General features: G+C 60.2%; 56 protein-coding genes (2 of these 56 cut by a window edge). 37 read left to right on the top strand and 19 right to left on the bottom strand.

What is annotated here, in order from left to right; all coding sequences use genetic code 11:
• Positions 1-23, top strand: partial view of a proline--tRNA ligase gene (locus tag VLL26_RS04630; protein WP_342319938.1) — the end only. Its footprint begins 1,738 nt before the window's first position; the window shows 23 of its 1,761 coding nt (coding positions 1,739-1,761); its start codon lies off the left edge, out of view; its stop codon occupies positions 21-23.
• Here the strand turns inward: VLL26_RS04630 and VLL26_RS04625 are convergent.
• Positions 20-823, bottom strand: coding sequence for a DUF4439 domain-containing protein (locus VLL26_RS04625; RefSeq protein ID WP_342319937.1), 804 nt, complete (start codon positions 821-823; stop codon positions 20-22). The genes VLL26_RS04630 and VLL26_RS04625 overlap by 4 nt on opposite strands.
• Before the next feature lie 31 nt (positions 824-854).
• On the opposite strand from VLL26_RS04625, the gene rimP reads away from it, so the two are divergent.
• The 9 genes from rimP to VLL26_RS04580 all read left to right on the top strand — a co-directional run bounded on the left by rimP (position 855) and on the right by VLL26_RS04580 (position 10,270).
• Positions 855-1,406 carry a ribosome maturation factor RimP gene (gene rimP / locus VLL26_RS04620; RefSeq protein ID WP_342319936.1) on the top strand — a complete coding sequence of 184 codons (552 nt, stop codon included), beginning with the start codon at positions 855-857 and terminating at the stop codon, positions 1,404-1,406.
• A complete protein-coding gene (nusA, locus tag VLL26_RS04615) occupies positions 1,403-2,404 on the top strand; it encodes a transcription termination factor NusA (protein WP_342319935.1) in 1,002 nt (333 codons plus the stop codon). The genes rimP and nusA overlap by 4 nt, the downstream gene beginning before the upstream one ends.
• Positions 2,405-2,575: 171 nt before the next feature.
• Positions 2,576-2,908 carry a YlxR family protein gene (locus VLL26_RS04610; RefSeq protein WP_342319934.1) on the top strand — a complete coding sequence of 111 codons (333 nt, stop codon included), beginning with the start codon at positions 2,576-2,578 and terminating at the stop codon, positions 2,906-2,908.
• Between the two features lie 109 nt (positions 2,909-3,017).
• Positions 3,018-5,816 (top strand): translation initiation factor IF-2, encoded by a 2,799-nt coding sequence (gene infB, locus VLL26_RS04605; RefSeq protein ID WP_342319933.1) that lies wholly within the window; start codon positions 3,018-3,020, stop codon positions 5,814-5,816.
• Positions 5,817-5,970: 154 nt separating this feature from the next.
• A complete protein-coding gene (gene rbfA / locus VLL26_RS04600; RefSeq protein ID WP_342319932.1) occupies positions 5,971-6,405 on the top strand; it encodes a 30S ribosome-binding factor RbfA in 435 nt (144 codons plus the stop codon).
• Positions 6,406-7,407, top strand: coding sequence for a DHH family phosphoesterase (locus tag VLL26_RS04595; protein WP_342319931.1), 1,002 nt, complete (start codon positions 6,406-6,408; stop codon positions 7,405-7,407).
• Positions 7,404-8,732, top strand: a complete 1,329-nt coding sequence (locus VLL26_RS04590; protein ID WP_342319930.1) for an MATE family efflux transporter — start codon at positions 7,404-7,406, stop codon at positions 8,730-8,732. Before VLL26_RS04595 ends, VLL26_RS04590 begins: the two co-directional genes overlap by 4 nt.
• A gap of 39 nt (positions 8,733-8,771) precedes the next feature.
• Complete coding sequence (locus VLL26_RS04585) at positions 8,772-9,572, top strand: metallophosphoesterase family protein (RefSeq protein WP_342319929.1); 801 nt, start codon at positions 8,772-8,774, stop codon at positions 9,570-9,572.
• Positions 9,572-10,270: a 4'-phosphopantetheinyl transferase family protein gene (locus VLL26_RS04580; protein WP_342319928.1), complete on the top strand. Its 699-nt coding sequence runs from the start codon at positions 9,572-9,574 to the stop codon at positions 10,268-10,270. The genes VLL26_RS04585 and VLL26_RS04580 overlap by 1 nt, the downstream gene beginning before the upstream one ends.
• On the opposite strand, the gene truB is transcribed toward VLL26_RS04580, so the two are convergent.
• Positions 10,267-11,160 (bottom strand): tRNA pseudouridine(55) synthase TruB, encoded by an 894-nt coding sequence (gene truB / locus VLL26_RS04575; protein WP_342319927.1) that lies wholly within the window; start codon positions 11,158-11,160, stop codon positions 10,267-10,269. The two genes, VLL26_RS04580 and truB, sit on opposite strands and share 4 nt — an antisense overlap.
• 31 nt (positions 11,161-11,191) lie before the next feature.
• Between truB and VLL26_RS04570 the strand changes: the two genes are divergently transcribed.
• The 4 genes from VLL26_RS04570 to VLL26_RS04555 all read left to right on the top strand — a co-directional run bounded on the left by VLL26_RS04570 (position 11,192) and on the right by VLL26_RS04555 (position 16,242).
• On the top strand, positions 11,192-12,172 hold the full coding sequence (locus VLL26_RS04570) for a bifunctional riboflavin kinase/FAD synthetase (protein WP_342319926.1): 981 nt from the start codon (positions 11,192-11,194) through the stop codon (positions 12,170-12,172).
• Between the two features lie 4 nt (positions 12,173-12,176).
• On the top strand, positions 12,177-13,130 hold the full coding sequence (locus VLL26_RS04565) for a nucleoside hydrolase (protein ID WP_342319925.1): 954 nt from the start codon (positions 12,177-12,179) through the stop codon (positions 13,128-13,130).
• A gap of 144 nt (positions 13,131-13,274) precedes the next feature.
• On the top strand, positions 13,275-13,544 hold the full coding sequence (gene rpsO, locus VLL26_RS04560) for a 30S ribosomal protein S15 (RefSeq protein ID WP_342319924.1): 270 nt from the start codon (positions 13,275-13,277) through the stop codon (positions 13,542-13,544).
• Positions 13,545-13,971: 427 nt separating this feature from the next.
• Positions 13,972-16,242, top strand: a complete 2,271-nt coding sequence (locus VLL26_RS04555) for a polyribonucleotide nucleotidyltransferase (protein WP_342320151.1) — start codon at positions 13,972-13,974, stop codon at positions 16,240-16,242.
• 67 nt (positions 16,243-16,309) lie between these two features.
• Here VLL26_RS04555 and VLL26_RS04550 read toward each other — a convergent pair whose 3' ends face one another.
• Positions 16,310-16,978 (bottom strand): AMIN-like domain-containing (lipo)protein, encoded by a 669-nt coding sequence (locus VLL26_RS04550; protein ID WP_342319923.1) that lies wholly within the window; start codon positions 16,976-16,978, stop codon positions 16,310-16,312.
• Between the two features lie 164 nt (positions 16,979-17,142).
• On the opposite strand from VLL26_RS04550, the gene dapB reads away from it, so the two are divergent.
• The 11 genes from dapB to VLL26_RS04495 all read left to right on the top strand — a co-directional run bounded on the left by dapB (position 17,143) and on the right by VLL26_RS04495 (position 29,463).
• Complete coding sequence (dapB, locus tag VLL26_RS04545) at positions 17,143-17,889, top strand: 4-hydroxy-tetrahydrodipicolinate reductase (RefSeq protein WP_342319922.1); 747 nt, start codon at positions 17,143-17,145, stop codon at positions 17,887-17,889.
• A 3-nt stretch (positions 17,890-17,892) separates the two neighbouring features.
• Entirely contained in the window at positions 17,893-18,645 is a 753-nt protein-coding gene (gene thyX / locus VLL26_RS04540) for an FAD-dependent thymidylate synthase (RefSeq protein WP_342319921.1), read from the top strand.
• Positions 18,646-18,698: 53 nt separating this feature from the next.
• Positions 18,699-19,607 carry a 4-hydroxy-tetrahydrodipicolinate synthase gene (dapA, locus tag VLL26_RS04535; RefSeq protein WP_342319920.1) on the top strand — a complete coding sequence of 303 codons (909 nt, stop codon included), beginning with the start codon at positions 18,699-18,701 and terminating at the stop codon, positions 19,605-19,607.
• Between the two features lie 2 nt (positions 19,608-19,609).
• The gene (locus tag VLL26_RS04530) at positions 19,610-21,643 is read left to right on the top strand and encodes a ribonuclease J (RefSeq protein WP_342319919.1); all 2,034 of its coding nucleotides are present in this window, start codon (positions 19,610-19,612) and stop codon (positions 21,641-21,643) included.
• 65 nt (positions 21,644-21,708) lie between these two features.
• A complete protein-coding gene (locus VLL26_RS04525) occupies positions 21,709-22,341 on the top strand; it encodes a TIGR03085 family metal-binding protein (RefSeq protein ID WP_342319918.1) in 633 nt (210 codons plus the stop codon).
• An 83-nt stretch (positions 22,342-22,424) separates the two neighbouring features.
• Positions 22,425-25,583: a DNA translocase FtsK gene (locus VLL26_RS04520; RefSeq protein ID WP_342319917.1), complete on the top strand. Its 3,159-nt coding sequence runs from the start codon at positions 22,425-22,427 to the stop codon at positions 25,581-25,583.
• 211 nt (positions 25,584-25,794) lie between these two features.
• Positions 25,795-26,961, top strand: coding sequence for a TerC family protein (locus VLL26_RS04515; RefSeq protein WP_342319916.1), 1,167 nt, complete (start codon positions 25,795-25,797; stop codon positions 26,959-26,961).
• 48 nt (positions 26,962-27,009) lie between these two features.
• Positions 27,010-27,585 carry a CDP-diacylglycerol--glycerol-3-phosphate 3-phosphatidyltransferase gene (pgsA, locus tag VLL26_RS04510; RefSeq protein WP_342319915.1) on the top strand — a complete coding sequence of 192 codons (576 nt, stop codon included), beginning with the start codon at positions 27,010-27,012 and terminating at the stop codon, positions 27,583-27,585.
• Positions 27,578-28,150, top strand: a complete 573-nt coding sequence (locus VLL26_RS04505) for a CinA family protein (protein WP_342319914.1) — start codon at positions 27,578-27,580, stop codon at positions 28,148-28,150. Before pgsA ends, VLL26_RS04505 begins: the two co-directional genes overlap by 8 nt.
• Before the next feature lie 8 nt (positions 28,151-28,158).
• On the top strand, positions 28,159-28,548 hold the full coding sequence (locus tag VLL26_RS04500; protein ID WP_342319913.1) for a helix-turn-helix domain-containing protein: 390 nt from the start codon (positions 28,159-28,161) through the stop codon (positions 28,546-28,548).
• A 60-nt stretch (positions 28,549-28,608) separates the two neighbouring features.
• Positions 28,609-29,463 carry a PspA/IM30 family protein gene (locus VLL26_RS04495; protein ID WP_342319912.1) on the top strand — a complete coding sequence of 285 codons (855 nt, stop codon included), beginning with the start codon at positions 28,609-28,611 and terminating at the stop codon, positions 29,461-29,463.
• A 145-nt stretch (positions 29,464-29,608) separates the two neighbouring features.
• On the opposite strand, the gene VLL26_RS04490 is transcribed toward VLL26_RS04495, so the two are convergent.
• From VLL26_RS04490 to VLL26_RS04480, 3 genes are read right to left on the bottom strand one after another with little or no spacing between them, the layout of a single operon-like run.
• Positions 29,609-30,235: an energy-coupling factor transporter transmembrane component T family protein gene (locus VLL26_RS04490; protein WP_342320150.1), complete on the bottom strand. Its 627-nt coding sequence runs from the start codon at positions 30,233-30,235 to the stop codon at positions 29,609-29,611.
• 10 nt (positions 30,236-30,245) lie between these two features.
• Positions 30,246-30,932: an energy-coupling factor ABC transporter ATP-binding protein gene (locus VLL26_RS04485; RefSeq protein WP_342319911.1), complete on the bottom strand. Its 687-nt coding sequence runs from the start codon at positions 30,930-30,932 to the stop codon at positions 30,246-30,248.
• Positions 30,932-31,522 (bottom strand): biotin transporter BioY, encoded by a 591-nt coding sequence (locus tag VLL26_RS04480; protein WP_342319910.1) that lies wholly within the window; start codon positions 31,520-31,522, stop codon positions 30,932-30,934. The genes VLL26_RS04485 and VLL26_RS04480 overlap by 1 nt, the downstream gene beginning before the upstream one ends.
• A 48-nt stretch (positions 31,523-31,570) precedes the next feature.
• Here VLL26_RS04480 and VLL26_RS04475 point away from each other — a divergent pair, with 48 nt between their 5' ends.
• The 3 genes from VLL26_RS04475 (at position 31,571) to VLL26_RS04465 (ending at position 33,796) form a co-directional block, all read left to right on the top strand.
• Entirely contained in the window at positions 31,571-31,786 is a 216-nt protein-coding gene (locus tag VLL26_RS04475) for a DUF3046 domain-containing protein (protein WP_342319909.1), read from the top strand.
• Between the two features lie 261 nt (positions 31,787-32,047).
• Positions 32,048-33,184, top strand: coding sequence for a recombinase RecA (gene recA, locus VLL26_RS04470; RefSeq protein ID WP_342319908.1), 1,137 nt, complete (start codon positions 32,048-32,050; stop codon positions 33,182-33,184).
• Between the two features lie 12 nt (positions 33,185-33,196).
• Positions 33,197-33,796 (top strand): regulatory protein RecX, encoded by a 600-nt coding sequence (locus tag VLL26_RS04465; RefSeq protein WP_342319907.1) that lies wholly within the window; start codon positions 33,197-33,199, stop codon positions 33,794-33,796.
• Positions 33,797-33,947: 151 nt separating this feature from the next.
• On the opposite strand, the gene VLL26_RS04460 is transcribed toward VLL26_RS04465, so the two are convergent.
• The 4 genes from VLL26_RS04460 to gluA are packed head-to-tail and all read right to left on the bottom strand — an operon-like array spanning position 33,948 to position 37,254.
• The gene (locus VLL26_RS04460) at positions 33,948-34,889 is read right to left on the bottom strand and encodes an amino acid ABC transporter permease (protein WP_342319906.1); all 942 of its coding nucleotides are present in this window, start codon (positions 34,887-34,889) and stop codon (positions 33,948-33,950) included.
• On the bottom strand, positions 34,889-35,575 hold the full coding sequence (gene gluC / locus VLL26_RS04455; protein ID WP_342319905.1) for a glutamate ABC transporter permease GluC: 687 nt from the start codon (positions 35,573-35,575) through the stop codon (positions 34,889-34,891). The genes VLL26_RS04460 and gluC overlap by 1 nt, the downstream gene beginning before the upstream one ends.
• Before the next feature lie 51 nt (positions 35,576-35,626).
• Complete coding sequence (locus tag VLL26_RS04450) at positions 35,627-36,499, bottom strand: glutamate ABC transporter substrate-binding protein (RefSeq protein ID WP_342319904.1); 873 nt, start codon at positions 36,497-36,499, stop codon at positions 35,627-35,629.
• Positions 36,500-36,525: 26 nt separating this feature from the next.
• Entirely contained in the window at positions 36,526-37,254 is a 729-nt protein-coding gene (gene gluA / locus VLL26_RS04445; protein WP_342320149.1) for a glutamate ABC transporter ATP-binding protein GluA, read from the bottom strand.
• A 236-nt stretch (positions 37,255-37,490) separates the two neighbouring features.
• Between gluA and miaB the strand changes: the two genes are divergently transcribed.
• Entirely contained in the window at positions 37,491-39,011 is a 1,521-nt protein-coding gene (miaB, locus tag VLL26_RS04440; RefSeq protein ID WP_342320148.1) for a tRNA (N6-isopentenyl adenosine(37)-C2)-methylthiotransferase MiaB, read from the top strand.
• A gap of 43 nt (positions 39,012-39,054) precedes the next feature.
• On the top strand, positions 39,055-39,690 hold the full coding sequence (locus tag VLL26_RS04435; protein ID WP_342319903.1) for a hypothetical protein: 636 nt from the start codon (positions 39,055-39,057) through the stop codon (positions 39,688-39,690).
• 7 nt (positions 39,691-39,697) lie between these two features.
• Here VLL26_RS04435 and VLL26_RS04430 read toward each other — a convergent pair whose 3' ends face one another.
• Genes VLL26_RS04430 through VLL26_RS04420 form a run of 3 tightly spaced genes read right to left on the bottom strand, consistent with a single transcriptional unit; the run spans position 39,698 to position 42,602 of the window.
• A complete protein-coding gene (locus VLL26_RS04430; RefSeq protein WP_342319902.1) occupies positions 39,698-40,090 on the bottom strand; it encodes a hypothetical protein in 393 nt (130 codons plus the stop codon).
• A 28-nt stretch (positions 40,091-40,118) separates the two neighbouring features.
• Entirely contained in the window at positions 40,119-41,204 is a 1,086-nt protein-coding gene (locus VLL26_RS04425) for a GNAT family N-acetyltransferase (RefSeq protein ID WP_342319901.1), read from the bottom strand.
• On the bottom strand, positions 41,205-42,602 hold the full coding sequence (locus VLL26_RS04420; RefSeq protein ID WP_342319900.1) for a DUF349 domain-containing protein: 1,398 nt from the start codon (positions 42,600-42,602) through the stop codon (positions 41,205-41,207). It abuts the gene before it with no gap.
• Between the two features lie 172 nt (positions 42,603-42,774).
• On the opposite strand from VLL26_RS04420, the gene VLL26_RS04415 reads away from it, so the two are divergent.
• Genes VLL26_RS04415 through dapF form a run of 3 tightly spaced genes read left to right on the top strand, consistent with a single transcriptional unit; the run spans position 42,775 to position 45,099 of the window.
• Entirely contained in the window at positions 42,775-43,356 is a 582-nt protein-coding gene (locus VLL26_RS04415) for a hypothetical protein (protein ID WP_342319899.1), read from the top strand.
• Between the two features lies 1 nt (position 43,357).
• On the top strand, positions 43,358-44,257 hold the full coding sequence (gene miaA, locus VLL26_RS04410) for a tRNA (adenosine(37)-N6)-dimethylallyltransferase MiaA (protein WP_425292290.1): 900 nt from the start codon (positions 43,358-43,360) through the stop codon (positions 44,255-44,257).
• Complete coding sequence (gene dapF, locus VLL26_RS04405; protein WP_342319897.1) at positions 44,254-45,099, top strand: diaminopimelate epimerase; 846 nt, start codon at positions 44,254-44,256, stop codon at positions 45,097-45,099. Before miaA ends, dapF begins: the two co-directional genes overlap by 4 nt.
• Here dapF and VLL26_RS04400 read toward each other — a convergent pair.
• Both VLL26_RS04400 and VLL26_RS04395 read right to left on the bottom strand, forming a co-directional pair.
• Positions 45,096-45,524 (bottom strand): hypothetical protein, encoded by a 429-nt coding sequence (locus VLL26_RS04400; protein WP_342319896.1) that lies wholly within the window; start codon positions 45,522-45,524, stop codon positions 45,096-45,098. The two genes, dapF and VLL26_RS04400, sit on opposite strands and share 4 nt — an antisense overlap.
• A gap of 106 nt (positions 45,525-45,630) precedes the next feature.
• Entirely contained in the window at positions 45,631-46,368 is a 738-nt protein-coding gene (locus VLL26_RS04395) for a hypothetical protein (RefSeq protein WP_342320147.1), read from the bottom strand.
• A gap of 255 nt (positions 46,369-46,623) precedes the next feature.
• Between VLL26_RS04395 and hflX the strand changes: the two genes are divergently transcribed.
• Positions 46,624-48,201, top strand: coding sequence for a GTPase HflX (hflX, locus tag VLL26_RS04390; protein ID WP_342319895.1), 1,578 nt, complete (start codon positions 46,624-46,626; stop codon positions 48,199-48,201).
• A gap of 55 nt (positions 48,202-48,256) precedes the next feature.
• Here hflX and nagB read toward each other — a convergent pair whose 3' ends face one another.
• On the bottom strand, positions 48,257-48,991 hold the full coding sequence (gene nagB, locus VLL26_RS04385; RefSeq protein ID WP_342319894.1) for a glucosamine-6-phosphate deaminase: 735 nt from the start codon (positions 48,989-48,991) through the stop codon (positions 48,257-48,259).
• Between the two features lie 92 nt (positions 48,992-49,083).
• Here nagB and VLL26_RS04380 point away from each other — a divergent pair, with 92 nt between their 5' ends.
• Positions 49,084-50,394: a uracil-xanthine permease family protein gene (locus VLL26_RS04380; protein ID WP_342319893.1), complete on the top strand. Its 1,311-nt coding sequence runs from the start codon at positions 49,084-49,086 to the stop codon at positions 50,392-50,394.
• 4 nt (positions 50,395-50,398) lie between these two features.
• Here VLL26_RS04380 and VLL26_RS04375 read toward each other — a convergent pair whose 3' ends face one another.
• Complete coding sequence (locus tag VLL26_RS04375; RefSeq protein ID WP_342320146.1) at positions 50,399-51,184, bottom strand: DeoR/GlpR family DNA-binding transcription regulator; 786 nt, start codon at positions 51,182-51,184, stop codon at positions 50,399-50,401.
• A gap of 154 nt (positions 51,185-51,338) precedes the next feature.
• On the bottom strand, positions 51,339-52,022 hold the full coding sequence (gene lexA / locus VLL26_RS04370; protein ID WP_342319892.1) for a transcriptional repressor LexA: 684 nt from the start codon (positions 52,020-52,022) through the stop codon (positions 51,339-51,341).
• A 250-nt stretch (positions 52,023-52,272) separates the two neighbouring features.
• Here lexA and VLL26_RS04365 point away from each other — a divergent pair, with 250 nt between their 5' ends.
• On the top strand, positions 52,273-52,641 hold the full coding sequence (locus VLL26_RS04365; RefSeq protein WP_342319891.1) for a hypothetical protein: 369 nt from the start codon (positions 52,273-52,275) through the stop codon (positions 52,639-52,641).
• Between the two features lie 95 nt (positions 52,642-52,736).
• On the top strand, positions 52,737-53,195 hold the full coding sequence (nrdR, locus tag VLL26_RS04360) for a transcriptional regulator NrdR (RefSeq protein WP_342319890.1): 459 nt from the start codon (positions 52,737-52,739) through the stop codon (positions 53,193-53,195).
• 15 nt (positions 53,196-53,210) lie between these two features.
• Here the strand turns inward: nrdR and hrpA are convergent, their stop codons facing one another.
• Positions 53,211-56,806, bottom strand: partial view of an ATP-dependent RNA helicase HrpA gene (gene hrpA / locus VLL26_RS04355; protein ID WP_342319889.1) — the 3' portion only. Its footprint extends 307 nt past the window's final position; the window shows 3,596 of its 3,903 coding nt (coding positions 308-3,903); its start codon lies beyond the right edge, outside the window; the stop codon is at positions 53,211-53,213.

Here is a 56,806-nt window from a genome sequence, read left to right as displayed (position 1 = left end):
AGCTGCGCGAGCTGATTGGTTAGGCCGACTGTGCTTGCGCCGCTAAGGTGATTGCCGCTATCGCCCACGCGGTGCTTTCGGCTGTTGCTGCGGTGGCGCGCCAGCGCAACACCATGTCCTCGGCCAGCTTTTCCACGAGTGTGGCGGCTGAGGACTCGTCTGTGGGGGTGTTTTCGCCCAGCTCATAGCCGGGTGCTGACACGGGCAGCTCACCGTGAGGCTCGATGAGGTCGATGAGGAAGGCGCGGCGCTGAGAGGAGGCCTTGCGAAGTTGGATGATTCGTTGGTCCACATCGTCGAGGGTGTAGGCGGCACATAGCCCGAGCGCGTAATCGAAGGCATACTCTTGGTCGAGCATTGCGCGAGCGGTAGCTACATCGGCATCGTCGGTGACGTTGACCTTCGGAAAGTCCAGTGGCTGGGTGGCTGCCGTGTCGATGGCTTGGGCGACAACTAGGGCAACTGACTCAGCCGGCACAGACTGTGCTGCTGCAGCGCCGGCGGCCGCAGCGTTGTGTGCCAAGGTGTATGCGTCCGTTGCGCCTTTGCTGGGGGACGTATTTTCCCCGACGCGGCAAGACCGTGGGGGTTGACCGGAATCGTCGGTGCCGCAGACCCGGATGATTTCCGCGTAGAGCTGCTCGGCGTGAAGCTGGCGAAGTTCGGCGGTTGCAGGGGCGTCGACAAGTGAGCTGGCGTCTGCCTCCGCCTGGCGGGCGAGCTGGAGGATCTCCTTGTTTGGACGCGGACCGAGTACCTCTGCCGCGGAGCAGGAGCTCACAGCCAAACACAGTGGGATAAGCGCAAGGTGGGAGAACTTCACCCGCAAAACGCTACACGATAGTGTATTGACCATGGCATTTCCTGGAGTCGAAACCCTCACCGAACTAATCCGTTCCCTCGCCGAGAGCAGGGGAATGGACATTGAAGACCTGCGCACTGTCAAGGCAGGGAAAAAATCGCAGGTGGTGATCGCACTTGACTCCGACACCCACCCGAGCCTCGACGAACTTGAGGAAATCTCCAATGAGATCAGTTCCCTTTTCGACGCCAAAGAAGAAGCTGGCGAACTGAATTTCGGTGCGGGCTACACCCTCGAAGTGACCACTCCCGGCGTGGACCTGCCGCTGAGCGCCCCTCGCCATTTCCGCCGCAACCGTGGACGCCTAATTCACATTAGGGAGCAAACCTTCCGGGTTGGTGCGCTTGACGCTGAGGAAAAGACAGTGGCCCTCATTGAGGCCGGGGCGAAAAACCCGCAGGTGTTCACCTTCCCGGTTTCCGATCTGGCCGGTGCGGTGGTAGAAGTGGAGTTCAACAATCCGCCTGTGGTCGAGTCCGAACTGGCGGGGTTAACGTTCGACGAGGTCGCTAAAGTGGCCTCCACTGGAGAGGAAGACAAGTGAATATCGACTTGGGTGCGCTGGAAGCGATCGAAAACCAGCATGGCATTGCTGTCGACGACATGCTCGCCACCATCGCGGAAGCCCTGCTCTCCGCATACCAGGAGTACCGCGAAACTCCCGCCCAGCCCAATGAGAAGGCGCGTATCGACATTGACTCCGACACCGGTGATGTCGCGGTCATCTTGGTTACCCTCAACGACGAGGGTGAAGCCGAAAGTGAAAAGGACGTCACTCCGGTTAACTTCTCTCGTCTGGGCGCTCCTGCGGTGCGCGCAGGCATCATGCGTCGCCTCCGCGAAAAGGACGCCGGTCGCGTGTTTACCGAATACTCCGAGTTCGAGGGCAAGGTTGTCTCCGGTGTTGTCCAGCGTGACGCTGCCGCGGAATCTCGCGGGATCATCGTTGTTCAACTTGGTACCGAAAAGGACCCGCAGGACGGCATTGTGCTGCCGGCGGAGCAGATCCCGGGTGAGAGGCTGAAGCATGGCGACCGTGTGAAGGCTTATGTAGTGGGGGTAAACAAGAGTGATCGCAGCGTGTCAGTGAACCTGTCGCGCACGCACCCTGAGTTGGTGCGCGGCCTGTTTGCCTTGGAAGTGCCCGAGGTTGCTGACGGCACCGTCGAGATCATGTCGATTGCACGGGAGGCGGGGCATCGTACCAAGATCGCGGTGCGGGCCAACGTCAAGGGCGTCAACGCTAAAGGGGCTTGCATTGGGCCTCGCGGTTCGCGCGTGTCCAGTGTGATGAAGGAGCTCGGCGGCGAAAAGATTGACATCATTGACTACACCGAGGACCCGGCGAAGTACGTGGGTAATGCGTTGGCGCCGTCGAAGGTGGTGCGTGTTGAGGTGCTCGATGTCGATGCCCAGATGGCGCGGGTGACCGTGCCGGATTATCAGCTTTCGCTTGCGATTGGCAAGGAGGGGCAAAATGCCCGCCTTGCCGCGCGGCTGACAGGGTGGAAGATTGATATTCATTCCGATGCTGCGCAATAGGCTCAGTGGGGCAAGTACAAAAAATGGCGCCGATGGCGTAGGATTATTGATGGCTTAAATCACGCTGGCCACGTCGGTATTTCCACCCGGTGATTGGTCGACCAGCGACATCGGAGAATGTGAGACGCGTCTTTCCCGCCCGCCCGCGGGTTGGGGGCAGAAAGGAAGTGGATGGAGACAACCGCGCCGGCTCACGCTAAGTCCGCGCGTGCCATCCGTTGCCGTACGTGCATTGCTTATCGACGCACCCTGCACGACTCTCACCTTCTCCGCCTGGTCGAGGATCCGCAGCAACCCGGTCGGGTGCTTGCGGATCCTTCCCGGTCGCTTCCCGGAAGGGGAGCTTGGATAACGCCGACGTGGGAGGCGTTCGAGCTGGCGGAGCAGCGCCGGGCTTTTTCCCGGGCGCTTCGCATGTCCGCCCCGGCGGAGTTAGGTCATGTACGGACGTACCTCGCAAGCATTGCGGGAGACCCACACGAAGTAAGGAAGACCGAACACTGATGAGTACGCAACCATGAAGCAGCATCAGCGATGAAAGTCACTGCCAACGACTAGAGGTCAGTAGCCTTTGCGGGCTCACTGCCTTCTAGCAATAACCTAGAGGAGACACGTGCCCGGAAAGCTACGCGTTCACGAACTGGCGAAACAGCTCGGCGTAACAAGTAAGGAACTGCTCGCCACGCTCAAAGAGCAAGGTGAGTTTGTCAAAACCGCCTCATCTACCATCGAACCCCCGGTGGTGAAGAAGATGAGGGCCGTCTACGAGGAGAAGTCCGGATCCGGCGAGCAATCTGCTGCAGGTGCCGGCGAGAAAAAGGCCGCAAAGCCGACCCCGACCGCGACCCCCAAACCGGGGTCTGCCGCACCGAAGCCGGGCGCTGGCCCGAAGCCGGGCGCACCCAAACCGGCAGCTTCCGCTCCCAAGCCCGTTGCTGAGAAGCCTGCAACGGCAACGGCTAGCGCGCCTAAACCTGGCGTTGAAAAACCAGCAGCGCCTAAGCCTGCGGCCGCGAAGCCCGGGCAGGAGGCTTCCAAGCCTGCATCTGGCCAGGCCGGGAAGGGCGGGCCGACTCCGGGAGCAATGCCGCGTCCGATGCCTAAGCCTGGCGGTCGCCCGCGTGTGGCTAACAACCCGTTTTCTTCCAACACTGGCGCTGCGCGCCCCGCACCGCGACCCGGTGGACGCGGCGGCGCTGCCGGGCAGGGTGGCGCTCCCGGGCGCGGACGTGGCGCTGGCGCCGGCGCGCCGCGGCCTGGTGCGCCGCGGCCCGGTGGCGAGCGCGGCGGACAGCGCCCAGGTGGCGGCGGAGCACGCCGCGGGCCCTCGCCTTCTGATATGGCGCCGAACCCGGCGCAGATGCCGTCGAAGTCCGCTCCTGCCCGTGGTGGCGGCGGCGGGCGGGGCTCCGGTGGCCCGGGAGGTCCGGGTGCGCCGGGTGGTCCGCGCGGCGGCGGGGGATTCCGTGGTCGTGGTGGCCGCCGCGGCGGCACCGCAGGTGCTTTCGGACGTCCGGGTGGCGCGCCTCGCCGTGGGCGTAAGTCGAAGCGCCAGAAGCGCAACGAGTATGAAGATCTGCACGCACCGAACGTCGTCGGCGGCGTTCGCCTGCCCGACGGTGGAGGCACGGTAGTGCGCCTTCGCCAGGGTGCGACCCTGTCTGACTTCGCTGAGAAGATCGGTACTGACGCATCGAACCTGGTTCAGGCCCTGTTCAATTTGGGTGAGATGGTGACTGCGACCCAGTCCGTTTCTGAGGAAACTTTGCAGCTTTTGGGCGCGGAGATTAACTATGAGGTCAAGGTTGTCTCCCCGGAGGACGAGGACCGTGAGCTTTTGGAGTCCTTCGACCTACAGTTTGGTGCCGACGAAGGCGACGACGAGGACCTTGAGTTCCGTCCGCCGGTGGTCTCTGTCATGGGTCACGTTGATCACGGCAAGACCCGCTTGCTTGACTCGATCCGGCGCGCGAACGTCGGAAAGGGCGAAGCTGGCGGCATCACGCAGGGAATCGGCGCTTACCAAACCTCAGTTACCCTTGAGGACGAGGAACGCAAGATTACCTTCTTAGACACCCCGGGCCACGAGGCGTTTACGGCCATGCGTGCCCGCGGCGCTAAGTCCACCGATTTGGCCATCTTGGTCGTCGCTGCCGACGATGGCGTTATGCCTCAAACCGTCGAGGCGATCAACCATGCCAAGGCAGCGGATCTTCCAGTTGTTGTGGCAGTGAACAAGGTGGACAAGCCCGAGGCTCAGCCGGAGAAGATTCGCGGCCAGCTCACCGAGTATGGCTTGGTGCCTGAGGAGTACGGCGGTGACACGATGTTTATTGACATCTCCGCCAAGCTGGGTACCGGTATCGATGAGCTGCTTGAAGCTGTTTTGCTGACCGCAGATGCTGCGCTTGATTTGCGGGCCAACCCGGACATGGACGCGCAGGGTATTGCCATTGAGTCCCACCTGGATCGCGGCCGTGGTCCGGTGTCCACCGTTATTGTGCAGCGCGGCACGTTGAGCGTCGGTGACTCCATTGTGGTCGGCGGCAGCTACGGTCGTGTGCGTCGTATGGTTGATGAATGGGGCAACGATGTTGAGGTCGCTGGCCCGTCCCGGCCGGTGCAGGTGCAGGGTCTCAGCGGTGTGCCCGGCCCTGGCGATAACTTGTTGGTGGTCGAAGATGACCGTGTTGCCCGCCAGATCGCGGCCCAGCGTGATGCACGGATGCGCTCCGCTATGCAGGCGCGCACCAAAAAGCGGGTGTCCTTGGAAAATCTGGATCAGGCTCTCAAAGAGACGGACCAGCTCAACCTTATCCTCAAGGGCGACAACGCCGGTTCGGTGGAAGCCTTGGAGGAAGCCCTGCTCAAGTTGGATATCGACGACGAGGTCGAGGTCAACATCATCGACCGCGGTGTCGGCGCTGTGACACAGACCAACGTCGTATTGGCAAATGCTTCCGACGCCATCATCGTCGCCTTTAATGTTCGTGCTGAAGGCAAGGCGACCGAGGAGGCTAACAATGAGGGCGTGGAGATCCGCTACTACTCGGTGATTTACCAGGTCATCGAGGATATGGAGAATGCGCTGAAGGGCATGCTCAAGCCGATCTACGAGGAGAAGGAAATCGGCGCCGCCGAGATCCGCCAGATCTTCAAGGCTTCTGCTGTCGGACTCATCGCCGGTTGCATGGTCACTGAGGGCAAGGTGCGCCGCAACGCGAAGTGCCGCCTGGTCCGCGACGGCAACGTCATCACCCCGGACGCGACGATTCAGTCGCTGCGGCGGGAGAAAGATGACGTCACTGAGGTGGATAAGGGATACGAGTGCGGCATGGTGTTGTCCTACCCGGACATCCAGGTCGATGACATCGTCCAGGTCTACGAAATGGTTGAGGTGCCGCGTTCTTAACGCGGCGTGAGCCTTGAGATTCCGGCCCCGCCCCTTTCATCGTTGTCAACGAGGGGGAGGGGCCGGTTTTTGTGCCGATAGACGCGCCCTCTGACGCGTGGAAGGGGCACGGTAGGATATCGGGGAAACTATCCGCTGTCTAAAGGAGATTTCGATGGCTGAGAACCCTCGTGCCCAGCGCCTGGCGAAGCGCATCCAGGAGATCGTGGCGAGTGCAATCGAGCGCGAGTTCAAAGACCGTCGTCTGGAACTTATCACCATCACCGATGTCAGGGTGACGGGAGATCTCCACGACGCGAAGGTGTACTACACCGCTCGCGGCAGGGACATCGATGATGAGCCTGATTATGAAGCTGCGGCGCAAGCGCTGGCTCGCGCCCGCGGCCAGTTGCGCAAGATCGTCGGCGATCAGTTGGGGGTGCGGTTTACCCCGACGTTGTCTTTTGAGCAAGACATGGTGCCTGAGGCGTCGGCACGTATGGAGGAGTTGTTCAACCGGGCGCGTGAGCGCGACGCGGAGTTGGCGAAGCTGCGTGAGAACGCGAAACCCGCCGGTGAGGGCAATCCGTATAAGGGAATGGATGACTAGATGGAAAGTTTTGTACGTCATAGGCCGAGCCCGGAGGGGAGATTGTTTCCGGAGCTGAGCGGTACTTTCGCAGAAATTGCCGCTCGTTTACGCGCGGCATCTTCCGTGGTGGTTGTGGCCCACATCCGTCCTGATGCTGACGCGGTGGGCTCCGCCTGTTCCTTGGCGCAAGCCCTGCGCAAGGTAGGCCTTGACGCTTCCGTGTGCATCGGGCAAAGGTTCAAACATCCCGACAACCTTGACGGTATCCCGGGTGTTGAGGAAATTAGTTACGTCACGGAGCTTCCCGAGGCTGATCTGGTGGTCACCGTCGACTGTGCTTCGATTGATAGGACTGGTGCGTTCGCCGCTCCGATCGCCAAGCGCCGCGACAGCGTCATTGTCATCGACCACCATGAAACGAATCCTGGTTTCGGCGGTGTGAACTTGGTAACTATTTCTGAGTCGACGACAGTGCTTGTGCGGGAGTTGATCTCTTACCTCGGCGTCGAACTCGACCGGGATATCGCCTACTGCCTGTACGCGGGTTTGGTTACCGACACGGGTAGTTTCCGCTGGGGCACGCCGCGCATGCACTTGTTGGCGGCGGAGCTGATTGGCTTCGGCTTGGATACTCGCCAGATCGCCCTTGAGTTGATGGACGAGATGGATGGTGAGGATCTGCGCCGCCTCGGCAGCGTGTTGGCGGGAGTGAAGTGGTATACCGCTGGTGGCTACAAGGTCGCCGTGTTCACGATCGAGCCGGAGTTGCACGTCGCGATGGGCCAGTCGGCGGTTGAAAGCGTCATCGATTATTCGCGCACCCTCGCTGGTTGTGATGTCGGCGTGGTGCTCAAGGGGCAAGGGCCCGGGCGGTGGAGCGTTTCGCTGCGCTCAAGCCGGATAGATGTGTCACAGGTAGCCGCGCGGCTGGGCGGCGGGGGGCATGTGCCGGCCGCGGGTTTCAGCGCCGGGGGACTAAGCGACGAGGTGGTGGAAGGGATCCTTCGCGAGATTCGATGAGTGGCGATAACCAGTCAGGTCCTTTCGCTGCTGGCACGCAGGTCTCCGCCCGCCGGATTCTGGGGTTGGCGTTGCCAGCTTTGGGAGTGCTTGCCGCGAATCCGCTTTACTTACTTTTAGACACCGCTGTGGTGGGAAGGCTTGGGACGCAGCAGCTCGCTGCGCTCGCGGCGGGGACCGCAGTGCAGTCGGCGGTGACGACGCAGCTAACCTTTTTGTCCTATGGCACTACGGCGCGGGCTTCGCGCCTTTTCGGGGCGGGGAAGCGTCGTGAAGCTGTTGCTGAGGGGGTGCAGGCTACCTGGCTTGCGGTTGCCGTTGGTGCTTTGTTGATGGCTTTGGTGTGGGCTTTTGCTTACCCGATGGCTTTCTTGCTGAGCGACGACCCCGCAACCGCACTCTTGGCCACGCGCTGGATGCGCGTGGCTGCACTGGCCATTCCCATGGTTTTGCTCATTATGGCGGGCAATGGTTGGCTGCGTGGCGTCCAGAACACTCGGTTGCCCTTCCTCCTCACCCTGTGCGGGCTTATCCCAGGAGCGATCAGTCTGCCCTTTTTGGTCTCTGCCTACGGGCTGGTCGGCTCCGCGGTGTCCAATGTCATCGGCATGGGCATTATCGCCACGTTGTTTCTGGTGGTACTTGCCCGTGAGCACCAGGGTTCGTGGGCGCCGCGGCCGCGGGTGATGGGCAAACAGCTCGTGCTCGGCCGCGACCTCATCTTGCGTTCTTTTTCTTTCCAAGTCTCCTTTTTTGCTGCCGCAGCTGTCGCCGGGCGCTTCGGTGCAGCCTCGTTGGCGGCGCATCAGATCCTGCTGCAGTTGTGGATGTTTCTCACTCTTGTTTTGGATTCTTTGGCTATCGCCGCCCAGACGTTGACTGGGTCGTATTTAGGTCAGGGCAAGCCACGTGAAGCGAAGTCTGTCGGGATCCAGGTCACGAAGTTCTCAGTCTGGTTTTCTCTTGTTCTCGCGGCGGTTTTTGTTTTTCTGGCGGGGCCGATCCAGTCGATTTTCACCGCTGATGTGCGTGTGCGAGAAGTTCTTTACTTTCCGTGGTGGCTCCTTATCGCCATGATCGTGGTTGGCGGTGTGGTCTTTGCTCTCGACGGTGTTTTGCTGGGCGCGGCAGATGCGGCTTTTCTGCGCAATCTGACGGTGGGCTCCATCGTGATCGGCTTGGTGCCTTTTGTTTTCGCCGCCCTGGTTTTCGGGTGGGGTCTGACGGGGATTTGGGTCGGCCACGTGGTCTCTTTGCTGGTACGCCTCGTCGGTGTCGTGATGCGTTTTAATTCCATGAAGTGGGCGCGAGTGGGGGTGAGGTGAGGGCAGGTCGGGGAGTGGTGCTGTGGTAGCAATAAAGGCATGACCACAACCCTGTGGGCCGTCGCGGACCTGCACGCCGCAGTGAAAGCGAATAAGCCCCGCATTGATGCGATTTTGCCGGCGGATCCTTCCGACTGGCTGATTGTCGCTGGTGATGTGGCGGAGAAAATGGACTTGATCGTGCGCACGATGAAGCAGTTGGTGGAGCGCTTCGACACCGTTATCTGGTCGCCGGGCAACCACGAACTGTTCTCCCGTTCAACCGACCGTTACCGCGGTAGGGAGAAGTATTCCGCCTTGGTGCAGGCGCTGCGTGAGATAGGAGTGATTACCCCCGAAGACCCGTACCCGGTTTTCCATGGGGTCACTATCGCGCCCCTTTTCACCCTCTACGATTATTCCTTCCGCGGCGCTGGCATGACAGTGGAGGAGGCGGTGGCGGCGGCGCGGGAGAAAAACCTAATGATGACTGACGAGTTCGCCATCGCGCCGTTTGTTGATGTGCGCGCTTGGTGCTGGGACCGTCTCGCCTACACCACGAAGCGTTTGTCGCGTATTGACGGCCCCACGATCCTCGTTAACCACTGGCCGCTTGTTCAGGAACCGATCCAGCGTTTGCAGTGGCCCGAGATCGGCCTGTGGTGCGGCACCAGGCACACACGCGGCTGGGGTCGGAGGTATAACGCGCAGAAAGTGATCTACGGCCACCTGCACATGCCGGGTGTGATAACTGTCGACGACACCGAGCACATCGAGGTTTCCCTGGGTTACCCCCGCGAGTGGCAGAGTCGAGCGGAAACATTTCCTTGGCCGTACCCGGTGATGGAGGTGGAGAGCTAATGCAGGACTTGGATCTTTTCCCCTCACAGGCGCGCTTTATCTATATCCACACCGGAACCTCCCCGGATCTAACCAATTACCGGGACTTGCACCCGGAGGAACAGGGCTTGGTCAGCCAGGCGGTCGACCTGCGGAAAGGAGAGTTCGGAGACGCCCGCTGGTGTGCCCACCAAGCCTTGGAGGAGCTTGGAGTTAACTCAAAGGAGGCGATCTTGCGCGGCGACCGCGGGATGCCTTTGTGGCCGGATGGATACACTGGCTCGCTGACGCACACGGAGGGGTTTCGTGCGGCTGTGGCGGCGCCGACGAGCCACGTGCTGTCAATCGGGTTGGACGCTGAACCGGCCGCCCCGCTGCCGCCGGAGGTAGTGGGGGAGATCGCGCGGGCGCGTGAGCGCATCGCCATTGAAAAGATGCGCGCAGAAAGCATCGACTGGGCTGACCGACTGGTTTTTTGCGCCAAAGAGGCTACCTACAAATGTTGGTTTCCGTTGACGAGGCGTTGGTTGGGTTTTCATGACGCTGAGGTGGACATCCGCGATGACGGCACCTTTTTGGCCTATATCCTGGCGCGTCCCACGCCGTTGCCTTTCTTTGAAGGTCGGTGGCAGTTGCGCAGCGGCTACATTATTGCCTCGGCGTTTGTCACTCGCTCGCTGGAGGCGCGGCTTCGGCGCCCTAACCGGTTGGCGGTTTAGAGCGTGGAGGGGCGGGCGACGAAGACCGTCGCCAAGCGTTGGCCCTGCTCTTTGACGAGGGCCACGGCGCGTCCATCGGGGCCGATCGCCGCGTGTACGCCTTGGAGCCCGCGCGGGGCGAGCCACTTTCCCATGGACAGCGCCTCGTATTCGACGGCTGTGACGTTTACCACCGGCCACGCACTTTGCAAAGCCTCGTCGAGCGTAAGGCTTAAGGTGGGGTGGGTTTCAAGGTGGCTAAGCGGGTGGGCACAGTCAAGCGTGAAAACCCCAACCTTTTCGCGCCGCAACGCCGTCAAGTGACCGCCGACGCCGAGGTCGGCGCCGAGATCGCGGGCCAGGGAGCGGATGTAGGTGCCCGAGGAGCAGTGCACCCGCGCGTCAATATCGACGAAGTTGCCGTTGCGGCGCACGTCGAGGACGTCGAATGAATGGATGGTCACCGGGCGCGCAGGGATGTCAACATCGACGCCTTCGCGGGCAAGTTCGTGGGCGCGTTTGCCGTTAATTTTGATCGCGGAAACTTTCGAGGGAACCTGCATGATCTCCCCGCGTAGCTTGGCAATGGCCCGGCGCATATCCTCATCACTTACCCCCGATGCGTCCGTCAACGAGGTCACCTCGCCCTCGGCGTCATCTGTCGCCGTCGCCGCCCCCAGGCGGATGGTGGTGGAGTAAACCTTGTCTTGTGCCACCAGGTGGGCCAGCAGTTTTGTGCCGCGCTCAATACCGGCGACGAGTAGTCCCGTCGCCAGCGGATCCAGTGTCCCGGCGTGGCCGACCTTGCGGGTGCCGAAGAACCTACGCAATCGTGCGACAACATCGTGGCTGGTCATCCCTGCGGGTTTGTCAACGAGCACGATTCCGGAGGTAGAGAGGGGATCGGTCATGGTGTCCACATTATGCCGTAACCTAACTGGCGTGGATATTTTGCGTGGTCTGGACGCGGTGCCTGAGGATTTCGGACAACCGGACGGAACGGTAGTCACCATTGGTGTTTTCGACGGGGTGCACAGGGGCCACCAGTTGCTCATTTCCCGAGCCGTGGAAGAAGCCCGCGCTCTCGGTGTACCTAGCGTGGTGCTTACTTTTGACCCTCACCCAGTGGCGGTTTTTGCCCCGGGGCGCGCCCCCTGCGCCCTGTTTACGCTGGAGGACCGGGCCCGCTACATCGAAAAACTCGGCGTTGACCACATGGTGGTCGTGGATTTTCGCAAAGAGTTGGCTGGAGACAGCCCAGCGTCCTATGTGCGTGACACGCTCGTCGGGCGACTGCGCGCCCGCCAGGTTGTGGTGGGGGAGAACTTCACCTTCGGACGCAACGCCGAAGGCACCGCCAAAACTATGTCGGAACTCGGTGCGAAAAACGGCCTCGGCGTTACAGTGGTGAGCTTGCTTAGCGACGGCGACGTGCGCATCTGTTCCACCGCCATCCGTGAGGAATTGCGGCAGGGCAACCTGCAGACGGCGCGTGAGTTCATGGGGCGCGACTTCTCTGTCACTGCTCCTATTGAACGCGGCGCCGGCCGCGGCGGCTGCGAACTCGGCTACCCTACCGCCAACCAGTACGTCGAAGACATCAGTGCCCTGCCCGCCGACGGCGTCTACGCGGGGTGGTTTACCGTCATGGATGAGGCTGCTATCGACGGCGATATGGACCCCGGCGTGCGCTACCCAGCCGCCATATCGGTAGGCACCAACCCGACTTTTGGAGATCTTCGCCGCAGCGTGGAGTCCTTCGTTTTAGATCGAAAAGCTGACCTCTACGGCAGGCAAGCCCGCGTTGAGTTTGTGGATAAGGTGCGTGACATGACCAAGTTTGACTCGGTCGATGAGTTGTTAGAGCACATGGCGCGCGATGTGGAGATCACGCGCAGGATCCTTGACGAACCGGAGAAATAGGCCAATGGCACGCCCACTGATCTTGGATCTAGACACTGGCATCGACGACACGCTGGCGCTGGCCTATGCCCTGGCCAGCCCGGAGGTCGAACTTATTGGCGTGACCGCCACCTACGGCAACGTCACCGTCGAACAGGGGGCGAGAAACTCCCTGGCGATGCTAGAGATGTTCGGAGCAACGCACGTACCAGTGTTTCTCGGGCCTGGCCATGCGCGGACACGCAGCAGTTTCGAGGTCGCGGAGATCTCCTCTTTCATTCACGGAGCCAACGGCATCGGTGAGGTGGAAATCCCCGACGCCGCACGGGCTGCGCAAGACACTTCAGCCGTCGACTTCCTCATCGACTCGGTGCGACGCTACGGTGAGGATCTGGTGATTGTTCCGACGGGGCCGTCGACAAGCGTCGCGGCGGCGATTGAGGCGTCAAAAGGCTTCGCAGACAATGCCCACATCGTCATGATGGCAGGTGCGCTGACCGTGCCAGGCAACGTGACGGCATGCTCCGAAGCCAATGTCTATCAAGACCCGGAAGCGGCTGACCTTGTGTTCCGCCGCGCCCGCGACGTCACCATGGTCGGCCTCGATGTCACCTTGCGCACACTGTTGACCAGCGCAGATACCGCACAGTGGAAATCGCTCGGCACCAAGCGCGGAGAAGTCCTCGCGGCTTTAGCCGACTACTACATCGGCGCCTACGCCACGACCTCCCCGCACCTCGGCGGCTGTGGCCTGCACGACCCGCTGGCGGTGGCAATAGCCATCGATCCAGATCTTGCGACCTATGTCGAACTCAACCTCAAAGTCGACACCGCCGCACCACTGCGGGGACGAACCATCGGTGATGAAACCCGACTCGGGCAGGTCGCAAACACACGCGTTGCCGTCTCCGTTGATGTCGAGGCCTTCCGCAGCCGCTTCATGCACAGGCTTAGCGCGCTGGCGAGCGCCAGCAGCTAAAAGGTTTTGGAGATACAGCTGCGGGTGCTGTAGCCTTTAACCTCGTTCCGGGGCAGGTCCAACACCGACCTAGTGACTGTGGTTCGCAGCGGTCTCGCCCCGGCAAAGACATGGAATGCGGACTGAAATACAAGGAGAAAACTCATGGCGTTGTCCACTGAGAAGAAGGCTGAAATCCTGAAGAACTACGGTGTTCACGAAACAGACACCGGCTCCCCCGAGGCACAGGTCGCGCTTTTGACTGAGCGCATTAACAACCTGACCGAGCACCTCAAGTTCCACAAGCACGACCACCACTCCCGCCGCGGTCTGCTGCTGCTGGTTGGTCGCCGCCGTGGTCTGTTGAAGTACCTGCGCGACAACAATGTTGAGCGCTACCGTGACCTCATCTCCCGTCTGGGTCTGCGCCGCTAAGCAGCCCCACGCGCACATAAGCTAACAAGCACCGCCATCCCGATTCGTTTCGGGGGTGGTGCTTTTGCCTTTGGGTGGGTTAAAAACCCTGCTCAGCTATGGAAGGTTAAAGCTGCGCCCATGTTGAGGCAGGTTTATGCATTTAGTTTCGTGTTGTTGCTCGATGCACAAGAGTTGCGGGCAAAAACTTCACACCGCTCAAGCAGGGCTTATCATGCGGCTGGGCCGCGCTGAAAAATTCTAGGTGAGACACAAGCCCGTTTACGAGCACACGATGGTGCGCGACGTGAGATCGTGCAGACTGTGCACCATGCGCGCACCCGAGCTGCGCGAACACGTCGCCGACCTGCTAAGATTTGCGGTTGTTGCACGTGAAGAAAGAGGCGGCACCGACGATCGCCTGGAAAGACCAAGGAGAGTAAACCCTTTGAGCACATTCACACCGAAAAATTCCCACAATGTTTATGTCGACGAAGACTACGGGACCACTGAAGCGGTAGCGGTCCTGGACAACGGGGATTTCGGTTCCCGCACCGTGCGTTTCGAAACCGGCCAGCTTGCACGCCAGGCTGGGGGCGCGGTGGCGACCTTCCTTGATGACGACACGATGATGCTGGCCACCACCACGGCCTCCAACCAGCCACGCGAGGGATTCGATTTCTTCCCCCTGACGGTGGACGTGGAGGAGCGCATGTACGCCGCTGGCCGTGTGCCGGGTTCCTTCTTCCGCCGCGAGGGTCGCCCGTCGACGGATGCGATCCTGGCTTGCCGCTTGATTGACCGTCCGCTGCGCCCGACCTTTGTTAAGGGTCTGCGCAACGAGGTTCAGGTTGTCATCACGGTGCTGTCGATGGATCCGCAGGAATACTACGACGTGATTGCCATCAACGGCGCGTCAGCCGCGACGCAGCTCTCCGGCCTGCCGGTTTCCGGCGCGGTCGGCGGCGTGCGCATGGCTCTCATTGCCGACGAGAAGCACCCTTCCGGCCAGTGGGTAGCGTTCCCGAACCATGAGCAGCGCACCCGTTGCATCTTCGAGATGGTCGTCGCCGGGCGTTTGGTGCGGCGTAAAGGTAAATCTGATGTGGCGATCATGATGGTTGAGGCGGGAGCCGGGGTGGATGTTGTCAAGCAAATCGCTGCTGGCGCCCCCGCACCGACTGAAGCTACCGTCGCCGAGGGCCTTGAAGCCGCCAAGCCTTACATCCGCACTTTGTGCGAGGCGCAAAATGCACTAGCTGAACAGGCAGCGAAGGAAACCCAGGAGTTTCCGCTCTTCCTGCCTTACTCCGAGAAGGTCTACAGGGCGGTGGAGAAGAAGGCCGGCAAGAAGTTGGCGAAGTTGCTCACCATCAAGGGCAAGCAGGACCGTGATGACGCGACAAACGAATACATGGAGGAAGTCGAAGACTCCCTGTTGGATGATTTCGACATCGACGGCGATGACCGGGATGAGCTTTCCGCGGCTTCTAAGGAGATCCGCGCCGCCTACAACGCGGTCATGAAAGACATAGTCCGCACCAAGATCCTCACCGAGGGCTACCGCATTGACGGGCGTGGACTTAGCGACATCCGCGACTTGGAAGTCGAAGTCGAGCTCATTCCACGCGCCCACGGCTCCGCCCTGTTCGAGCGCGGCGAGACTCAAATCCTCGGCGTGACCACCCTGGACATGCTGAAGATGGAGCAGACCATTGACTCGTTGTCGCCGGAGGATTCGAAGCACTACATCCACCACTACAATTTCCCGCCGTATTCCACCGGCGAAACTGGACGAGTTGGCTCCCCGAAGCGGCGTGAGATCGGACACGGCGCACTCGCTGAGCGGGCGTTGCTGCCGGTGATTCCCTCCAAGGAGGACTTCCCGTACACCATCCGCCAGGTCTCTGAGGCGCTGGGTTCTAACGGTTCGACTTCGATGGGCTCGGTGTGTGCGTCCACTTTGTCGCTCTACAATGCGGGTGTGCCGCTAGCGGCCCCGGTGGCGGGTATCGCCATGGGCCTCGTCTCCGGCGAGGTTTCCGGGGAGACGAAGTACGTTGCCCTGACAGATATCTTGGGCGCTGAGGACGCCTTCGGTGATATGGACTTCAAAGTCGCCGGCACCAGCGAGTTCATCACGGCGTTGCAGTTGGACACCAAACTTGATGGCATTCCGTCGAAGGTGCTGGCTGATGCCCTGGAGCAGGCGCGAGATGCCCGCGAAGCGATCCTGGACACCATGGCGGAGGTCATCGACGGCCCGGACGAGATGAGCCCGTTCGCCCCGAAGATCACCACGGTCAAGATTCCGGCGGCGAAGATCGGTGAGGTCATCGGCCCGAAGGGTAAGGTGATCAACCAGATCACGGAGGAGACAGGTGCCGAGATTTCCATCGAAGATGACGGCACCATCTATGTCTCCGCTGCCAAGGGTGCAAATGCCGATGCCGCTATCGAGCGCATCAACGGGATCGCCAACCCGCAGATGCCGAAGGTGGGGGAGCACTACTTAGGCACCGTGGTCAAGACGGTCGCTTTTGGTGCGTTCGTGTCGATTCTGCCGGGTACGGACGGTTTGATCCACATTTCGAAGCTCGGAGGCAATAAGCGCATCGAGAATGTCGAAGATGTGATTAACGTCGGTGACAAGGTCGAGGTTGAGATTGCTGACGTGGACAATCGCGGCAAAATTTCCTTGGTGCCGGTCGAGGACTAAGCCGCGGTGATTGTTTGACAACACCTACCGTGCAGGCCCCTTTTTTGCCTGCGCGGTGGGTGCTGTTTTATTTCTGCAAGTCCACAACTACTCGCGGTGGGTTGTGGAGTGTGTAGGCGCGGTAGGGGCGTTGTTGATCTAGTCCGATGATGTACTGGGTGTCGGCCTCGAAGACGCCGCCGTGGGTGATGCCCTTGATGGCTCCAGTTGCCAAGTCCATGGGCCCGGCCTTGATGAGTTCAGCGCGCGGGCTCAGTACCCCCATGGGGGTGCCTTGGATCATCACTTCGAGGTAGGTTGTGCCGGTGACCTCGATGGGCAACCCGGAGGCCAGTTGGCGCGGCTTGTCGACGTAGCCAGCGATAATCCCGGGTGTGCCGTGGCCTGAGTATTCGACGACGACGCGATCGAAGCCCTCATGGGAGCCGACACGAACATCAGTGACTACCAGTTCGGTTCCGGGATCTTGGTCGAGTCGCGTTTGCCCGGTGGTGTATGGGGCCGACTCGTTGACTTCGTCGGAGGTTGCCGCTACGCGGGGAGCAGCGTTTTGTGTGTTCGCTTCGGCAGATGTGGTGCCACTATGCGTTTTTTGCACAGTCGTTTGTGTCGAGGTTTGCTTCGTGGGCTCGTCCCCATCTTGCTCCCGCGGGGCGGAGCAGGAGGCCAGGGCTAGTGCTGCGACGCTGACAGTGCTGACAATGGTGATGGGTGTGACACGGGGGAGACGCTTCATGTCTTTCACACTATCGCCCAGGAGCGAACCAGCTTTGATTCTGGGGATAACCGTGAGGCAATTGTGACGTCGCAGGGGTGGGGGAGAGGCACACCCGCACCGGGTGAGAGGATAAAGTGGCCGGAGGAAGACGAGCCCGAGAAAAAGAGGAGTCCTGCTAAGTCATGGCAATCAAGGTTGGTGTGCTGGGTGCGCAAGGCCGGGTCGGTTCGGCGGTGGTGGCAGGGGTGAAAGCCGCGGTTGATTTGGAGCTTGTCGCGGCGATTGACCGCGATGACGAACTAGCCGAGTTAACAAAGGCTGGGGCTGACGTTGTCGTCGATTTCACCACCCCGAACTCCGTGATGGATAACCTGGAGTTTTGCATTAACCACGGAATTCACTGTGTGGTGGGCACCACCGGTTTCGACGAAGCCCGTTACGCCAAGGTGCGCAGTTGGCTGGAGAAAAACGAAAGTGTCGGTGTGCTCATTGCTCCGAATTTTGCTATTTCTGCCGTGTTGACCATGGCTTTTGCCCGGCAGGCTGCGCCGTACTTCGAGTCGGCGGAAGTTGTCGAGTACCACCACCCGAACAAGCTGGATGCTCCTTCCGGCACCGCGATCAAAACTGCCCAAGGCATCGCGGATGCCCGCAAAAAGGCCGGTATGGAGCCGATGCCGGATGCCACCGAGCAGGCGCTCGACGGTTCCCGCGGCGCGAATATTGACGGAGTGAAGGTCCACGCTGTGCGGATGACTGGGATGGTGGCCCATGAAGAAGTTATCTTCGGCACCACCGACCAGGCCTTGACGATCCGCCAGGATTCCTATGGCCGCGAATCCTTCGTGCCTGGTGTGCTCACGGGGGTGCGCCAGGTGGCGAATTACCAAGGGCTAACTGTCGGGCTCGACAAATACTTGGGGCTGTAGGCTGTGGCGGTTGAATCGGCGTTGCGGGTGGAGCTGGTGGCGTCGACAAGCTTCGCGGCGCCAAGTGGCATTGATTGGGAGCCGGACCCTGCCGCTAGTGAGGCTGAAAGCCTTGTTGAATTCGCGGGCCGTGCCTGTTACGAAACTTTCAGTCGACCTAACCCGAACACGGCGGCCAACGAGACTTACCTGCATCACATTATTGACGTTGGTCACGATGCGCTGCTCGAGCACGCCACGGCGACAATGTATATCCGCGGCCTGTCACGCGCGGCTGGCAACGAGCTTTTGCGTCACCGCCACCTGTCTTTTTCCCAGTTAAGTCAGCGTTTTGTCCACGCCGGGGCGAGTGAGGTTGTGGTCCCGCCCGCCATCGCCGCCGATCCCGAACTTAAGCGGTTGTTTCTCCGCGCTGTCGACGATTCCCGTTTCGCCTATGGTGAGCTTCTCGACGCCCTCGAAGGCGACGCGACTTCCGAACGCAACTCCCTGCTGCGGGCGAAGAAAGCTCGGCAGGCGGCGCGTGCCATTTTGCCTAACGCGACGGAGACGCGCATGGTGGTTACCGGCAATTACCGCGCGTGGCGCGAGTTCATCGCCGCCCGGGCCTCCGAACACGCCGACGTGGAAATTCGCAGCCTGGCCATTGAATGTCTCACGCTGCTGCGCGGCACCGCACCGGCGCTTTTCGACGACTTCCTCGTCAGCACCCTAGCCGACGGCTCAGAAATGGCCACCAGCCCATATATCCGCTAATGTCGGCGCGCTGGTGGCGCACCTCGGGGACCCAGAAGGTAACCTGTGAGGCTATGGGCACTTCAATTAAAGCTAACCGAGGAGCCGAAACCTTCGGCACTGTTTCCGTTGCCATGGTCACACCCTTTAGCAAAGATGGGGACGTAGACCTGGCGGCGGGGCGACAGTTGGCTGCCCACCTCGTGGACAATGGCGTCGATTCTTTGACGCTTGCGGGCACAACCGGCGAGTCCCCGACCACCACCCTTGACGAGAAAATCGCACTGCTTCAGGCTGTGCGCGCAGAGGTGGGGGACCGCGCCACACTCATCGCTGGTGCCGGAACCAACGACACGCGCAAAGCTGTCGAAGCTGCGGTAGCCTCCGCAGAGGCCGGCGCCGATGCTTTGCTCGTGGTTACGCCGTATTACTCCAAGCCCTCACAGGAGGGCATCGTTGCGCACTACCGTGCTGTGGCTGCTGCCACGGAACTTCCGATTTGTTTGTACGACATTCCGGGCCGTTCCGGTATCGCACTGGAGGAAGATACGATTCGCCGCCTCGCGGAGATCCCCACTATTACGGCGATGAAGGATGCCAAGGGTGATTTCCTCCAGGCTGCGCGATTAATTCACGAAACTGGGCTGGCCTGGTATTCTGGCGATGATCCGCTCAACTTGCCGTGGCTTTCCGTCGGCGCCACCGGAGTCATCTCCGTCGTCGGCCACGCCGCACCGCAGTTGCTGCGAGAAATGATTACAAGCTTCGAGGACGGCGACCTCAACCGTGCGCGGGAGATAAACGCCACCACCATCGACGTGCTTGCACGCCAGCAGGCAATTCTCGGTGGTACGACATTTTCGAAGGCAGCCCTGCTTTTGCAGGGCATCAATGTGGGAGAGCCCCGTTTGCCTGTCGCTGCTGCGACGGACGAGCAGCTAGAGGTTCTCCGTAAAGAGATGGAAAAGGCTGGAGTCCTTTAAATATGAATGAACCCCGTAACCGGTCACGCAAAGTCACCCGCAAAGCAGGACCACCTGAGCCGAATGACCAGCAACCGGTCTTTCAAGCTCCGGAGAGTGAGCCGAGCAACCACGCCAGCGAGGAAGGCAACGAAGACTCTCGTTCCCGCGGCGATGACCTGAAGGGAAACAAAAACGGTGGTGGGCGCAATGCCCGCAATCGACGTGGCCGTACCCGTGGCCGCGGCGGAAACGGCGCGGGCGCAAATGGTGGCAATAACCGCCGCAACCCCATGAAGTCCATGCAGGGTGCGGACTTGACCAAGCGTTTGCCTGCACCCCCGAAGGCCCCGCAGAATGGACTGCGTATTTATGCCCTCGGTGGTATTTCCGAGGTGGGCCGTAACATGACGGTCTTCGAATACAACGGCCGTCTCCTCATCGTCGACTGTGGTGTGCTCTTTCCGAACTCCGGAGAGCCGGGCGTCGACCTGGTGCTGCCCGATTTCGGCCCCATTGAAAAGCGCCTGGATAAAATTGACGGGTTGGTTGTCACGCACGGTCACGAAGACCACATTGGTGCCATCCCGTGGCTGCTTAAGTTGCGCCCGGACATTCCGATTTACGCCTCGCGTTTTACTAATGCACTGATCGCCGCGAAAACTCAGGAGCACCGGCAGCGGCCGAAGCTGCACGAGGTGAACAAAGACTCCGAGGTCACTCTCGGCGCTTTCCGTTTGCGTTTTTGGCATGTGAACCACTCCATCCCTGAGTGTTTGGGTGTGTCGATCAAAACTGGCGCGGGCCACGTGGTTCTCACTGGCGACGTAAAGGTCGACCAGACGCCTTATGACGGGAAACCGACTGACATTCCGGCGTTGGCGCGTCTGGGCGACGAGGGCATCGACCTGTTTATGTGTGATTCCACCAACGCTACGGTGCCGGGAATTTCGGCGTCGGAGGCGGGAATTGAGGAGACGCTGATTCGTTTGGTTAGCGGTGCGAAGCAGCGCGTAGTCATTGCCTCTTTCGCCTCTAACGTCTCCCGCGTCCAGATGGCGGTCAACGCTGCCGTGGCGACCGGTCGGAAGGTGGCCTTCAATGGCCGGTCGATGATGCGCAATATGGAAATTGCTGAGAAAATGAACCTTCTCAAGGCCCCCAAGGGCACTATTGTGCCCATTGATGAGGCTGCGAAGATGGCTCCGCACAAGACGATGCTGATTACCACCGGTACTCAGGGTGAGCCGATGGCGGCTCTTTCGCGTATGTCGCGCCGTGAGCATCGGCAAATTACGGTGCGTGACGGAGATTTGATCATTTTGTCCTCCTCGCTCATTCCTGGCAATGAGGAGGCGGTTTTCGCTGTCATCAACAACTTGGCGCAGATCGGTGCGAATGTGGTCACGAACGAGGATGCTCATGTCCACGCTTCGGGTCACGGCTACGCTGGTGAGCTCGCGGCGCTCTACAATGCGGCGCGTCCGAGAAACGCCATGCCGGTCCACGGCGAGTGGCGCCACATGCGGGCGAACAAAGAGCTTGCCATTTCGACAGGTGTTCACCCGTCGAATGTTGCTCTGGCGCAAAATGGTGTGGTTGTTGACATGGTGGACGGCAAGATTAAGGTTGTCGGCCAGTACCAGGTTGGTCAGCTCTACGTCGAGGGTGAGACTATGGGTGATGTCGACCCGGATGTTTTGGCGGACCGCACGAGTCTCGCTTCCGGCGGCGTGGTGTCCATCACTTGTGTGATCAATGATCGCACCGGCAGCCTTTTGGAGGAGCCGCGCGTGTCCACGACCGGTTTTTCGGAGGACGACCGTGACTTCAACAAGCAGGTTGTGGAGGGTGTTGTAGCGGTCATGGGCGATCTCGCCGCGGAGGGTGAAAACGACCCTTATCGTATGGTTCAGCAACTGCGACGCAAGGTCTCGCGCGCCATCGTGCAGAAGTACAAGCGCGAGCCGGTGATTTTGCCGACAGTCATCCCCATGGGTGCGGACAACGCTCCGGTGGCGGATGAGGAGATCCGCGCGACCCGCGAGTCGCTTTAAGGATTCTGGTTCCCGGTGTGTTCCGGGATCATTAGGGGGTGGGCCTCGGCGCTATGCTGGGGCCCATGTCTTTTGCACAACGCGAACGCGCACTTTTGGCGCAGTTGCTTCTCGACGCCGGCCCTGAAGCGCCGACCCTTTGCCAGGGGTGGGCGACTCGTGACATGGCTGTCCACCTGTTTATCCGGGAGAACCGCCCGTGGGCGGCGCCGGGGGTGTTTTTTTCCGCGCTGGAGCATGTTTTAGAAAAAGAAACTGCAAAACAGATGAAGCGCCCCTACGAGGATGTGGTGCGCGACTGGGCTGCTGGGCCGCCTTTGGTTGTGCGTCCGGTGGATTCGAGGATCAACGCCGCTGAGCACTTCATCCACCATGAGGATGTGCGCCGGGGTGAAGGCTTCGTCGCACCGCGTGAGTTCAGCAAGGTGGTGGAAAAGCAGTTGCTGGATGCGGCGGCGATGTTTGGGAGGATATCGCTTCGTGCGCTCGATGTTCCTGTCATTCTTACGCCCCCGGATTTGCCGCCGGTGACTGTGGGCAACAAGCGTGCGGTGGCTGAGCGTGGGGACAGCGTGGTGCGTGTCTTTGGTGAGCCGGGTGAGCTTTTGATGTGGGTAAGCGGCCGCGATGTGGCTGAGATTAAGGTGGAGGGGCAGGAAGATCTCGTGGCGCAGGTCAAGGGCAAGCTCGGGGTGTAGGCGCCTGTTCGGGGGCGTTTCCTTGGGCATATCCGGGTGTGGCGCGTGGTGTCTCGGTGGCGCAAGGTACTAATGTTACAACCATGTCTGTCAGGAACTCCATGCACCGCAGCAGTGCCCGCGCCACGTCAGGCCCCCACGGTCGGGCGCGTTCGCCGCGCACATCCGCGACGATATCGACGCGGCAGCAGGCGCCGATATCGATGACACACCCGCCGACATCTTCCATGGTTGCCGCCGAAACGGGTGAAGAACGCGTGGGTTCTGCCTACCGTGTCGTCGGAGGATCCCTCAGCTCAGCGTTTCGTGGGACGGCCAAGGGCCTTTCCACAGTCGCAGCCAAGCTGACAGCGGGCAAGGCCGGTGGGGCGCGGCGAGCGGCGCGCGAGGTAAAGCTGGACGAATACAACGACGAGGAGAAAGACATCAGTTCTCTGCGCGGCAAGCGCCAAGGAAGCGACATCGCCCCGGATGAGGAACCCGCACAGCGGGAAAGCCGTATCCGCCGCAGCACACGGGATAGCGCGGACGAGCCAGGCGACGGGATTGCCGACATTGATCGTCGACAACGCAGTGGCAATGTCGATTTGTGGGGCCTGCTGCTGATCGGCCTGGCTGCTGTTGTCGGCGCCTCGGTGTGGCTTGATATCGCAGGCCCAATCGGACGGGCCATCGACGACGGCGCTCACTGGGTCATTGGAGCCGGCGCATTGATCCTGCCGGCAGCCCTTGTCGTCGCTGCCGTGGCGCTCATGCTCGATGTGCGCCACGACCCTGCGGTGCGCACCAGGGTACTCATTGGAGTGGCAATCATTGCGGCGGGCATGCTGGGGCTCGTCCACGTCCTCGCGGGAAACCCTTCGGACTGGCAGGGGCGCACCATTGCAGGTGGCATCATCGGTGCAGTGCTGGGCGGAAGCCTGGCCGCAGGTTTTTCCTCCTATGTCGCCGTGCCCTTATTGTCACTGATCATCTTCTACGGCGCGCTGCGCACCACAGGCATTACCGTGCGCGAGGCTTATGACTACGCCAAGGGCTTAATCCAGAGCATGATCAACGGCGCGCGCACCTTCGCCCCTGAGGATGAAACAGACGATGATACCCACAGTGATCCCTATTCGGATGTCTCCGCACAGCTCGACGACATCGCCGCCGGGCGGCAGCGCTCCCGTATGCCACACCGCGCCACACGACCCGCGGAACAGCGGGAGGCGACCCGCAGCCCCATGGACAACTATCCGGCGGAAGATGGGGCAGGCAGGCGTCGACAAGCTGCGGCCGCAAGCGAAGTGTACGACCTGGCCGGCGACATAGACGATATTGACGATATTGACACTTCCGCTGACGGCGGCGAGGCGGATGAGGAGGCGGAAAACGCACCCGTAACGCGGGCGTTGCCGCGCCAAGCGCCGCACCATCCGCCCGCGCCAACCCGCACTGTCTCGCGTGAATCTGCACACGATGTTGAAAAAGGCGCCACAGACGATGCCGTGGCACAGTCACGCGAAGCGATGCGACAGGCGATCGTTGCCCGCAGCGGCATCGACGCCGCCGCTATCCCGGCAACCACCCCGAAATCGGAGCTGGAGAGATCTCAACCCCATCCCACAATCCCCGCAGCCTCGGTGGCAAAGGAAACGAACTACGACCTGCCTTCGACAGACCTCCTGGTGCCAGGAGCGAGACCAAAGACACGCACTGAGGCCAACGACCGCATGATCGAAGCGATCACGGACGTTTTCGAAGAATTCCGCATCGACGCCCAAGTCACAGGCTTTTCCCGCGGCCCGACAGTGACCCGCTACGAAGTGGAGCTTGGGCCCGGAGTAAAAGTTTCCAAAATCACCAACCTGCAGTCAAACCTGGCCTACGCGGTGGCCACCGACAACGTCCGCCTCCTCACGCCGATCCCGGGCAAATCCGCCGTCGGTATCGAGGTGCCCAATATGGACCGCGAAATGGTGCGCCTGCGCGACGTTTTGGATGCTCCGAAAGTCGCCTCCGACGATGACCCGATGCTCATTGGGCTAGGCAAAGACATCGAGGGGGACTTCATCGCCTCAAGCGTGCAAAAAATGCCGCACCTGCTCGTCGCCGGCTCCACCGGCTCCGGCAAGTCAGCCTTCGTCAACTCCTTGCTGGTTTCCCTTCTGACCCGCGCCACGCCCGAAGAAGTGCGACTGATCCTAATCGACCCAAAAATGGTCGAACTGACACCTTACGAAGGGATCCCGCACCTGATCACCCCAATTATCACGCAGCCGAAGAAGGCCACGGCCGCGCTGCAGTGGCTGGTCGAGGAAATGGAACAGCGTTACATGGACATGAAGTCCGCACGAGTGCGCCACATCAAGGACTTCAACCGCAAGGTACGCTCCGGCGCCATCGAACCGCCGCCCGGCTCACAGCGAGAAATGCGGCCTTACCCTTTCATCATCTGCGTAGTCGACGAGCTCGCCGACTTAATGATGACGGCGCCGAAGGAAATCGAGGACTCCATCGTCCGCATCACCCAGAAGGCGCGAGCGGCCGGCATTCACCTGGTGCTGGCCACCCAGCGACCCTCGGTGGACGTGGTCACGGGCCTAATCAAAACCAATGTTCCCTCGCGCCTAGCCTTCGCCACATCCTCGTTGACGGACTCACGCGTCATCTTGGACCAGGGCGGTGCCGAAAAGCTCATCGGCATGGGCGATGGGCTGTTCATCCCCCAGGGTGCAAGCAAGCCCCAACGTCTCCAGGGTGCCTATGTCACAGACGAGGAGATCCAAGCTGTCGTAGAGGCGGCCAAGTCCCAGCACGAACCGAAGTACATCGAAGGAGTCACCGAGGAAAGGGCCTCCGAAAAGAAGGTCATTGACGACGACATCGGCAAGGACATGGACGATCTGCTTGAGGCGGTTGACCTCGTGGTCACCTCACAACTCGGGTCGACGTCGATGCTGCAGCGCAAACTGCGCATCGGCTTTGCCAAAGCGGGCCGCTTAATGGACCTGATGGAATCTCGCGGGGTCGTCGGGCCTTCAGAGGGATCCAAAGCGCGTGAGGTGCTGGTCAAACCCGAGGAGCTTGAAACCATCACGTGGATGATCAAGGGCGCCGACCCAGCCGAGGCCCCCAAGGGCGCGCTCGAAGGCGACGCCAACGAGGCTGACAGTTCTGATAGTGCAGAAGGTGACGGCGGCGCCGCGGACACCCGCATCATTGAGGCGACGTACAACCCAACAAACGGGGCGTTTTAGGCACCTGGACCAACCAGACAACTTCGAGGGGCGCCATCTTCCCACCGGTTGCGGTTGTGCTGTAGGCTAACCCACGTATTGGAGGGGAGTACCCCGCACACGTGCATGATCGTCAGCACGGCCAGGTTGGCCCGGTCCGCACGGCCCGCCTCCGCGGGTGGGGGAGACCTCCGGTCTTTATTTAGTCTACGACTGACCGGAGGTTTCTTATATGGATGTCCCTTTGTTGATCTGGTTGATTGCCGGCGCGGTGATCCTCGGGTTTTTCATTTTCGATTTCGCGGTCCACGGCCGCCAAGCGCACGAGCCCTCCATTAAGGAAGCCAGCTTTTGGACCGTGTTCTACATGACCATGTCTGCCATCTGCGGCGGCATGATTTGGTGGTTGTGGGACCATGAGCACGGGATCCAATACTTCACCGGCTACATCACCGAGCTGGCGCTGTCCGTAGACAACCTATTTGTCTTCGCTTTGATCATGAGCGCGTTTAAGATACCGCGCAAATACCAGCAAAAAGTTCTGCTGCTGGGCATTGTCATTGCCTTGGTCTGCCGCTTGGTGTTCATTTTGCTCGGCGCGGCGCTCATCCAAGCCTGGTCTGACGTGTTCTACATCTTCGCCGCGTTCTTGATCTACACCGCAGTCAAGCTGCTGTGGGACGAGGCCACCGATCAACCGGAAACTGACCCGAATGACATGGCAGTGGTAAAGGCGCTACGCAAGGTCATTCCGGTGACAAGCTCGTACCACGGTGACAAGTTGCTGTCGCGCACGCAGGCCGGCAAGCGCGCCGCGACCCCGCTTTTCGTTGCCCTGCTTTCGATCGGCTTCATCGACGTGATGTTTGCCTTCGATTCCATTCCGGCGATCTACGGCATCACCTCGGAGGCGTTCATCGTCTTTACTGCGAACGCCTTCGCCTTGATGGGTCTGCGTCAGATGTTCTTCCTTCTTTCGGGCTTGCTTGACCGCATCGTCTACTTGCCTTACGGGCTGGGCATCATCTTGGGCTTCATCGGCGTGAAGCTTTTGCTCCACGCCCTGCACGAAAACAACTTGCCGTTCATCAACGGTGGAAACAATGTCAACGTGCCGGAGGTCAGCACCGTTTTATCCCTCGGTGTTATCGTCGGGGTTCTGATCTTGACGGTAATTGCCTCCCTCATTAAAGATCGGTTGGATATCGCGGCAGGCCGACGCAATCCGGAGGCCCTCGCCTGGCACATTGACTACGATGACCACGGCAATCGCCGCAAGGTTGCCCAAGACGGCACCCACTTGGAGTGGATCGACAACCCGGAGACTTCCGGCAAGGGGGATCACACCGCGACGGGGTCGACGGACGTGGAGCACCTGACTGTCGATCGCAGACACTAGGTGGCGGCCTGCCCGCTGGATGCTAAGCAGCTAGGTAGTCTGGAAGTCGTGAGTACGAGTACGTCAGGCACCAGCGTCCCATCCCCGAAGGCAGGCTCCCCGTCGAACTGGAACCTGCCTAACATCCTCACCTCTTTGCGGATCCTGTTCGTCCCCGTTTTTGCTTGGCTTGTCTTAAGCCAACAATGGTGGTGGGCGTTCGGGCTTTTCGTGGTGCTAATGGCCACGGACAAGCTTGACGGCGACATCGCGCGCGCCCGCGGTTTAATCACGGACTTTGGCAAAATCGCAGATCCGATCGCCGACAAAGCGTTGATGATCACTGCATTGGTCTGTTTAAATATCGCCTCTACCTTGCCGGTGTGGATCACGGTGATCATTGTGGTGCGCGAGTTGGGCATTACGCTGTGGCGCATCAGGATGCTGCGCCGCGGCAAGGTGGTGCCCGCGAATAAGGGCGGTAAGCTCAAAACGGTGCTGCAAACCTTGGGTGTGGCCCTCTATTTGTGTCCGTTGCCGGCGTGGATGGACCCCGTGACTTTTGTGGTCATGCTGGTTGCGGTTGCGTTTACCGTGGTGACTGGAATCCAATACTTGTTGGATGCGAGGAAGGTCAATGCCTGAGCTGGCAATTTTCGATACAGCGCACAAACTCATCGGGGAGTTGCAGGCGCGAGGCCAAACTATTTGCTTCTGTGAGTCGTTGACTGCTGGGCTGGCGATGGCCCGCCTCGCCGATGTTCCCGGGGCCTCAGCGGTACTGCGCGGCGGTCTTGTCACTTACGCCACTGACTTAAAGCAAGAACTCGCAGGTGTGGCACCGGAGGTTTTGCAGCAATACGGGCCGGTTTCTGCGGTCACGGCCCGCGAAATGGCCCGCGGCGCGCGGCGCGTTTGTCGCGCGGATTGGGCCGTGGCGATAACGGGAGTGGCGGGCCCTGATAGCCAGGACGGCCACCCGGTGGGGGAGGTGTGGGTTGGTTTGGCGGGCCCGAGGTGGACGGCGTCTTCGGCTGCCGCCGAGCTTGTCGACGCCTCCCTTGGGCGCTTCGCCCTGACTGATAGTTCGCCCCACCCGCTGCGCGTGCTCGCTGGGGATCGTGCCCAGATTCGCGAAGCCGCCTCCCACGCCGCACTCATTGGTGCCCTCAAGGGCGTGCGGGAACAAAACCCGGCTGAAAGACGTTGAGTCGATTGATGGCAACTACGACACTTCTTCTTCAGGACACAGTTTCCCCTGGCGAAATCAGCCTGGCGAGCCCACCTGACCCGAGGCTCGATGGACATCGCGCCACCAAGCAGCGCGAACCGTTACTGCGTGAGGCTCTCGGCATGTCGCTGCGGGCTTATCGGGCGGACAAGGGTGTGAGCTTGCGCAGTCTCGCGGCGCAAGCTCGGGTATCTTCCGGTTATCTTTCCGAGCTGGAGCGTGGCCGCAAGGAAGTATCTTCGGAGCTTTTGAAGTCTATTTGCGCGGCGCTTGATACCTCGGTAGCTGAGGTTTTGTTGGACGCTGTGACGAACTTGTCGCTGCATTCCATCACAGACGAGCTTGAACATGCCGCTCCAGCCGCCGCGGAAGTCTAAACTCTATTACGATTATTCAATCAATGCCGATTCCACCCGCATGAAAGGTCACCCTGAGTTATGGCGAATCCGTTTTCCAAGTTCTGGAATTACCTGATGGCTCTGTTCGACAGCAAAATCGAGGAGAACGCAGATCCAAAGATTCAGATCGAGCAGGCCATTGGCGAGGCCCAGCGCCAGCACCAGGCGCTGTCGCAGCAAGCAGCCGCAGTGATCGGCAACCAGCGCCAGCTTGAGATGCAGCTTAACCGCCGTTTGGAGGAAGTAGAAAAGCTTCAGGCCAACACCCGTCAGGCGCTCCAGCTTGCCGATAAGGCGCGTGGTGAGGGCGACGCGAAGAAGGCGCAGGAGTATGAGAATGCCGCCGAGGCTTTTGCGGCACAGCTCGTGACGGCTGAGCAGTCCATTGAGGATACGAAGAACCTGCATGATCAGGCCCTGCAGCAGGCGCAGCAGGCGAAGCAGGCTGTTGAGCGCAACGCCGCCCAGTTGCAGCAACAGGTTGCGGAGCGCTCCAAGTTGCTCAGCCAACTGGAGCAGGCGAAGATGCAGGAGAAGGTTTCAGAGACTATGAAGTCGATGAACTCGTTGACCTCCGGCGCCCCCAACCTTGATCAAGTTCGTGACAAGATTGAGCGCCGCTACGCTAATGCTTTGGGCCAGGCTGAGCTTTCGCAGAACTCCATTGAGGGCCGCATGGTGGAGGTCGAACAGGCTGGGATCCAGATGGCTGGCCACGGTCGCCTGGAGCAGATCCGCGCCGAGATGGCAGGCGAACTTACCGCGAGCAAGAACCAGGCGATTGAGAAGGGCACCGCAGCCTCAGAAGGCAGCGACTCCAGCGCTGGCGCATCTGATTCCGGTGTCTCCGAGGATGCCGTAGCCGAGCGCATGCGCGAGCTGCGCGGCGAGTAAGCAACTTCACCCGAAAAACACCCGAGGGATTTTCCTCGGGTGTTTTTGTGCGTTGAGATGGTGGACGAGCTTTGCCGGGCATTGCGGCAGGAGAAACCGATCCGGGCGCTCAACGCGAGCAGGCAGATAAGTTCCTTTGATGTTTTTAAGCTTCGTCCTCGTCGCCTGCGCCGCGTGCCATGAGTGCTTGAGAGATATTTTCGGCACGGCGGATGGAGCGAATCACCAGCGGAGTGCCAAAAGCGGTGAGTGAAAAGTTAGCCCCTCGGGCCTTTCGGGCTTCCAGCGATTCGTTGACGGTGTTGATCATCAAGGGTATAAGCCGAATCGTCAATGCAATGGCCAGGCTGAGGTTGGTGACGGGCAAACCGAGCCGGCTTAAAGGCGCGAGGTTTTTCTCCACTGCACTGAGCATTTCCGCTGTGGTGGTGGTCAATGTGAGCAGATTTGCGGCGGCGAGGGTGGCCAAAAGTCCAAGCATGGTCGTCGCCGCGCGGTGCGCGCCGTTTTGCCACCACAGGTATGCCGCTAACAGTGCGAAAAGGGGAAGTACCGGAGCTAGTTGCGATAGCGCGGTGCGCGCCGGAATCCTCGCCACGCCGTAGAGGAAAATGACTACACCGAGGGTGGCGCCGGTGTGCCACGGTTGGTTTGGCAGAACTGTTACCGCGAAGATCATAAGGATCAGGGCACAAAGTTTTACGCCAGGTAGGCAGCGGTGAACCCACGTTGTTCCAGGCACATACACCCCGAGGGGAACCCTGTGTAGCATCGCCATGGTGTTAGTGCCCATCCATGAGTTTTATGTAGTGTGCGATCGTCTCCGCGGGCGAGCCGTCGAAGACGATGCGTCCGCGGTCGATACATAGGACGCGGTCGAAGGATTCCAGCATGTCGAGGTCGTGGGTAACCACGATAACCTGCTGGTCCAAAGAGTTCAGTTCCTTGATGATACGGCGGCGGTTGCGGAGGTCTAAAAGAGTTGTGGGTTCATCGGCGATGATGGTGTCTGGTTCGATGACTAACACGGAGGCGAGTGCGAGCAGTTGCTTTTCGCCGCCGGAGAGTGTGTGGGGGGATTGCTGTGCTTTGTTTTCCAAGCCGAAGCGCTTTAAGGCGGCCTGGACGCGGCGGTCGCGTTCGCTGCGGGGGAGGTGAAAACGGCGCAAAGAGAAGGCGACATCGTCGGCGACTAGGGGCATGACAATTTGTGATTCGGCGTCGGAAAACACAAAGCCGACGCGCCGACGGACGTGTTTTCCGTCGGTGCTGGGGCTGAGGGCGTCGTAAAGCACTGCTCCCGAGGTCGGCTCGAGCAGGCCGTTAATTAACCGCACGAAAGTGGATTTGCCGGAGCCGTTGGCGCCGATCACCCCGATGCGACGCTGTGAAAGTTCGCAACTTATGGGATGCAGAATGGTTTTGCCGTCGTATTCTACGGCGGCGGAAGCGAATGTGATGGTGGGCATCAGTGACGGATTTCTCCACGCAACAGGTGGGGAAATGCGGTGTGGACGCCGGAGGCGATGGCTACCATGACGGCCATTTCGAACGCGTCGGTGGGGATGAAGGGAAGCTGTGCAGCAAGTGCGGCGTGTGAGGCCATCCCGGTGCGCACAATCATGCCTCCGGCTCCCGCGATGTATTGGATGGCCACGCCGAGGTAGCCGCCAAGGGCAAACACGGCGATAGCGGTGCCTTTGGGCTTACCGACGGCTGCTTTGGCAATCAGTCCTGCGACAGGCACGGCGATCAGGTAGCCGATGATGTAGCCAACGGTGGCGCCTCCAAGCGCGAAGATCGTGGTGCGGCCTCCGGCGAGGACGGGAAGGAATGTGCCGATGAGGAGAAAAAGCGCGGTGACCATGAAGCCGCGGCGGGGTCCGAGGATGAGAGCGGCCAGGATCACTGCGGTGTTTTGCAAAAGGATTGGCACCCCCAGCACGCCTACCGGTACATAAACGAAACCCAAGACGATGACAAGGGCGGTGAAAACTGCGACAAGGGCGATGTCTGAGGTGGTTGAGGAAGCTTTGCGCTGAACAGGTCGAGACGTCATGAGCATGAACCTTACTTTGGGCGGGGTGGGGCGCGTATATTGGCGGTCATGCGTTTGACGGAATTCCACCAACTCATCGAGGACGAGTTCGGCTTAGCACAGGGCAAGTGGCTTGTGGAATCGCATGTGGTTGCGCAGTACGGTGCGACTCCAGCGGAGATGATCGAAAAGGGGATCGATCCCCGGCAAGTGTGGGAAGCACTGTGCGATGACTTCGACGTCCCCGCTGAACGACGCCTTGGAGTGGACCGGGAAGGGCGTTGAACGGCGTGTCCCTGTAGGCTCGAACAGGTATTCGTGTAGGGTGGGGTGCGTCGGTTTTCGTGTCCGGGCAGGCGGATAATGTAGCGCAAAGTGAGACGGAATCCGGGTGAAAACGGCCTACATCGGCACCGCAGGGAACCATTATTGGCCAGGCGGAGTCTAAAAAGGGCGGAAACCCGGCGGATTTCTCTGCCCTGCGGCGTAGCGCCGGAGGCGTGGAAGCGAAGGCAAAGTTTAAAGAAGTGAAGGTGAGGCACACTCATGGCAGCCAAGAAAAAGGTAGCCCCGGCGGGGTCGAAGGACGACCGGAAAAATGCCCTCGACGCCGCTATGGCGATGATCGAGAAGGACTTCGGCAAGGGTGCCATCATGCGCCTGGGCGAGGAGAACCGTCCACCGATCCAGTCGTTTTCCTCCGGCAACACGGCCATCGACGTAGCTTTGGGGATCGGCGGGTGGCCACGCGGGCGCGTCGTCGAAATTTACGGTCCTGAATCCTCGGGCAAGACCACCGTGGCCTTGCACGCCATTGCCTCTGTGCAGCGTGAAGGTGGGATTGCTGCGTTCATTGACGCCGAGCACGCTCTCGATCCTGACTATGCCAAGAAGCTAGGCGTGGACACGGATAACCTGTTGGTTTCCCAGCCGGACACCGGTGAGCAGGCCCTCGAAATCGCGGACATGCTTGTGCGCTCGGGCGCGATCGACGTTATTGTCATCGACTCCGTTGCGGCGTTGACCCCCAAGGCGGAAATCGAAGGCGAGATGGGTGACTCGCACGTCGGTTTGCAGGCGCGCCTGATGTCTCAGGCGCTGCGCAAGATGACCGGTGCTTTGTATAACTCCGGCACCACCGCCATCTTCATTAACCAGTTGCGTGAGAAGATCGGTGTCATGTTCGGCTCGCCGGAGACGACCACGGGTGGCAAGGCGCTGAAGTTCTACGCCTCTGTGCGCTGCGACGTTCGTCGTATCCAGACCCTCAAAGACGGCCAGGACTCCATCGGCAACCGCACCAAGATGAAGATTGTCAAAAATAAAGTCTCCCCGCCGTTTAAAATTGCCGAGTTTGACATCATGTACGGGGAGGGGATCTCGCGGGAATCCTCCATCATTGACATGGCGGTCGATAATGGCATTGTTAAAAAATCCGGGTCCTGGTTTACCTATGAAGGCGACCAGTTGGGCCAGGGCAAAGAGAAAGCGCGGCAGTTCCTGAAGGACAATCCGGAACTTGCCGATGAAATCGAGGAGAAGATCTTCCGCGCCCTTGGGGTGGGTAAATTCGCTAACGTCGAGGAACAGTCCGACGATCTGTCCGACGATCCGGTGGACATGGTGCCCAACATCGACTTCGACGATGAAGACGATGAGGCTTTAGAAACCATTGGCAGATGATCGGGGCAGGTTGTGAATCGGCCAGACCCTGAGAAGATCAAGAAGCTCCAAGCCGCTCTCGAAGCTTACGAGGCGGGCGAGGTGGTTGGGGCTATCTTCGACTCAGCCGCGGAGGAAGCACTCAGCCCCGTGCGTCAACGTGCGGCGCGGCTGGTGGCCCAGCGTTCGCGTTCGCGCTATGAGTTGCGTCAGCGCCTTCTCGGCGTTGAGTTTGCCCCCGAGTTAGTCGATCAGGTCCTCGACGACTTGGAGCGCAGTGGTGTGATTGACGATGCAGCTTTTGCCCATGAGTGGGTTCGGCAGCGTGCGGCACGACGTGGCAAATCTGCTAAAGCTCTCAACATTGAGTTGGAGCGCAAAGGTGTAGTTGAGGCAGAGCGCCTCGCCGCGTTGGAGCAAATCACCGCTGCTGATGAGGAGCGCGCGGCGCGCGCCGCGGCGGAGAAGAAGGCTCGCTGCGTGAAGGTTATCCCGTCGGATCGCGCTGAATACGACGGCCATCTGCGTCGGATCGTCGGGGTGATGCAGCGGCGCGGTTACAGCACAGAGTTGTGCATGAGGGTTGGCCGGGAGGTTCTGCAGACACGCTTGGAAGAGTTAGCTCGCGGATAAGCCCCCAAAGGCACTAAATACCGTTCAATGTTGTGTTTTAGGATGACCCCACGGACTCAACCGCTGCTTTCTACACGGTGAAAATGCGCGCAAGCCGCGAGGGTATCCACATCTCGGGCGCTGCACAACCTCGCACTGCCGCGCTAAGGGTTTAGCGGTCCGGGTTTTCAATCTCGACGTAGTTGGGCGCATGCCAATCCTGGGTGGCGTTGTCCTTCGTGTCCAGGCCCTGAGTGGCGGCGTGGGGGACCTTCGCAAACGGGTTGCGCCGCGCACGTCCCGCCCTGAGCTGCGCTTCAACGCGCTCGGCAAGCCTCGATAGGGCGTAGTTAATCACAATCATGATGAGTGCGACGACGATCAGGGAAGGAATGTAATTTCTGTTCGCAGATGCCGCCTGCGTACCCGAACGAACCACCTCGATGTAGCCGATCTGATAACCAAGGGCGGAGTCTTTCAGAGCGATAACGATCTGCGCGATGAGCGCCGGCAGCATCGCCGCCACGGACTGTGGCAGCAAAATACGCCACATCGTCTGCGCGTGCGTCAGACCCAATGCCTGGGCGGCTTCTGTCTGGCCGCGGGGCAGGGAACGGATTCCCGCGCGAAGAATTTCGGCGATCACGGCGCCGTTGTAGAGCGTCAGCGCGACAACCACCGCCCAAAAGGCGAGGCCCTTCGGGGGCACGATTTTGAACACGGCGAAGAACTGGTAGAGGAAGATCATCAGCAAAAGTACCGGGATGGCGCGGAAAAACTCGATGATAACCCCACAGAACCACCGCACCGGCGCGAGCTCTGCCAGCCTGCCCAAACCAAAGATAACGCCGAAGACGATGGCGAAAAGCACGGAGACGAAAGCGGCCTTTAACGTGCCGACAAGGCCAGGAAGAATATAGGTTGTCCAGGTCTGGCTGTTGACAAAAGGCGTCCACTTTTCGGCGGTAAGTTGGCCGTTATCGGCCAGTCGGGCTAGCACCCACCACGTCACCAAAGCAAGAACCACCACCGTAAGTACGGTGTAAATCCGGTTCCTTCTCCTCGCTTTAGGCCCGGGGGCGTCGTAGAGAACAGTTGCACGTACTGCGGACATTAGCGCTGCACCGCCAATCGTTCAGACAGCCAACCGAGGAAAAGACCCATCGGCAAAGTCAGCACTACAAAACCCAAAGCAAAAACACCGAAGATGACAAAGAGATGGTTGGCGTGAAACTCAATGGTTGATTTCATCAACAGGGAGGCCTCAGCAACACCGATGGCGGAGGCGATAGTGGTGTTTTTCGTCAACGCAATCAAGGTATTGCCCAAAGGTACGATTGCCGCCCGCAAAGCCTGGGGGAAAATGATAAGGGAGAAAATTTGCCCGAAGTTCAAGCCCAGCGAGCGGGCCGCCTCCGCCTGCCCGAAGTGGACCGTGTTAATGCCGCTTCGCAAAGACTCGGCAACAAAGCACGAGGTGTAGAGAATAAAGCCCAGCACCGCCAAACGGAAGTTTTGGTCAGCGATGAAGGTGCTGGAGTCGCGGCTGGCTAGCTCCAATCCGAGGTTTTGGTAGAGGCCGAACGAGCAGAAAAGAACCACGAGGGTCAGTGGGGTGTTGCGCACCGTTTCGATGTAAAAAGTCGACACGGTGCGCAAGATGCCCACTGGAGACACCCTCATGGCGGCGAGCATGGTGCCGACGATCATCGAGCCAACCGCGGAATACACGGTGAGTTTGATCGTGGTCCAAAACGCCGGCCATAGTTTCGGCAGCAGGTCAGCCCAGAGGGCGTCCATTGTGGTTCTCCTTGCAGGTTGGTCTAGCCGGCCCGGATTGAAGGGCCGAGCTTATAGGAAGGACAAATCGCCCGGCTTGTCCTCGGCGACACCGACGCCGCCCTCGAGGTTGTCATTGACGAACTTCTGGAAAGAGCCGTCGGAGTACATGGCTTCGAGAGCCTTGTTGACGGCCTCGACGGCCGCAGTGTCGTCCTTGGTCAGCCCGATGCCGTAGTGCTCGTTGGTGAATGGCTCGCCGTCCTTGACCAGTTCAAGAACTTTGAAGTCGCCGGGGGACTGAGCGGAGTAGCCGCCGAGAATGGTTGCATCGGTGGTCAAAGCGTCGACGTTGCCGTTGCGCAGCGCTTCCACGCAGGAGGAGTAGGTGTCATACTCCTGAAGCTGCACGCCTGGCAAAGCGTCCTTCACCTTCTGGGCGGGGGTCGAGCCGGTCACGGAGCACAGGATGCGGCCGTCGAGGTCGTCTAGGCCCTTGACGGTCTCCTCGTCGGAGCGCACCAGCAGGCCCTGGTGGGTTAGAAGGTAAGGGCCAGCGAAGCTGACTGCTTCGGCGCGGGACTTGTTGATGGAGTAGGTGGCGCCGATCGCGGCGACCTCACCGTTTTGGATCAAAGTCTCGCGCTGGGCGGAGGGGGTTTCACGCCAGGTGATCTCTGGCTGGTCCCAGCCGTTTTCCTCGGCGATGTGGTTGACAACGTAGGTCAAAACGTCGACGTCGAGGCCGGACATGGAGCCGTCGCCCTCGCGCAGGCCGAGGCCCGGCTGGTCATATTTGGTGCCGAGGGTGACGCTTCCAGCCTCAATCTGGGCGAGCAGGCCTTCGCCTGCGGCGCCGTTTTCACCGCCGCCGCAGGCGGCGAGGGTGGTGGCGGTGAGCAGCGCGGCGGCTGCGGCGGCGATGGAACGGAAAGTGCGGTTCATGGGAAACTCCTGAAGTTGATCGTTGGCTAATGTGGCAAGATCTTGCCGAGGAAGTCGCGGGCACGGTCCGATTCCGGGTTGCTGAAGAAGCTCTCCGGGTCGGTGTCCTCAACGATTTCTCCGTCGGCCATGAAGATGATCCGGTCGGCGACTTTGCTGGCGAAGCCCATCTCGTGGGTGACCACCAGCATGGTCATGCCCGAACGTGCCAGCTCTGACATCACGTCGAGGACTTCTCCGACCATCTCGGGGTCGAGGGCGGAGGTGGGCTCGTCGAAAAGCATCACCTTGGGGTCCATGGCAAGAGCACGTGCAATAGCGACGCGCTGTTGCTGGCCGCCGGAGAGCTGGGCCGGGTACTTATCGGATTGGTTGCCGATTCCGACGCGGTCGAGGAGCTCGGCCGCGCGGGAGAGCGCCGCCTCCTTTTTCACCTTGCGTACCTTCACCGGGCCGAGTGTGACGTTGTCCCGGATGGTGAGGTGCGGAAAGAGGTTGAACTGTTGGAAAACCATGCCGACATCGGCACGCAGTTTGGCAAGTTCCTTTCCTTCTTCAGGCAAAGGTTTGCCGTCGATCTCGATGGTGCCCTCATCGATTGTTTCGAGTCGGTTGATAGTGCGACACAGGGTTGATTTGCCCGAGCCGGATGGGCCAAGGACGACGACGACCTGGCCCCGTGGCACTTCGAGGTCGATGTTTTTGAGCGCTTGGAAGTCACCAAAGAACTTCTGCACGCCCTTGATGCGGATCATTGGTTCGGACACCTGTGTCATAGATGTAACTTCTACCATCAATTGTGATGCCCTTTACCATTTCCGTGATAATCTTTGGCTCTTACATTAAAAAGATGCAGGTCGTCTGAAGTGCCGGGGGTGGAGAATCTTTTCGGGCCCGCACCCCCCGCAGCGCACAGTGCACAGTTAGGCCCAAAGGCGCGCCAGCGATAGACTGAGCGACCGTGACAGAGCAACTCACCCAGCAAGAACGCATGCTTGACGACGCCCCCTCTACCCGCACCTACGAAGTGCGAACATTCGGCTGCCAAATGAATGTGCACGATTCCGAACGGCTCTCCGGCCTCCTCGAGGACGCCGGTTACGTCGCCGCGGCCGAAGGGCAAGAGCCCGACCTAGTTGTGTTCAACACCTGTGCGGTGCGCGACAATGCCGACAAACGCCTCTACGGTTCGCTCGGCCAGCTCAAACTCACCAAGGAGCGCCACCCGGGTATGCAGATTGCTGTCGGCGGTTGCCTCGCCCAAAAAGACCGCGACTCAGTGATAGACAAGGCGCCTTGGGTAGATGCGGTCTTTGGCACCCACAATATCTCCGCGCTGCCGGCGCTTCTCGAGCGTGCTCGCGTCAATGATGAAGCACAGGTGGAAATCGTGGAGGCCCTTGAGGTCTTTCCTTCGGTTTTGCCCGCCAAACGCGAATCCTCCTACGCCGGGTGGGTGTCCGTGTCGGTCGGCTGCAACAACACCTGCACCTTCTGCATCGTTCCCAGCCTGCGCGGCAAGGAAATTGACCGCCGCCCGGGCGATATCCTCGCCGAAGTCCAGGCGCTGGTGGAGCAGGGTGTTTCGGAGGTGACATTGCTGGGCCAAAACGTCAACTCTTACGGTGTGAACTTCGTCGACGACGACTTAGAGCGCGACCGCTCCGCGTTTTCCAAACTATTGCGCGCCTGCGGCGACATTGAGGGGCTTGAAAGGGTGCGGTTTACGTCTCCGCACCCTGCCGAATTTACCTCCGATGTCATCGACGCTATGGCGCAGACACCTAATGTGTGCCCGCAGCTCCACATGCCGCTGCAGTCCGGCTCCGACAAGGTGCTCAAGGATATGCGTCGTTCCTACCGGTCGAAGAAGTTTCTGCGCATCCTTGAGGAGGTGCGGGAGAAGTTGCCGCACGCGGCAATTACCACCGACATCATTGTGGGCTTTCCCGGTGAGACAGAAGAAGACTTCCAGGCCACTTTGGATGTGGTTGAGGCGGCCCGCTTCACCTCTGCTTTTACCTTCCAGTATTCGCCGCGGCCCGGCACCGTCGCTGCAAAGATGGCCGAGCAGATCCCCAAGGAGGTTGTCCAAAGGCGCTTCGAGCGCCTGCTTGATTTGCAGGAGCGCATCAGCGCGGAAGAAAACGCGAAGTTGGTCGGCACCGAGCAGGAACTTCTCGTTCAAGCTAGCGGCGGCCGCAAAAACGAGGAGAACAACCGGATGTCGGGTCGCGCCCGCGATGGCCGCCTCGTCCATTTCACTGCGGCAGGTGACATCGACGGAGCCATTCGGGCGGGCGACTACATTAAGGTGCGCATTACTGACTCCAAGCCGCACTACCTGATCGCGGACGGTGGGGTCTTAAGCCACCGTCGCACGGTTGCCGGGGATAACTCGGAGGCCGGAACTGTGCCGACGACGGCCCCGATTGGTGTGGGCCTGGGCATCCCGCAGATTGGGCGCCCACCTGCGAAACCGGCGGCTGATTCTGCCTGCTGCGGCGGCTAGGTTAGAGTCGGATCCATCCCAAGTTTTCGACGGAAGGCGCAGCATGACGAACTCGACCGGTAACGCTGAGGAATTGGCGAGGCAGGAGAGGGAGGCGGCGAAGAAAGTGGAGTTCGGCTCCTCACGATGGGTGCTTCTGGTCTGCGTGGTGGTGTACTTGGCGGCGCTTTTTATGCCTTTTGCTGGCGGCGTCAACGGTTGGCAGGTTGTTGCGCGGCGCGGCGTCGATGCTGCTGACATCAAACTAACGGAACAGGTTTTTGTGTGGTTGAGTTTTGCGGGCCTGTTGATCATGACGAGTCTCGTTTTGGCCACCAAAAGGTTCCTGTTGGCGGTGCCGGCGTGGATGCTGACCACAGTGTCTTTCCTTCTATCTGCGCTGGCCATTTGGTTGCGGCGCACGAGCACAGCTTATGATGCTGGCCTTTACCACGGGCCCGGAATCTATTTGATGATCTTCGCAGTCGGTGTGGCAGTCTTCGCCTACGTTCCGGTTGTGGTGGGGCGCAGTGCTGCGCAGGCTGAGATTGCCCAGCGTCGCGCCAGCTCCGACGAGCTTGACGATATTTCCAAAGCCCAGCAGGCCGCAGCAGTATCGCGCGGCGAAGGCAACCCCTTGCTTGTCGATGACCGCCGTGCCCGCGCCGCCGAACGCCACCGCAGCCGGCTGGAGGATTAACGCGCAGCTAGGGGACTTCTTTGGAAAAAAGCGTCGCGGCCAGCGCACCTACGACAAGACCTATCGGGGTGAGCAGAATCCCGATGTTGATGATCGGCAACGCTTGGTTGGCCACGAATTCTTCCACCCAGCCGATGAGTCCGAAGACCCACCCGGCGGCGATGAGCAGGCAGGCGGTGATCAAAGATACTGCCAAAAGCCCCAGGCCTTGAGAGTCGCGCCACAGCAAGGAAATGAAGGCGACGCTTAACACGATGGCGACCACCCCCAGGCCGATCGAGATGCTATGCCAGACACGCAGCGGCAGGTCGTCGGAGAGAAATCCACTAAGGATGTATCCGACAACCAAGCCGAACTGCACCACGAGGAAAACCCGTGTTGTGGACCGAAGCGTACTCATAGACGTCAACACTATAAGGCGGCAGCGCTCATCGGAAGTGTCTCCCGGGGCAAGAATCTACTGCTGGCCCGAGTCCAGAAGTCTTCTGCCACGCTGCGGTAAGCGAGAGAGTTTGGGCCCCAAGCGCCTGCGCTATAGCGGTAGCGGCTGCGTCATCTGCGGGATAGGAAAGGAAGCAAGTGTTTACCTTCGGCCATTTCTCCTTCGCTGCGGCGAGTGCGGAGTAGATCATGGCAGTTGCGTGGCCTTGGCCTCTGTGTTCAGGCAGGACGTAGACAAGCCCCAGTTCGCACAGGTTGTCCGCATCTGCGTCGAAATGGACGATCTCCGCCATGCCAACGACACGGCCCTCAGCGTTGCGGGACAGCGCGCTCAACTGAGTCCCACCCCGGTCGATGAGCCTAGTGCTCGCTTCGTGGAAGCGCTTTTCGGTCCAATCAATCGTGTCGATGAGCAAACTGCCACGGGGGTAATTGGCCGACGAGGTACGCAAAACCTCGATCACGCTTTCTAAATCCTGGGGTGAAAAAGCAAAATTTTCCACTACATCGCAGGACTGCTCGAAGTGTGAAATACCAAACTCAGCCTGCGTTTCGGCGTAAGCGTGGTGGTATCCGCTGGCTGCAAGGGCAATAGGTGCCGGGGCCCCAGCGGAGAGGGTGACCCAAACGTGGCGCACGGGCCGGTTGAGGGTTGTAGACAAGGCGTCGACAAGCTCAAGTGCGGCTTGCCACGGCTCGGCAGGAACCTCCTGGCCCGGCATCGGGGCGTGCAAAGCATCGAGGGTGATGTGTGCCTCAATTACTGAAAGGTCCTCCAACAGCGGCAAGGAGACAAACACCCAGGCTTCGACCTCAAGAAGATCCTCCGGCGCAATCTCTGGGTATCCCAACTGGCCGAGGGGGCGGGGCAAGCAGTTCCGCGTCAGCGCAAAAAGGTAGGAGCGTGACTCGTTGGAGCCTTCCAAACGTTTGAGCACGTGCGAGGAAGACACCCCAGAATGTTCCGAACCCGTTATGTCCTGGATGGCCAAGGTGGCGGAAAAAACGTACGCTGCGATAGTGTCTTCGTACTGGGCGCAACCGGCGTGGCCTGCAATGACGGGCCGGAGCACTTAGCCCTGAACCGCCTTCGCGGCGACATCAGCGAACTCCTGCCACTGCGCAGCTTGCGCCCGCAGTTCCTCCGCCTTCTTCGCGTTGCCTTTCGCCTCCGCCTGCTCAGCGCGCTTAGTCAAATCATCAGCCTTGTCCTGGAATTGATTGACCTTCTCCTGAGCGGCCGGATCGTTCGCGCGCCAGCGAGCTTGCTCCGCATCCGAGACACGCTTTTCAAAGGCGCCGATCTTGTTTTCGTATTCGCGCACTTTGCCGCGGGGAACGAAACCGATTTCCTCCCACTTGTCTTGCAGCTCACGCAACTTGGACTTAGCCGCTCCCAAACCCTTATCCGGGTCGATGAGAGCATCGTACTGCGCCAAAAGGGCATCTTTGGCCTGCGCATTGGCCTCGAACTCGCGGTCCCTTTCAGCGTTGACGGCATTGCGCGCTTCGAAGAAGTGGTCCTGAGCCGCGCGGAACTGCTTCCACAACTTGTCGTCTACATCGCGAGGGGCCCGTCCTGCGGCCTTCCACTCCTCCATCAAGTCGCGGAAAGCGCGGGCCGTCTCGCCCCAGTCGGTGGAGTCTTTGATCGCCTCGGCGCGCTGCACCAGTTCCTCCTTCTTTTGCCGGGCGGCCGCGCGGTTGCGGTCCAACTCGGCGAAGTGAGAACCGCGCCGGCGGTTAAAAGAGTCCCTGGCACGCGAGTAGCGCTTCCACAGCGCATCATCGGTAGAGCGGTCGATGCCGCGGATAGTGCGCCACTCCTCGAGAATCGCGCGGATTCGATCGCCGGCTTTCTTCCAGTCCGTCGAGTTCTCGGCCAACTCCTCTGCCTCAGCGGCGAGTTCTTCCTTGCGTGCGATTGCCTTGGCGCGCCGCGCCGCCTTGGCTTCCTTGGCCTTTTCACCTGCTACATCCGCCGTGGAGATGATCGAGTCGAGGCGGGCCTCAAGAGCATCGAAATCACCGATGGCGGCCTGCGAATCCAAAGAGGCCTTCAAAGCTTCTGCTTGTGCGCGCAACTGAGCTGCATCCTCGGGGTGCGCGCTTAGGCGGCTTTCCAACAGTGCCGCCTCGGTGTTTAAATCGTCGAAGCGCTGGCCGTAATGAGCGAGGCCCTCGGCGGGGGTGCCCGCTTGCCAGGAGCCTATTTCTCTTTCGCTACCGCCACGGGTGACAAAGACTGTGCCATCGTCGGCCACCCGGCCAAATTTGGAGGGGTCGGTGGGAGTTACGGTCACGGTGTGCGGTGCGGGGGCGGAGAAAGGGACGGGAGAAGGTGTGGTGTGCTGCTCATCGGCGGAGCTGGGGGCAGCTTTGAGTGGAGTCGGAGCACGTTTTGCCATGGCGGCCGGTGAAGGCTTCGGGTGCTGGCCCTGGTTCGGTCCGGGAAGGGGAGGCTGGGGCATGTCTCGTTCCTTTCAACTCGGTGCCGCGCGTCACGGCTGCCGTATTCCGGGGCACGTACGCTGTGCCCGCATGGGCGTATATGTTACCGCCCCTGCATGAAGGCTGTCAGCGAGTTTGTTTCACCCGTTGCCCAGGGTTTAGAGCGGCGGTGTGCGCGATAGGGTAGAAGGCGTGACTGCCCGCAGTGTTGTGATCATGCCCGGGGCTCCCGCCCTCGTCGCCGAGTTGGCGCCAGCCCACGGGCCGGCGGAGAAGCTGCGTCAAGCGGTGCGAAGCGCCGCACAGGGCTGGCAGGTCGTGGAGATCGTCGGCAGTCGGGATCCGCGCTGGTTGACGTCGCATGAAGGAAGTTTCGCTGCGTGGGGCGCGCCTCAGGTTCGTGTCGGCGGAGGAAGTTACTTGCCGGAACTGGTTGCTCGCTATGTCCTCGGGGCGGTGCACGTGTTAGATTCCCGCGCCCACATCGGCTCTCTTAACCCGGATGCGCTTACTGTGGTGGTGGCAGACGGGCCGGCAGGGCTTTCCCCTCGCGCCCCTCTCGCTTTCATCGATGAGGCTTTCGCTGCCCACCGCGACATCCAAAGTTTCCTTGCTGGCGGTGATCTGCACAACCCGCAGTCGCTGGCTGCTGCCGGGGTGGTTGAGCCGGAGCTGTGGGCTGAACTAGCCCGGCTCAACCCGAGCAAAGCCGAGGTGCTCGCCGTGGACAATTCCTTGGGCGTTGGCGCCTATGTGGCGGCGTGGGAGGTGTGAAATGAATCCGGTTGCAGTGGTAGGGCCGACAGCGTCAGGAAAGTCAGCGCTGGGTATTGCGCTTGCTCATCAGCTGGGCGGGGAGGTGGTCAATGTTGACTCGATGCAGCTTTACCGGGGGATGGATATTGGCACCGCGAAGCTTGCCCCGGAGCAGCGCGAAGGAATACCGCATCACCTGTTGGACATTTGGCCGGTGACGAAGACGGCGTCAGTCGCTGAATACCAGGCGCGTGCCGTTGAGACAGTTGAGGAGATCGCGGCGCGGGGCAAGGTGCCGATCTTGGTGGGCGGATCAATGCTTTACGTCCAATCGCTCATCGACGCCTGGAGCTTTCCGCCCACCGACCCCGCAACTCGCGCGAAGTGGCAGGCGAAATTGGATGAGGTGGGGGTAGATGAGCTTCACGCCTACCTAGCCACAGTCGATGCGGAAGCGGCGGACATCATTGAGGATAAGGACCCGCGCCGCACGGTGCGTGCCTTGGAGGTCATTGAGCTAACGGGCGAACCGTTTAAAGCTTCGCAGCCGCCGAAGGATGCTCCTTTGCGCTGGGGAACACGAATTGTGGGACTGAAAACTCAGCCCGAGTGGCTCAATCCGCGTATCGCTTTGCGCGCCCAGATGATGTTTGATGCAGGACTTATCGGCGAAGTCGAAAACCTGGTAGCGCAGGGGTTGGTCGAGGATTCGACGGCTGGCCGAGCGATTGGTTACGCGCAGGTCCTGCGGATGTTTCGTGGGGTGTTGACCCGCGAGGAGGCGGTGGAGCAAACGATAGTGGGCACGCGCCGTTACGTGCGCCGTCAGCGCGCCTGGTTTAACCGCGACAAGCGCATCCGCTGGCTGGATGCGGCAGCCGGAGATGTTGTAGCGGCCGCGCTAGACTCGCTTGCGTGACTGACACTGACACTGACACTGACACTTCGCATACTTTTTTCAAGGGCCACGGCACCGAAAACGATTTTGTCATCCTGCCGGATCCCACCGACTCGCTGGATCTCGACGCGGCGACGGTAGCAGCGTTGTGCGACCGTCACGCCGGTATCGGCGGCGACGGCCTTTTGCGGCCCGTGCTTCGCGGCGGGCGTTGGTTTATGGACTACCGCAATGCCGACGGCTCTATTGCCGAAATGTGCGGCAATGGGGTGCGTGTATTTGCCCATGTGCTGCGTGCGCAGGGATTAGTTGACTCGGACGAGTTCGAGGTGGATACCCGGGCAGGCGTGAAACAGATTTCGGTGTTGGAGCACTCCACGACCGATGCTGTGGTGCGCGTCGATATGGGCCCGGTGGAGGTTACCGGTTTGTCCACCGCCCGAATGGGCGAGTTCGAATTCGCCGGTCTTGGTGTGGATGTGGGCAACCCGCACCTAGCTGCGGTCATTCCCGGGTTGAGCGCTGAAAAGCTCGCAAAGCTTGAGTTTAGTGCTCCCGACTTTGATCGGGAGTTCTTTCCTGCCGGCGTGAACGTGGAGGTTGTAACGGAGCTTGTGGACGGTGATGTTCACATGCGTGTGTGGGAGCGGGGCGTGGGAGAGACGCGCTCGTGCGGCACGGGGACCGTGGCTGCGGCGCGTGCCGCGTTTGCCGACGCCGGAATTGAAAACGGCACCGTGAAAGTTCACGTCCCGGGTGGGGCTGTGCGCGTAGACATCAATGCCGGCCAGGCCGTGATGACGGGCCCGTCGAAAATCATTGCCCGCGGTGAGGTGGATTTGTCTGCGTTAGGGCGTGGCTAATTTCCGCCGCGAAGCTGCCTGGCGGCCCGGCGGGCATCGTCCCAGGAAACTTGAAGTTCGGTGGCGCGCTGGTCCGCGATGGCCGCCAGGCGGCGTACTTGTTCATAGTCCAGCTCGCCGTTTTCCAACTGTGCGTCGATGCGGCTGATGAAGCGTTGCGCGGAAACAACCCGGAGTTGGAATTCCTCGATCGCCGGGATGAGGGAGTGTTCGTTGACAAGTTCGGGGTAGCGCAAGGTGCGGTCGGCGATTGCTTCGTCGGTCAGCCCGAAGCGCATTGTGTCGTAGGCTCCGGTGATGTCGCGGATATCGTCACAGGCCAAGCGCAAGGCGGCGACGAAAGAGTCGTCGGGGGCCGTTTTATTGCGCGCGGCAACGCTAAATAAGATGGCCGCACATATCGCGCCGATGAAGAAGCCGGGCATGCGCAAAAGTGTTACTGAGGCGGTGAATATGCCCGCCGCGAGAACTACGAGCAACACCTCACGAGTATTGCGGTTTGGGCCTGTCACCGTGATCAACCCCGCGGCGTTAGTGTCCGCCGCAACCGCAGGAACCGCCGCAGCCGCCACAACCGCCCCCGGTCGGGGTCGGGATCGAGCCGGCAAGGACCGCCTGACCTTCGATCACGGAGTTTCTTTGCGGCAGCTCACCATCGGGCAGGCATACCACGAAGGGGAAAGCGCCGTCGACGGAGGCGTGGATGAAGCGCTCACCGGTTAACTCGCTGGTGCGGTACTCAGCTTCCAAGACACGGGCGGAGAACTCGGCGCGCGCGTCCGGGGAGGTTGCTGCACTTGCGTTGACAGCTTCGGCGCCGGGGGAGCGGACCTCTCCCAGGATGGAATCCGAGTTCGCGTGGAACTCCTCGACGCTGCCAAAACGACGCACATCAATGGCCAGGGCGGCGACGGCGAGTTCTTGCCAGGCTAAGGTGGGTTCGTCGACAAGCAACGGACCCTGCGCCAAGTTGAGGGTGACTGAGGAGATGATGTTGCCGTGCGGGTCGACGATTTCGGCGAGGGCAACCACGTCGTTAAGCATGCTGACGTGGGCGTAAGTTCGGGTCATGGCGTCGAACCCTGCGAATGTGGCGAAAGGTTCCACAGCCAGGATATTAAGCTGCGCGCCGGAAGGGTCGGCGTACTGGATTAACTGCCCGCCGCGCACTTCACCGACCACGCCGAGGCGGTCGGTGGATATGGCCGCTTCAACGGCGTCTTGCCATTTCTCGAAGCCGAGACCGATGCTGGCGAGGTCCTTCGTCACTGTTTGACTCATGGCACGCATTCTAACGCCCAAACAACGGTGCTCATAACAGCCCAACTGCTTCGCTGACCCCGGAATACTGCAGGCAACGCAGGTGTTGTTCAATGAACTGAGCTCCGTGTCATTATGCGGCGTCAAGCGCAAATAAGTCGGCGGGCGTGAAGAAAGCTTTTTCGGGCCCGCCCAAACGTCGGGCTCATCAAGGGTGACGCTAATACACCCGGGTGAATAGTTTTTTCGTAGACTAAGGATTCAATGAACAAATTCTTTGCAGATCTTCCCTCGTCCCGCGACTTTTCGGCGAGCTGGGACGAGCACACCGGCCCCGCAGCCTCCGATACTCATGACCCGCACGACGAGTTGTTGCGGCAGGCTTTCCGCCACAACGCCCCGCAGAAAGGCCGCGGCGAGGACAAAGGCGAACCGACCGTTGGTGCTCTCGACTTGGAGGAGCGCAACGCGTTTCGCCGGGTGGCGCGGGACAAAGAGCTCCACGCGCAAGACACCGAAGAACGCTACGACGTTGAGTACCGAAAGCTCCGCCTTGAACAGGTGATCCTCGTCGGCGTGTGGACGGAAGGAACCACTGCTGAGGTGGAGGCCACGATGGCTGAGCTTGCGGCACTGGCGGAAACAGCCGGCGCGGAGGTGGTGGACCTGCTTTATCAAAAGCGCGATAAGCCGGATCCGGGCACATACATAGGTACAGGCAAGGTGAAAGAGCTCAAGGAAATCGTGGAAGCCACCGGCGCGGACACGGTCGTTTTTGACGGCGAGCTCTCGCCCGGCCAATTAGTTGCGTTGGAGAAGGCGCTGGGCAAAAAAGTCATCGACCGCACCATGCTCATTCTGGACATTTTCGCCCAGCACGCCAAGAGCAATGAGGGCAAGGCGCAGGTTTCTTTGGCGCAGATGGAATACCTGTTCACACGCACCCGCGGTTGGGGCGGAAACCTCTCGCGCCAAGCTGGCGGCCGTGCCGGTTCTAATGGTGGTGTGGGCCTGCGCGGCCCCGGTGAGACGCGCATTGAGGCGGACCGTCGTCGTCTGCGCGCGGAGATGGCTAAGCTGCGCCACCAGCTACGCGACATGAAAACCGCGCGTGAGGTCAAACGTGCCAAGCGTCAGCGCTCAACCACGGCCAAGATCGCGATCGCCGGCTACACCAACGCCGGGAAGTCCTCCTTGATCAACGCGATGACGAACGCGGGTGTGCTTGTCGAGGACGCTTTGTTTGCCACCCTGGATCCGTCGACCAGGCGCGCCAAGCTTGCCGACGGCCGCAGCGTCGTCATGACCGACACCGTTGGTTTTGTGCGCCATCTGCCCACTCAACTCGTTGAAGCTTTCAAGTCCACGCTTGAGGAGGTCACCAACGCCGATTTGCTTCTGCACGTTGTTGATGGCTCTGATCCTTTCCCCCTGAAGCAAATTGAGGCGGTGAACAAAGTTCTCGCCGATGTCACCCGCGATACCGGCGAAAAGATTCCGCCGGAGATTATTGTGGTCAACAAGGTCGATGAGGCCGATGCGCTGGTGTTGGCGGAGCTGCGGCATGTTCTTGAGCGTTCAGGCCATGATGTTGTGTTCGTCTCCGCCTTGACCGGCGAAGGCATTTTAGAGCTTGAAGGCAAAATTGAGATGTTTCTCAACACCATCGACGCCCACGTCACTATGTTGGTGCCTTTCACTCGCGGCGATGTCATCAACACCTTGCACGAGGAGGGCACGGTGCGTTCCGAATCTTACGAAGAAAAGGGCACGCTTATCGACGTTCGCCTGCCTAAAGTCCTGGCCGAGCAGTACCGCGAGTTCGTGGTGGGCAGGGCCTAGAGACAATGCGTTGGGGGTGAGAGCCCCGTCTCGCTGCGAAGTAGCTACGATCGAGCTACAGATGCGACGACTGGAGCAGGGAGGCGGCGGGCTCGTCGACAAGCACCGTGACCTCGTTGTGCATCTGCAGCACAGAGGCGGGAACCATGGCACGTACCGGACCTTCGATAAGATCGCGCACGGCCTCGGCTTTTGCTGTGCCGGTGGCGATGAGCAAGATGCGACGCGCCTCCATGATGGTGCCCAGGCCCTGCGTCAAAGCGAAGCGGGGAACGTCGGCGGGATCGTCGAAAAAGCGGGCGTTATCCCGGATGGTTTGCGCCGTAAGCTGAACGACACGCGTGCGTGATGTCAAAGAACCCGTCGGTTCATTAAAGGCGATGTGGCCATTGCTACCGATGCCCAAAATTTGGATGTCGATCCCACCCGCCTCACGGATCGCCGCTTCATACTGCGCAGCGGCGTGTTGTGGGTCGCTAGCGTCGCCTGGCAGGGAGTAAACCAAGTGGTCATCAATGTCGATGTGTGAGGTGAACTCCCGGCGAATCGTCTGATAGTAGGACTGCTCGTGGGTGGGTGCCAGGCCCAGGTATTCGTCGAGAAGAAAGGCGGAGCAACCACGGAAACTTAACTCTGCGCGGCGGTAGCGGTTGGTTAGTTCGGTGTAGGTCGGGTTGGGGGTAGAACCCGTGGCCAAGCCAAGAACAGCTCCAGGGCGTGCGTGAGGCGCGATGAGGTCGGCGGCTGCCACGGCAATTTCGTCTTTCGACGAGTAGATGCGTATGTCCACGGGTGATTCCTCGCTCCTGGTGAGTCAGCAGTTTCGCTGGTGGTCCGGTCCCATTTACTTTAAGGCACGTCTAGAGGCCATAATGAATTTCTGTGAGAACTTCGAAAACGCGCAGCACATGGACCATTCACGGCGACGGTAGACGAGTCAGCCCAGGCGAGGTCGTCGCTGCGCATGAAAGACTTAACTGGCCCCGCACGATAGGCATTGGCATGCAGCATGTTGTGGCCATGTTCGGGGCTACCTTGCTCGTTCCAACTTTGACTGGTTTTCCCGTCAACACCACGTTGCTCTTTTCCGGCCTGGGAACGATCATCTTCCTCGTGCTCACGCGCAACAAGGTGCCGTCCTACCTTGGCTCCTCCTTCGCCTTCATCGCCCCGTTGACGGCCTCGCAAGCCTACGGTGTTGGTGCTCAACTCGCCGGCGTAGTGGTCACTGGCCTGGTGCTCATCGCAGTCGGTTTCATCGTCCAGGCGGCGGGAAGAAAAATCATTGATGCGGTGATGCCGCCAGCGGTCACGGGCGCGATCGTCGCCCTGATCGGCTTTAACCTGGCGCCTACTGCGGTAGACAACTTCCAGGCCCAACCATGGATCGCCACCATCACCTTGGCGTCGATCCTCACCGTCACCGTGATCACCCGCGGGATGGCTTCTCGCCTGAGCATCCTCATCGGAGTCATCGTCGGATGGGTAGCGGCCGCGCTCGGCGGCGGACTTACAGACGACGCCTTCGAAACGATTTCCCAGACCCCGTGGCTCGGTCTGCCGCAGTTCCACACCCCTGAATTTCACCTCTCTGCGGTGTTGGTCACGCTGCCGGTGTTGGTTGTCTTGATCGCGGAAAATGTCGGGCACGTCAAAGCAGTCGGAGAGATGACCGCTACTGACTTGGACGATTACCAGGGCCGAGCACTGATTGGCGATGGAATCGCGACGACGCTGGCTGGGTCTTTCGGCGGCTCCGGCACCACCACCTATGCCGAAAACATTGGTGTGATGGCGGCGACAAAGGTCTACTCCACTGCCGCCTACTGGGTCGCTTCGATCTTCGCGATCGCTTTGGCGTTCATCCCCAAGTTCGGCGCGATTATCTTCACCATCCCGGCGGGTGTGTTGGGAGGGGCATGTTTGGTGCTCTACGGCCTTATCGGGATGCTGGGGGTGCGGATTTGGCAAGATAACCGGGTCGATTTCACCAACCCCGTCAACCTCACTGCTGCGGCCGTGGCAATGATCGCGGGAGTTGGCAATTTGACCTTGACCTTCGGTGCTATCGAGTTGCAAGGCATCGCTTTAGGTTCTGTCGGCATCATTGTGCTCTACCCCTTGATGCGCTTTGCTTACTCATCGATGGGTGAGGGCGGCTACGACGGATTCGCCCGCGCGGGCTCGCAATGATTGGCTACTCGGCGGCGAGCACGACGCGAATGCCGTGGCTTTCGAATTGTTCCACGATGGAGGCAGGCGCGTCCGTGTCGGTGATAAGGACGTCGATGTCGTCAAGGGTGCCAAAGCTGACTAGGTAATCGTTGCCCAGCTTTGAGGAATCGCACAAAACCACAATCCGTTCGGCGTTAGTTACCATCGCTGCTTTAACCGCAGCTTCCTGCGCGTGAGCCGTGGACAAACCGTGGTCGATGGTTAAGGCATTTGTGCCGATGAAGGCGACTTCGGCTGACATCAGGGCGAGGCTGCGCAACGCCGTGTCGCCGACGACGGCCTGGGACAGCGCCCGGACGTTGCCACCGAGGAGTTGGACGTTTGACAATCCCTCAGCGGCAAGCTCAAGTGCCACCGGCAGGGAATTGGTCACGATTGGGTGCGCGTCAATGCCCGGGTGGTCGACGATCAAAGAGGCGAGGGTGCTCAAGGTGGTGCCTGAGTCGAGAAAGATCCGTGCGCCGGGAGTTCGCGGCAGAAAGTCTAAGGCGGCTTTGGCGATGGCGGATTTCGCGCCGGAGGCTGAGCGGTAGCGGGCGTCGAGCGGCACTTCAGTGGTGAGAAAAGCCTGGCTGGCAACGGCTCCGCCGTGGACGCGGTGGATGACGCCAGCCTCGCTGAGGGTGGCAAGGTCCCGGCGGATGGTTTCGGCGGTGACACTGAAGCGTTCGGCAAGGTCAGTTACGTTGACCCGACCCTCCACTGCGGTCAGTGACGCGATTTGTCGTCGTCGTTCGTCGGCGTACATTCCTACCTCCACCCGCCACGGCCGACCTTGTGCGGCCATTTCACACCTGCAGATATTGTTCCAAAGCCGGGGCAAACGTGACCATTTTGCGCCACTGCGGGCCTCGATTCACCCCCGCGCGGGGGACGAAGCGGGCAGCTTCGACCAGGAGGTGTCAAAGTGTGCGGAAAACGGAAATGATGCGCCCCATGATCGTCGCATTGTCGCCTTTAATGGGGGAGAACGCTTCATTGTGCGGCAGAAGCCACACGCCGGAGGAATCGCGGTGGAACTCCTTGACGGTTGCCTCTCCATCTAAAAGTGCGGCGACAAACTCGCCTTCTTCGGCGACGGGCTGGGAACGAACGACGACCCAGTCTCCGTCGAGGATCCCAGCATCTCGCATCGATTCGCCCACGACCTGAAGAATGAACAGTTCTCCATCGCCGAGCAAGTCGCCCGGTAGGGGCAGGTAGTTTTCGACGTTTTCCTCGGCCAGAATTGGTGAGCCCGCGGCGATCTGCCCAACTACGGGGATAAAGCGTGTCGGCGAAGCCCCCTCGAAAGCGTCGTCGGTTGCAGTGTCCTTGACGGTTTTCGGCGAACCGGGGAGGTGGCGCAAATCCACGGCACGGGGCTTGTTCGGGTCGCGCCGCAAAAAGCCCTTCTTCTCCAACTCTTTGAGTTGGTAGGCAACCGAGGAGGTGGATTGTAAACCGGCTGCGTCGCCAATTTCGCGGATGCTGGGCGGGTACCCGCGGAGAACAACTGCGTCCCTGATTACCTCCAGGATGCGGCGCTGGCGGTCGGATAAAACGCTCATATCGAGCGCTGCGGCGTCAATTTTTTTACGAGCCATGGTTCTAAGTCCTCTTTTGCTGAATCTTCGGGGCCTGCCTGGTGCAGCCAAGTTCATCAGCCGCACAACGCGTAGTACAAAAATAGCAGATCTGGCAAACATGTTCGAGGCAATTGTGCGAAAGCTAGACAACTTGTGTGGGGGCTGGTATAACTCGAACATAGCAGCGAGACTCGAACATTCGCGCGAAGAAGTGGCGATGTTGTCGGGTCGGCGTTCTACACTCGCCGTAGAAGATGAAGGAGGAACCATGTCTACAGTCATTCGTCAGCCTCGACCAGCCAGTATGATTAACAGCCCGACAACTGCGACACCGGCCCACGTACAGGTTTGGGACGTATCTACGCGGATTATGGCAGATCGGCAACGGGCTAGTGTGCGAACTCTCGTCTCGCCGCCTCGAACAACCAATCGTACGGTAGCAGTCCCGAGGACCATACCTAACAAGACCATCGAACGGGCAGACGCACAGGACAATATTCGAGGTTCCGTTGTCCTGGGGGCGCTACTCGGAGCCGCACTTATCGTCGGCTCCACCATCGGCGGAGCCTTTTCCGCAGACGCCGGTTCCACGCCTTCCGTCGACACCACACGCGAAGTCCAGTCGGCGCACCTGTGATGCTGACAGGGGGCGAGGCAGTGGAATACAGGTAAACTTTCCGCTGTTCAGGCACAAGGGGAGACAACCCACGAAGTATCGGAGAGGGAGCCACAATGTACTGCCCGTTTTGCCAACACCAACAATCGCGGGTGATGGACTCCCGTGTCATTGATGCAGGGTCCGCCATCCGTCGCCGCCGTGAATGCACAGAATGTGGCGGACGGTTCACCACGGTGGAAAAGGCGATTTTGACCGTGGTTAAGCGAAATGGTGTGAGCGAGCCCTTCGACCGCGACAAACTCATCGTCGGTGTACGCCGCGCCTGCCAAGGCCGCGATGTATCCGATGACGCGCTCAAACGCTTGGCTCAACAAGTGGAGGAGACGGTTCGCAGTCACGGCAGCTCCCAAGTCAACGCTAACGATGTTGGTCTTGCGGTCTTGGAGCCTTTGCGCGCCTTAGACGAGGTGGCTTATTTACGCTTCGCTTCCGTCTATAAGTCCTTTGAATCTGCCGATGATTTCGAATCCGAGATCCGCCTGATGCGTCGGCGCGACCGCGAAGATTTCTAGATGGCAGCCGAAGAATCAGGAAAGCTTGTCAATCATCTTCTCAATGCGCCGTTGACTCACCGGCTTCGCGGTTCCGAGCCGTTGCGCGAAAAGGCTCACTCGCAATTCTTCAATTCGCCACACAATATCTTTGTAAGCGAATGTTTTCTCCCGGCCCTTGGGTAAGCGCTTCAGCTTCGCAGCCAGTTGCGCTCTGACTGAATCAATGACGCCTTGGCGCTCGGCGTCTTTTTCCGGGTCGCGGTTCATATCCTCAAGCCTTTGCTTCATAGCCGCAACATATCGCGGCAGGTGCTGCAAACGCTCCAGCCCGTGAACCGTAATGGCGTGCTGTGGAAGGAAAAACGCCAACTGGGTTCGCATGTCCTCGATTGCCGGGCCTTCCCACTTCTTTAGTTCCGCGGCAATGTTGGCGTACTCAACTAATCCAGGGGCGATGCCGACGACAATGCGTCGCACAGCACCTGGTATCTCCGGCTTAATCGCCTTGACCAAAGCGGCAAACTCCTCGGGGTCGCGCACTGGCCCCCCGTGGGCGAACATGGCGTCTCGCACCGCCGCGACGCGAGCGTCGTTGACCAACCCCTCCGCCCCGCCGTGCGGGTAATGGTCCACCGCCACCTTGTGCCGCAGTGGAAGCCCTTTGGTCATGTGGGCAGCCGACACTGAGATTTCACGCAGAAGGAGAGTTAGCGTGGCGGTGACCATGGATGCTTCGGCGGCGGCCTTTGTCGGGTGGACCGTCACGCGCACACCGTCTGCGGTTGCCTCCAACGCCGGGAAGGCGTCGACAACGTTTCCGTCGATGGTTGTCTCGACGGTTTCGGCGACCGGGCCAAGAGTCTCGGCAGTCCATTTCGCGGCCGCCTTCTTTTCCGAGCGTCGAGATGCCTTCGACACTGAGGAACGAATCTGCCCAGCCTGGCGCTTCCGCAGCTCCGCAAGATTTTTGTCGTGGTCGACGATTTCGCCCCGTTTGTCAATCGCCGCATACGTAACCCGCAGGTGTGCGGGCAAGGCCTCGGGGCGAAAATCGCTTGCGTTGATGCCGCTTGCCCCGAACAAACGCAGGACCTCCGCTAGTTGCTTAACGATGGGAGATTCACGGGGCAGCAATTTCGGCATCGCGCGTTGGGCGAAGTCCGGGGCGGGGACCACTGAGCGTCTTAAAGCTTTCGGCAGTGTGCGGATCAGTTCGGTCACCAACTCCTCGCGCAGACCTAGCACCAGCCAATCAAAGCCTTCGTCAGAGAAACCCGCAAGCAGTGGAACCGGCACCTCGACTGTCAGACCGTCGAAGGCATCGCCGGGCTCAAACTTGTAGCGCAGCTCGTAGTCTATGCTGCCCTGGCGCCACGTCGCAGGAAATGCTTCGGCGGAAGCGTCCGCGGCATCGTCTACCAGCAAATCGGGATTGAAGTTGAGGAAGTCTGCATCTTCTTGGCGTTTGTTTTTCCACCAGGAATCGAAGTGCCTCGCTGTAGTGACGGTGGCCGGCAGCTTCGAGTCGTAGAACTGATAGAGGGTGTCCTTGTCCACGACAAGGCCGCGCCGCCGCAGCTTCTCCTCGATTTCCGCGGCCTCTTTGAGGAGGTTGTCGTTGTGATCGATGAAGGTGTGGTGACGGTTCCAATCCCCCTCGATCAGCGCGTGGCGGATAAACATGCTGCGGGCGGCTTCCGCATCGACGCGGTGGTAGGCAACGAGCCTGTCGCGCACGATCGGCACGCCGTAGAGCAAAGACTTCTGGTGCACCATCGCCGCGGAGCGTTTGCGCGACCAGATCGGATCTGAGTAGCTGTGCTTGAGCAGGTCTTTCGCGGCTCGCTCGACCCATTCCGGCTCGACTTTGGCGACATCGCGCGCCCACAGACGAGAAGTTTCGACGAGTTCGGCCGCCATAAGGAAGGCCGGCGGGCGTTTGGCCAGAGAGGAGCCGGGAAAGACAAGAAAACGTGTGCCACGCGCACCGTGGAATTCGCGGGATTCGCCGTCGCGCACGCCGATGTTGGACAAAAGCCCGGTCAATAAGGACTTGTGGATCGCATCGACATCGCGCTCGCCCGCGAGGTTTTCCGCGCGCGACCAGCCAAGTTGCTTTTCGACGTCCCCAAGCTGGCGCACTAAGTCGTACCACTGCCTGATCCGCATGTAATGCAAAAACTCGGATTTCATACGCTTGCGGAAGCGGTTGCCCGACAATTCATCGCGGGAGAGACGAATGTAGTCCCACAGCTTTAAAGCGGAAAGGAAATCGGAGGTGTTGTCCCGAAAGCGGGCATGGGCCTGGTCTGCTTGGGCCTGAAACTCAAGGGGGCGCTCACGGACATCTTGGATGGTCATAAAGGCCACGATGGCCGTGACGTCGTCAAGAACACCCAATCTGTTTGCCTCAACGAGCATGCGGGCCATCTTCGGGTCGACGGGAATACGGGCGAGGTCGCGCCCGATACTGGTGAGCACAGGGGCGCCGCCGCGTTCCTTGTCGGTGATCGCGCCGAGCTCATGCAGAAGCAAAAGCCCGTCACGGATCGCCTTATTCTCAGGTGGCTGGATAAAAGGAAACTCGTTGATGTCGCCAAGTCGCAGCGAGATCATTTGCAAAATCACACTCGCCAGATTTGTGCGCAAAATTTCCGGGTCCGTGAACTCCGGCCGGGCCTTAAAGTTCTCCTCCGAATACAAACGGATGGCTATGCCGTCAGCGACTCGGCCGGAGCGCCCGGAACGCTGGTTCGCGCTCGCCTGGGAGATCTCCTCAATGGGCAGGCGTTGAACCTTCGTGCGTGTGGAGTAGCGAGAAATGCGCGCCAAACCGGTATCCACCACGTAGTGAATGCCCGGTACCGTCAGCGAAGTTTCGGCGATGTTGGTCGACAAAACAATGCGCCGACCAGAGTGCGGCGAGAAAACGCGGTGCTGCTCCGCGTTGGACAACCGCCCAAACAAAGGAGTGACCTCGACGCCGCGCCACCGTTTTTTCTCCACAGCCTCCATCGTGTCGCGGATATCGCGCTCCGAGGCGAAGAAGCACAAAATGTCGCCCGAGCCTTCGCGCATCAACTCCTCCAGCGCGGCAACCACACCGTCGATCATGTCGACGTCGACCTCTTTTCCCCCGACCGTTTCCACCAGGGGGCGGTAGCGGATCTCCACCGGGTAGGTGCGCCCCGAGACTTCAATGATCGGCGCTGGTGTACCCGCAGAATCGGCAAAGTGCAAAGCGAAGCGTTCCGGGTCGATGGTCGCGGAGGTGATCACCACCTGCAAATCAGGCCGATGAGGCAGGATCCGTTTGAGGTAGCCCAACAAAAAATCAATGTTGAGGCTGCGCTCGTGAGCTTCGTCGATAATGATGGTGTCGTAGGCGTTAAGGAACCTGTCGCGCTGCATCTCGGCAAGCAAAATACCGTCCGTCATGAGCTTGACCGCGCTAGTCGCAGATACTTGATCATCGAAACGAATGGCGTAGCCTACGGACTCTCCGATGTCTTGTCCAAGCTCCTCAGCGATACGCTCTGCGACGGTGCGCGCCGCCAAGCGGCGCGGTTGAGTATGTCCAATTAGACCGCGACGCCCACGGCCCATCTCCAGCAGCATTTTCGGGATCT

Origin of the sequence: Corynebacterium sp. BD556, from assembly GCF_038452275.1 — a bacterium.
GTDB classification, from domain to species: Bacteria; Actinomycetota; Actinomycetes; order Mycobacteriales; family Mycobacteriaceae; genus Corynebacterium; species Corynebacterium mayonis.
Note: the sequence above shows the minus strand (reverse complement) of the source record. Positions and strands in the feature narration are given on the sequence as shown.

Bases quoted from the DNA above. Each gene is read 5' to 3' on its own strand.
- rimP (WP_342319936.1), top strand. From the start codon at position 855: ATGGCATTTCCTGGAGTCGAAACCCTCACCGAACTAATCCGTTCCCTC.
- VLL26_RS04610 (WP_342319934.1), top strand. From the start codon at position 2,576: ATGGAGACAACCGCGCCGGCTCACGCTAAGTCCGCGCGTGCCATCCGT.
- rbfA (WP_342319932.1), top strand. From the start codon at position 5,971: ATGGCTGAGAACCCTCGTGCCCAGCGCCTGGCGAAGCGCATCCAGGAG.
- VLL26_RS04595 (WP_342319931.1), top strand. From the start codon at position 6,406: ATGGAAAGTTTTGTACGTCATAGGCCGAGCCCGGAGGGGAGATTGTTT.
- VLL26_RS04590 (WP_342319930.1), top strand. From the start codon at position 7,404: ATGAGTGGCGATAACCAGTCAGGTCCTTTCGCTGCTGGCACGCAGGTC.
- VLL26_RS04585 (WP_342319929.1), top strand. From the start codon at position 8,772: ATGACCACAACCCTGTGGGCCGTCGCGGACCTGCACGCCGCAGTGAAA.
- VLL26_RS04580 (WP_342319928.1), top strand. From the start codon at position 9,572: ATGCAGGACTTGGATCTTTTCCCCTCACAGGCGCGCTTTATCTATATC.
- truB (WP_342319927.1), bottom strand. From the start codon at position 11,160: ATGACCGATCCCCTCTCTACCTCCGGAATCGTGCTCGTTGACAAACCC.
- VLL26_RS04565 (WP_342319925.1), top strand. From the start codon at position 12,177: ATGGCACGCCCACTGATCTTGGATCTAGACACTGGCATCGACGACACG.
- rpsO (WP_342319924.1), top strand. From the start codon at position 13,275: ATGGCGTTGTCCACTGAGAAGAAGGCTGAAATCCTGAAGAACTACGGT.
- VLL26_RS04550 (WP_342319923.1), bottom strand. From the start codon at position 16,978: ATGAAGCGTCTCCCCCGTGTCACACCCATCACCATTGTCAGCACTGTC.
- dapB (WP_342319922.1), top strand. From the start codon at position 17,143: ATGGCAATCAAGGTTGGTGTGCTGGGTGCGCAAGGCCGGGTCGGTTCG.
- dapA (WP_342319920.1), top strand. From the start codon at position 18,699: ATGGGCACTTCAATTAAAGCTAACCGAGGAGCCGAAACCTTCGGCACT.
- VLL26_RS04530 (WP_342319919.1), top strand. From the start codon at position 19,610: ATGAATGAACCCCGTAACCGGTCACGCAAAGTCACCCGCAAAGCAGGA.
- VLL26_RS04525 (WP_342319918.1), top strand. From the start codon at position 21,709: ATGTCTTTTGCACAACGCGAACGCGCACTTTTGGCGCAGTTGCTTCTC.
- VLL26_RS04520 (WP_342319917.1), top strand. From the start codon at position 22,425: ATGTCTGTCAGGAACTCCATGCACCGCAGCAGTGCCCGCGCCACGTCA.
- VLL26_RS04515 (WP_342319916.1), top strand. From the start codon at position 25,795: ATGGATGTCCCTTTGTTGATCTGGTTGATTGCCGGCGCGGTGATCCTC.
- VLL26_RS04505 (WP_342319914.1), top strand. From the start codon at position 27,578: ATGCCTGAGCTGGCAATTTTCGATACAGCGCACAAACTCATCGGGGAG.
- VLL26_RS04500 (WP_342319913.1), top strand. From the start codon at position 28,159: ATGGCAACTACGACACTTCTTCTTCAGGACACAGTTTCCCCTGGCGAA.
- VLL26_RS04495 (WP_342319912.1), top strand. From the start codon at position 28,609: ATGGCGAATCCGTTTTCCAAGTTCTGGAATTACCTGATGGCTCTGTTC.
- VLL26_RS04490 (WP_342320150.1), bottom strand. From the start codon at position 30,235: ATGCTACACAGGGTTCCCCTCGGGGTGTATGTGCCTGGAACAACGTGG.
- VLL26_RS04485 (WP_342319911.1), bottom strand. From the start codon at position 30,932: ATGCCCACCATCACATTCGCTTCCGCCGCCGTAGAATACGACGGCAAA.
- VLL26_RS04480 (WP_342319910.1), bottom strand. From the start codon at position 31,522: ATGACGTCTCGACCTGTTCAGCGCAAAGCTTCCTCAACCACCTCAGAC.
- VLL26_RS04475 (WP_342319909.1), top strand. From the start codon at position 31,571: ATGCGTTTGACGGAATTCCACCAACTCATCGAGGACGAGTTCGGCTTA.
- recA (WP_342319908.1), top strand. From the start codon at position 32,048: ATGGCAGCCAAGAAAAAGGTAGCCCCGGCGGGGTCGAAGGACGACCGG.
- VLL26_RS04460 (WP_342319906.1), bottom strand. From the start codon at position 34,889: ATGTCCGCAGTACGTGCAACTGTTCTCTACGACGCCCCCGGGCCTAAA.
- gluC (WP_342319905.1), bottom strand. From the start codon at position 35,575: ATGGACGCCCTCTGGGCTGACCTGCTGCCGAAACTATGGCCGGCGTTT.
- VLL26_RS04450 (WP_342319904.1), bottom strand. From the start codon at position 36,499: ATGAACCGCACTTTCCGTTCCATCGCCGCCGCAGCCGCCGCGCTGCTC.
- gluA (WP_342320149.1), bottom strand. From the start codon at position 37,254: ATGATCCGCATCAAGGGCGTGCAGAAGTTCTTTGGTGACTTCCAAGCG.
- miaB (WP_342320148.1), top strand. From the start codon at position 37,491: ATGCTTGACGACGCCCCCTCTACCCGCACCTACGAAGTGCGAACATTC.
- VLL26_RS04435 (WP_342319903.1), top strand. From the start codon at position 39,055: ATGACGAACTCGACCGGTAACGCTGAGGAATTGGCGAGGCAGGAGAGG.
- VLL26_RS04430 (WP_342319902.1), bottom strand. From the start codon at position 40,090: ATGAGTACGCTTCGGTCCACAACACGGGTTTTCCTCGTGGTGCAGTTC.
- VLL26_RS04420 (WP_342319900.1), bottom strand. From the start codon at position 42,602: ATGCCCCAGCCTCCCCTTCCCGGACCGAACCAGGGCCAGCACCCGAAG.
- miaA (WP_425292290.1), top strand. From the start codon at position 43,358: ATGAATCCGGTTGCAGTGGTAGGGCCGACAGCGTCAGGAAAGTCAGCG.
- VLL26_RS04400 (WP_342319896.1), bottom strand. From the start codon at position 45,524: ATGCCCGGCTTCTTCATCGGCGCGATATGTGCGGCCATCTTATTTAGC.
- hflX (WP_342319895.1), top strand. From the start codon at position 46,624: ATGAACAAATTCTTTGCAGATCTTCCCTCGTCCCGCGACTTTTCGGCG.
- VLL26_RS04375 (WP_342320146.1), bottom strand. From the start codon at position 51,184: ATGTACGCCGACGAACGACGACGACAAATCGCGTCACTGACCGCAGTG.
- lexA (WP_342319892.1), bottom strand. From the start codon at position 52,022: ATGGCTCGTAAAAAAATTGACGCCGCAGCGCTCGATATGAGCGTTTTA.
- VLL26_RS04365 (WP_342319891.1), top strand. From the start codon at position 52,273: ATGTCTACAGTCATTCGTCAGCCTCGACCAGCCAGTATGATTAACAGC.
- nrdR (WP_342319890.1), top strand. From the start codon at position 52,737: ATGTACTGCCCGTTTTGCCAACACCAACAATCGCGGGTGATGGACTCC.